We start from the raw sequence: 57,671 nt of genomic DNA on the forward strand, positions 1-57,671 counted from the left end.
TTGCTACATCGGGCACTGGCTTATCAAAAATGTTTGACGTTCAACATAACCACTTTCTCGTTGTCTACTGTCAAGATTGTGGTTACTCAGAATTATATAATAAGCAATCATCAACAGCTTCCAATATCATTGACCTGTTTTTTGGAGGCTAAAGAGCACCTCAATCGTTGGGGTGTTTTTTTGTTGGCATGCTTTTAGTGTTTTAGTTGAATAATAAGATGACACACCTTTAAAATTGAAGGAGAACAAGAAGAAATGAATAATCGTTAACAATAGTCGACTGTTGTCACTCATTTACGTTATTGATTTAATATACTTGTTTACACTAGTAAGGGGTGATCAATATGTTTTGTGAAAGTAGTAAAGAATTAGCGCATTTTGTTTCAGAAGCACGTGCTTTTACAAATCAGGGTAAAGTAGCTGATTACATTCCAGCATTAGGGAAGGCGAATCCTCATGATTTATCTATTGCTATTAAATATCCTGATGGTCGTTATGTATCAGCTGGCGATGTGAAAAAGAAATTCACTTTACAAAGTATCTCTAAAGTCATTAGTTTAGCACTTGTTCTAAGCGATCATGGACCGGATTATGTCTTCGATAAGGTAGGAATGGAACCAACTGGTGATCCATTTAATTCAATTGCCAAGTTAGAAAATATGGTGCCAGCCAAACCCTTAAACCCAATGATTAACGCTGGAGCGTTGGTAGTTACGCACATGATAGAAGGTAAATCAGTTGACGCTCGATTTCAACGTTTACTAGCCTTTATCCATGATCTTACTAATGATTATACGATAGACTATTGTGAGCAAACGGCCCAATCCGAATATGAAACCGCCGATTTAAATCGTGCATTAAGCTATTTTTTAAAGCAACATGGACAAATAGATGAGCCGGTCGAACACTTGATCCAACTCTATACGAAACAATGTGCGATTGAAATGAATTGTTTGCAGTTAGCCCGAATAGCTATGGTATTCGCTCAAGATGGAAAGGATCATGAAACAGGAAAACAAATCATCTCTAAGGATATCGCTCGGATTTGTAAAACGTTCATGGTCACATGTGGTATGTACAATGCATCTGGAGAATTTGCAATCAAAATTGGCATCCCTGCTAAAAGTGGGGTATCTGGTGGTATCATGGGAGCCGTACCCGGAAAATTCGGGATTGGTATCTTTGGCCCAGCATTAGATGACAAAGGTAACAGTATAGCCGGATTAAAGTTACTTGAATTGTTATCAAAAAATTATAGTTTGAGTATGTTTTGATAAAAGTAGATGTTATGGAAATAAAGGTACCGAATGAAGTGGATAGCACTTTTTTCGGTATTTTTTATTTTGTTATTACAGATAAGCGTCCGTAAAACGCCCATTGATTGAAGCTTTGCTTTATGCCATCCATTGGGTTTAAAAAACTAAATTATAAATGTGCAGTTTTTGTGCATAAAAAGACAAATTTATGATATAATTTTTAAGGTTTAGCCGATATATTATTTATGTGTAACTTCTCTACAAATTAGAAGTGATCACAATAGGCTATTTTAAATACATAAAGAGAAGGAGGGGATTATGTGATAAGACAACGTAGTGTGGCAATGGTTATCATATTATCATTTATTACTTGCGGCATTTATACTTTATTTTGGATGTTTTCAGTCACAGAAGAGTTAGCATCGGCAACTGATGATAGAGCATTTAGAGGGGGTAATGTTATACTGTTTACTTTCTTAACATGCGGCATTTATACGTTTTTCTGGTATTACATTGTCGGGCAAAAAATTGCCGATGTCCAGTATCGACAAAATCAGCATACGAATGATAACGGACTTATTTATATCCTATTATCTGTATTTGGATTAGGTCTTGTGGCAAATGCGATTATTCAATCAGATATGAATAAATTAGCTTAATCTAAGAGGAAATACTTAACAAAAGTTAAGTATTTCCGATTACTTTTATTTACTTCTAATCTATGCATTTTCACTTTATATTAAGGGATGGTCATGATGAAAAAATATTTTGCTAGCGTTCATAAAAAAATATATATCGGACTATCTTTATTAGGAGCAGCTATACTTTATTTGACAGTTGTTATTCCAAAGTTAGGGATCCATATTTCATGTCCTTTTAGACAAGTGACTGGTTATGATTGTCCAGGTTGTGGAATGACCAGAGCTTCATTAGCATTATTAGAAGGCGACGTTCATCAATCTTTTCGTTATAATATGCTCGTTTTTTTTCTATTACCTTTGTTTTTGATCTATTATATTTTAGAAAAAAAAGGAAAACATAAACAAAGTCAAATGCTGATGGCAACAATGTTGGCTATGACAGTATTATTTGGTGTACTAAGAAACGTTAAGCCGTTTAATTGGATGGCACCGACTGATCTGTAATGGGGAGCAAGTGAATGATATATGAAGAAGACGTCCTAGGGAATAACTGGGCGTTTTTTTGTTTAATTAGCTATCAAATTAGGCTATAATAAAGTTTAGGTAACACGCGTACGAAGAAAAAACGGAAAAGATTAATAGAGGGGGATGTACTTTGTCTAAAAAGGTATATTTAAATCATGATGGTGGTGTTGATGATTTAGTTTCATTGTTTTTATTAACACAAATGGAAGATATCGATTTGGTTGGTGTCGGTGTTATTCCAGCTGATTGTTATTTAGAACCAGCCATGTATGCAAGTCGGAAAATTATTGATCGCTTCAGTAAGCAACAAATTGAGGTGTCTGCTTCAAATTCACGTGGGAAAAACCCATTTCCAAAAGATTGGCGTATGCATGCTTTTTTCGTTGATGCCTTACCTATTTTAAATGAGTCTGGTAAAATGGCAACACCGGTTTCACCATTGCCTGCTCATCAACATTTAATTGAAGTATTAAAAGCAAGTGAAGAGCCGATCACCCTTCTATTTATTGGTCCGCTAACAGATTTGGCACGAGCTTTAGAGGAAGCGCCAGAAATCGAAAGAAATATTGAGAAGCTCGTTTGGATGGGGGGAACTTTCCTTGAACAAGGCAATGTCGAAGAACCTGAGCATGACGGTACCGCTGAGTGGAATGCTTTTTGGGACCCTGAAGCTGTAAAACGGGTATGGGATAGTTCGATTATCATTGATCTCGTTGCTCTAGAAAGTACGAACATGGTACCATTGACAATGGAAGTTCGCCAATCTTGGGCAAGTCAGCGTAAAGACCTTGGTATTGATTTTCTTGGTCAATGTTATGCTATGGTTCCACCACTTGTTCATTTCCAGACCAATTCAACATACTACCTTTGGGATGTCTTATCAACAGCAACGGTTGGCAAACCTGATCTTGTGAAGCAAAAGGTTGTTAAAAGCATCGTGAACGTTGATGGAGCTAGTCAAGGAAAGACGGAAATAGCTGAAAGTGGCCGTCCAGTTAATCTTGTTTATCATGTCGATCGTGATGCATTTTTCACTTATATCACCGATCTATCTAGACAGGGCTAGTAAAGGGACAAGCAGTTGGAAATCACGAACTGGAAATAATGAGTATTGAACGATCTGATAAAATGGCAGAGCAAATGCATATGCAACTTTCTTATTGAATCCGATAGCACAAGCTGAAGCTCTGTCTTCAGTAACTTAAATCTATACTACTAGCTAGAGAGACACTTACACAAGCTCAGTGTCTCTCCTTTTAATTATGGATTGACTCCTTTCATCTATGTTATAAATGTGAAAAATAGTAGTAAGGAAATGGATAGCGATTTTAAGTGCTCTGAGTATAAGAAATCCTGAAAATTTGTTAACGATGTGCATTCACTAACTAACTTGTTAAAAATAAGCATAATCATTTAAGTCTAAGGCTGTTTCTTTTCCTGTCAAATAGTTAGCAACTTCTCTCCCAATAACAGGTGCTGCAGTTAATCCTGACGATCCTAGCCCATTAACGACAAAGTTATTATCTTTTACATAACCGATGTATGGCAATGAATCTCGTGTAAAGGGACGTAAGCCAACAGCCATCGTTTGATTTTCAATACGCCTATCTGGGAAATAACGAACAGCTTGATCATATAAATAGCGTTGACCTTCACTAGATGGAGCACTGTTAAACGAATCCGTATCTTCATGGGTCGTACCAATTGCGAAATTGTTTTTTTCGGTTTCAACGATGTACATGGGTCCCAGACCCATCACAACAGGGGTTTCTTCTTGTTGATCAGCTGCTAACAACCTGAAATGTAGAAGTTCAGCACGTTGATGTTTAATATTAGGTTGTTGATAATGTTCACGTGACCAGGCCCCCGCTGTATAAATAACGGTATGATCTAATTCGGTAGGTTCCTTTGCTTGTTTAAGCCATTGACCACCATAGTGCAAAACACCTACTTTTAAAGCAGATAGTAGTTTTTCACCGTTAACTTGACCACCACCTTCAACGAAAACAGCCGGATAGCTATCGGTCAAGTATGGATGCATGGCTTTGACTTGTTGTTTCGTCATTTTTATAACCTTACCCATTTCAGGTGCATCCACTTGTTTGGCAGCTATTCTATCATACGCGAGTTGTTGAATATGATTATCTTTAAACAAACAAATGGCACCATTTTTTCGATAACCCGTAGACAACTGTGTAATAGCCTCTAATTGCTTAATAAAATCGGGATAATAACGAGCACCTTCTCGAACTAAGCGATACCATTTCTTATTTCGACGCTGACTTACCCAAGGACAAATAATACCTGCTGAAGCAGACGTAGCTTGTCCTTTATCTAATCGGTCATAAACGGTGACTGGATGACCGCTTTTGGCTAAGTGATAGGCGATAGAAGCACCTGCTATACCACCACCGATAATTGTAAATGTAGACATTGAATCCCCCCTGATCGTATATTATAACTTAAATCACCTTTGATAAGAAGTGAGTTGTTAAATTTGAATACGTTGAGAACAATTATAATGATTAGTTAACGGCGTTTATCACAGGGAACCGCCCGTAAACACCAACAGAATAGAGCAAATCTATTTTTGCGGGAGATAACGTTAGGTAATATTCTGATTAACACCAATTAGTGGAAGGAGAATGATAACGCCCACTGATTGAAGATTCGATTCGTTTTATAAATTTAGCGTATTGTATTATTGCTTGATAGCCGTTAAGATGTTAAAAGGGTATGTTGATAGGAGGAAGTATGTTGACAAATGTAAAGACTGAAACACATATAACTGAAATTAATGAATTAGACCGAAAAGGATCAGGGCGAGCAGTTGTTTGGCGTGATACGGGACAAGTTAATCCAAAGAAGCTAAAGCTAACGATCCCTCAGACGATTCCGGGTGAAAAGGTAAAAGTGACAGTGGACAACCCTGACCGAAAATGGTTGAGATTACAAGCTGACCAAGTTGTTGAGCCGGATCTAGAACGAGTTGAACCGGATTGTCCTCACTTTGTACGATGTGGTGGCTGTGTCTGGCAACATTGGAGTTATTCAGGACAGTTAAAACATAAGACAGATTATGTTAAGAAAGTACTGGAAGCCCAAGGTTTTGATCAGTCGCTTGTTTTAGATACAATGGGTGCTGAAAACCCTTGGCGCTATCGTAACAAGATGGAATTTACTTTTGCAGCTGACGGTTCACTAGGGTTGCATGAACAAGGTAATTTCCGTAAGGTTATTCCGCTAGAAACATGTTTGATTGCTAGTGAAGACATGGTAAATGCAACAATGGAAGTAGCGGATTGGACCAAGAGTCATCAACTTGCTGGTTATCATAAAGACACACACACAGGGTTATTGCGTCATCTTATGGTGAGGCAGTCATTGGAAACAGGTGAAATCATGCTTGGTATCTTTGCGACGGAAGCTCCTGATCATGAACGTTCAGCGACAGAGGATCTGATCCGTCGTATAAGCAGCAAATGTCCTCAGGTTAAAAGTTTAATGTGGTTTGAAAATCGCGATTGGGCTGATCGTACGCAATCCGAACAAGCTCATATCTTAGCAGGCAGAGATTTTATTTATGATGAAATGTTTGGTTATCGTTATCGTTTATGGTTCGATACTTTTTTTCAAACGAATCCGAAACAAGCAGAAAAGTTAGTGGAATTAGCAATAGAAATGGCTAATCCTAAATCTTCAGAGAAAATGATTGATCTCTTTTGTGGTGTCGGCACCTTTTCTTTGCCTTTTGCTGCTCGTGTCGATTCATTAGCTGGCATAGAAATCGTGGAAAAATCTATTGAATCAGCTGAACGTAATGCTGTAGATAATGGTATTGATAATACAATGTTTTTAGCTAAAGACGCAAGACGAGGCATCGACCAAATATTAACTGATTTTGGCACACCTGATCTCCTCTTACTTGATCCACCCCGATCTGGTGCGGGTGGCAAAGTCATGCGTCGTATTGGTAGAGCTAAACCTGAACGTATTGCCTATGTTTCTTGTAATCCTGAAACATTTGCCACTGACATTAAGGAGCTTGAACCTTTTGGCTATCAGCTAGAAAAGGTACAGCCTGTCGATCTTTTTCCACATACCGTACATGTGGAGTGCGTTTCACTATTAACGTATAAAGGTAAATAAAAGATATAATAGTGAATTAAGAGCCTTTCTAAGCAATTGAAAGGCTCTTTTGTTTATAAAGAATAATAAAAATCGGAACTCATTTAGTATTTTTTCTTCCACTTTTATGTAAAAAATATGGTATATTAAAGAAAATGCAGATTAAATATTTTAGCCTTTATGCAACTAACAAAGCAGGATAATTTAATTAAAACACAAGTAATTGTAAATATATCTTTACACTTACTTGTGTTTTTTTTATAATAAATGTAAAGATATCTTTATTTCCAGATTGGAGGATTATTAATGAAAGTGATAAATCATATTCGTGATATTCGATTAGAAAAAGGGATAACACAAGTAAAGATGGCTGAAGATTTACAAATTACACGACAAACTGTAAACGCCATTGAAAAAAATAAATATAATCCCAGTCTGGAATTGGCTTTAAAATTGATAGAATATTTTAATGTTCCGATTGAGGAGTTATTTTATTTAGAAAAGGAGGAAAACCTATGAAAAACAGGACTTTGTTTATATTAGGTATGATTTTTATTGTTGGATGTATTTTATTTGGTGGATTTTTAGGTATATATATTATTGGTGAGGAAACTGGTGGATACATGGCTATTCCTATGATTGTTGGAACACTCTTAGGTGTTTTAATTACATGGCTTATTACTAAGTGGAGTAAACGAAGAAATGGTAATGTTCCAAATTTTGATGAACGAAGTATAATACTTATGAAACGTTATTTGATGATTGTACTATACGTCCTACTCATTGGTAGTGGTGCTACTTTACTAATCTTATATTCAATGGGTGTTTATTTTATTGAGACAGGAATGTTGATTGTATGCTTAATGACATTCTACTTCATAATTGGAGTTGGGGCTTTTATAACGAAGCGATTATAATAGAGCCCATTACAAATCTGGAAAATCCATTAATGTTAAAAAAATGAAGATAAAACTGTGCGAAAAGATAAAAGTATAGTTCGAAAAAATAAATAGGTCAGTAAATGATTATGTAATAGGGGGGGATAAAAGCTGAAAAAAGCAATGAAAGTATTAATGATATTAGGTTTTATAATTATTTTGATTTTAACTATTAGTTACATAAATCATACACTCAAAACAAAAAGTGAAGAAGAATGGATAGTTCCATTAGGTACTCCAGTTTAGTGTTGACATTCCATACTTAAGACTAGATATTAAGGGATGGAAAATTAACCCCCATGTTTGTGGTTTTAATGTTGACAGCAGAGAAAGTATTGATTTAATAAAAACATTAGAAGAAACAAATATGCCCATACTATCCTGTAGCGGCTTTGGGGTGCCTGAAGATTTTTTCGCTACAACTATTTTAACTAAAAAGCAGAAGGTTGAACTGGACACACAAAGGATAAAACAATTCTATAAGGTTTTGAAAACAGTTCCTAATGCTACATTTATATTAGCTCATGGAGGGTGTTTTGAAATCGATGAATTAATAGAATTAATGAAGAGATTTCCAAATACATACACTGATATCAGCATTCAACCTTCTAATAATATAAAAAAACTGATAGACAAAATTGGCAGTGAGAGAATATTATTTGGAACAGATTATCCTTTTGTAAATCATGCCTTTTCAATTGTCTCGGTACTTAGGGCGACCTCAGATGATGAACAGTTAAAAAATATTTTTTCTAGAAATGCACTTAGAATATTGAAATTATAGTATTTGACTAGAAAAATATATAATCTAGGTTCTGGTTATATTGTAAAGCTAAAGAAGTAGAGTAAAAGGGGCGCTTGTGCTGTCAGCTAGCAGATAGAATTTTAACGAACTGTCTCTATGTTTTAGGATCAAAAAGGTGATGCTTACCTTGCCAAACCCTAAACAAATTGTTTCGGCCAATGATGACGGGTGAAGCGCTTTTCACATAAAATAGCATCGCTCGCTTGACTCTTCCTTTAGGTAACACTTTATATTAAGTTTATAATCAATTATTTAGAAAAGAGGTCGAAACAAATGAACAACCTAATCAAAATTAAGGATATCTCAAGCAAATATAACATTACAGCTCGCGCACTGCGTTACTATGAAGATATGGGGTTACTGTACAGCACCCGAAGTGACGACTACGCTTACAGAATGTATGATGAAAACGCTGTCAGTCGACTTGAGCAAATCCTTATTTTACGCAAATTGAACATCAGTATAAAAGATATTCAACGTGTTTTTAACACTTCTAGTTCTGAGGTTGTCTTAGAAGTACTTGGGAAAAAAGCTCAGAGCATAGACGATGAGGTTGCGCTTTTACATGAGCTGAAGGAAATCGTGCTGGATTTCATACGCGAAATCGAACAATTGAACTTTTCAGACACCTCAGACATAAAACAATTGTACAACAAGACAAAAGAGATTGAAACTCAATTGATGAGCATTGACTATATCGGCAACCCCTCCAATATAAACCGCTTGATTGAAATAACGGAAAAATTAGATAAAAAAATTCCTGATATAATGGTCGTTAGGATACCGGGATTTAGAGCGGTGACAGTGGGCGAACAATCATGGGAGGACATGTTCAAAAATGGTGGATATATGTATCAATTGTGGCAGCATTGTCATTTGTATAAGCATGTGATTTTCGATTGTTTTGATTTTTTGCTATCTAAAAATGACAAAGCTGAATGGATATGTGCCGTTAAAGATAGTGTGACCAATGCGGATGTAAAGCCTTTTAATCTGTTCGATTTTCCGGGAGGCTTATACGCTATGGCAGTCAGTATTGATGAGGATAACGAGAGCATAAACAAAGTGGAAGATAAAGTTCGTCGATGGATTGAAACCACAAATTTTGAGCTTGATGAAGGCCGTAATATTATGTTCAATATGCCTTATTTATATGAAGATGGAAGAGATATTGCCTATAAAGACATAGAAAAGGGACTTGGTTATAAACAAATGCAAAGATATTTTCCTATAAAGCTGAAAGATGATATTTAAGCACTTTGGCAAAAAAACATCATTAGAGTGAAGAATTAAACTGAGCAAATCCGAAAACGATACTAAAATTAAGAGGCTTTCTGCTAAAAAAACCGAGATCAGCTTCGAAAACAATATATTCAACAGTAAAATCTTCGCTTAATAAAGCATTGCTAAGAATACGATTTAAACGTAGGGGGAGTGGTTATGACAATCAATAAAACTGAGAAATTCGAAAAAGTTTTTAATAAGTTCACTAGTTCAAAAAAAATCAATGAGGGAATTTTGTTTGTAGAAAATACAAGTGGAGAGTTTTCGTTCATGAAAGGATATGGAAAAAAGGAATTAAGTTCGCCATTTCTTATGGCTAGTATTACGAAATTACTTACTACCACTTGTATTTTAATATTATTGGAGCAGGATAAATTATCATTGGAAGATAGAATTGTAAAGTTTCTTGATATAAATATTTTAAAGAAAGTTCATATTTATAAAGGGAGAGAATACTCTTATGAGTTAACAGTTTCTGATTTATTGTTTCAAACAAGTGGGCTTCCTGATGTTTACTTAGAAGGGAAAAACTGCTTAATAAATAGGGTCATACAAGAGGATTTTCATATGCATTTTTGCGATACCGTGAGTAGGGTTAAGAAGTTAAAACCTCATTTTGAACCTAGAAAGAAAGGAAAAGCTTACTATGCAGATATAAACTTCGATATATTGGGGGAAATTGTGGAAAAAGAAAGTGGTTTAACATTATGTAAGGCGTATGAAAAGTATATTTTTGAACCACTTGGGTTAGTTAGTACATATCTTCCTGAGAATAGAGATGATGAAATACCTAAGATCTATTACAAGAATCAGATTATCCACCGCCCTAAGTTTGTGATGAGTAGCGGTGCAAGTGGGGGTTGCATAACGACTGCTCAAGAATTAATGATATTTATAAAAGCATTCTTTGGAGGGGAATTGTTTAATAAGAGCATTTTTGGACGTCTATCTACTTACAATAAACTACAGGCTTCTATGGGACCGATTCATTATGGTGGAGGATATATGCAAATCCCCTTAAGTGGACTGATTAGTCTTTATATGGGCAAAGGTGAATTAGTAGGACATTCTGGATCAACAGGCTCCTTTGCGTTTTATTATCCTATAAAAGATTTATTTTTTGTCGGGGATCTTAATCAGATGGCTGCTGCCTCTCTTCCCATTAAATTATCCATTCAATTTGCTATGGTAGCAAATAGAATCTTTTAATATAGACGCTCAAAGCAGACTTAGCAACAGGGAGGGCTATGTTCAAATGGTCAATGGATACAGGCAGGAGAAATTCGACGTTCAATGTAATTGAGCATTTTTTATCGTTTCTATAAATGAATGAACTAGTCACATCGCTTAGCCTGACATCAGCAAACAGAGGTATACGGTTGTATTATATAGCAGGAGTGGTCAAAAAGCGTGGGATTTCAGAATGTATCTTTCCCTAGTGATCGAAGATGACTGTCCGTTAGGAAAACATCTCAGCTTTTTATCGAAATTCACAAAAGAGCATTGATGGTCAAGCGCGCGGATTAAACAGATGGTATCCTTTTCATAAGGAGGTGCTTATGATGCACGCATGGGAACAAATTCAAAAAACGGTTGACTATATTGAGGAAAATCTTTCAGAAGAAATAAAAATTGAAACGTTAGCGAACTTGACAGGTCTATCTCCGTTTTATTTTCAGCGCCTATTTAAACGCTTGGTAAAGAAACCGGTTAATAAATACGTAAAGCTACGTCGTCTAGCAAGAGCGTCAGAAGTTTTATTGGATAAGAATAAGCGAATTGTAGATATAGCTTTAGACTATGGGTTTTCATCGCATGAAACGTTTACCCGCTCGTTTAAAGATGCCTATCGGATAACACCAGCAGAATTTCGTAGTAGACCTTCTCGGCTCACCCATGTTTCCAAACCAGATTTGTTTCTTGACTATACGATGATAGATGAAGACGTGCCTTTAATTACGGATAGTATGGTATTGGAAATGACACGTAGGAAACTGGACAGTCCAGAGGCTTACGTTGGACTTTCTACTAAGATTCCTATCTCGCAAATGCCCGCAGGAGAAACAACTGGTATTGATAGAGCCGGTCAGTTATGGGATTCATTTCACAGTTGTAAGGGTGATATCCCTTACCTACTGTCTGATGGAATTGAATTGGGTGTCTCAATGATGGACGAAGCAATACCTGATACATTCACTTACTTTGTAGGTGGGGAATTGATGTCGAATACCTGTGTGAGTGAACCATTTGTTAAATGGGAGCTCGCAGCAGGAGAATATGTCGTCTGTTGCTTTGAAGCGGAAAATTTCACCGAGCTTTCTACTAACGCACTTGGGAAAGCGATGAACTACCTTTTGGAAACATGGTTGGTAAAACGGGGATTGACAATTCAGCCATTTTCAGTAGAGAAATATTATCAGACAACATCGTCAGAAGCCTACATGGAAATATGGGTTATTCCAGTTTCAATCAAAGATACCATGACATGACCTATATTCAAAAGGTCATTAGTGACGTGTCCCCCAAAGTTGGACTAGCTTAGTCAAACTTTGGGGGGGGTTGTGCGCAAATATTATAAGGAGTTTAAGCAAAAAGTAGTTGATGCTTATTTAGTTGCAAAAGTTGGATAGGCTACTAGATTTGGAGTTCAAAGTAAAATCAAATCTTAAAAATTAGTACATATAGTATGAAGTACAAATATAAACCTATAAATAAATGTCTAAAAAATATGAATCTTTACTACGAATAATAATGTATACTTTGAAAGAGCAGTAGAAAAAAGTAATAATAAATTGAGCTACATACTGGACACTATCTTTTTCGGCTATTGGGTTAGCTATGAATGGCTGCTATTCATCTTCGACAGTATTTTTTCACATGTGGAAAATAAAAGTAAAATAATTGATGAGGTATTGGAATGGTTAATTTAATAGATGGTCAAAGGGAGGTAGTTTCTGAGCTTTCGAAGGGGATGCTGCAAAGAATAACGCTCACTCGCGCATTTTTCATGAACCAGAACTACTTTTTCTCGATGAACCAACTGCTGAGCTTGATTCTACTAATTTGAGGCACATGCATCATGGATTACGGAAACTTAATCGCAAAGGGACCACTAGAAACACGCATATGTGTTAGTAGCGAGTGGCTCGATGACATTGTCTAATGAAATTTACTATATTATTATCGCAGAAAAACCAAATAAGTAAACGAAAGGAAGGAATACTAACATGAAATTAGGAGCAACGTTGTATATTCATAACAGTTTGGAGGCTGTAGAATTTTACCAAGAAGCATTTGGAATGACTTTAGGGTATAATGTGAAAAATCCCGATGGTACGTTTATGCATGCAGCCCTACTCAAAGATGGCGAAGAAATTTTTGCTGTGAGCGAATCTCAAAATGAATCGCTTGTCAAAATGATGCTAAACGCATCGTTAAAAGAAGCGAGACCGACTATGAGTTATGGAATCAACTTCAATAATGAGGATGAAATTCGTAAAGCATACGATATACTAAGTACTGATGGAACGGTATTGTTTCCGCTGGGTACACTGCCATGGAGTGCTTGTGCTGCAGATGTAGTTGATAAATATGGTGTATATTGGTACATTAGTATTTAAAATAGGCGATCCGGCTTATCATTTCATAATGAGAAAGTATCCAAACTTATAAAAAAACACTATCTATTAGGTCTATAACCTCAAGCTAATGTATCTAATAAGATGATTTATGCTAACGCCTCTAACCCCTGAATATTTTCTTGCTCAATTTTCACAGTCGTATTTTCGCGCAGAGTATTCGCCATCATGATTGAGGGAATTGCAAAGAATGTGCCTCTTCTCATTTGATTAATGTGGAGAAATTTTCAATGACGAATCAAGAAAAAAGTGAAATGGGTCTTAATCTGTTGTATTTCTAAACTGTATATAGTTAATGAATGTACTTTTTAGCTAATCTAGAATAAGCTGTAGGTAGCGAATTGAGCATTAATCCAACTTTATACGGAGAGGCGGTCATGATTGGTTCGTTACCCAATCTGTTGTTCTGGTGTCTGTTCTAGTATGCCTTGGAGCGTGTTAATCTCTAGATTATCTTTTAGAGCGACCATGATAGCTACGAATTTATCAAGTCCTATTTTACTCCAACTGCGCCCGTTTTTGAGCCGCTTAGCGAACACGCGCATTGTTCCTTCTGCACTCCCCATCGGTCGAAAGCCTGGTGTGTCTATCTCCTTTTCTTTTAATTTTTCCCGATAATCGCCTAAAGCCTCCGGATATTGTGAAAGTTGAGCGATTAATGCCTCTAGACGTTCTTCCTTCTTTTCATGTTCAAGTGTACCGACTGCACTGTTTAACTCCACCATAAAGCCTTCCCAGGCGATCTTGATTTCTCTACACCTTAGCATTGCACAGAGATGAATGTCATGCAATCATTAACCGCTAAAGTATTTGCCATTATTTGTGTTAACCCTTACCTGCAAAGTCAAGTGAATTTTTGTTTTTGAAAATAAAAAAGTGGTAAAGTCTTCTACGATGACGCATGCTCCCACTGGCTCATACCCCTTATCTTTACATCTCCCAATCGCGATTTGCTGAAGCTCATTTACCTCATCATAGCTGTCGATAACAAAATTCAGACAGACATAACAGCCAGCTTCTAATTCGTAGGTAGGTAATTGTGATATCTTTTTGTTGTTTACCTGGTCGAATAGACAGCTTATATGCTGAGGTTGGTCGAGAATCGTAAACAATAGATAGCTATTATCATAATAGTGTAACCCATGCTGCTGGACGAACGCATAAAGTTCCCTTTCATGCTTTTCTATATTGATTTTGTCGTCTATAACATATAGGATGCGTTTGGGAAAAAAGCTTACACTTTCTTCATCTGTGTTAAATCGGGTAAAATGGCTTCTCAACTTATTGATAAATCGCAATGTTTGTTTTAATTGCGTTATTTCCTCGTTAGCTTGTTGTTCTACTTTGTCTAGTATGCTATTAAAATTATACGTATTTTTTTGATCAAGAATATCTTTAATCTCATGGATTGAAAGATTCATCTTCCTGAATACAGTAATCATTTCAAGAGTATCAAGCTCTTCATATGCGTATAGTCTGTAGCCGTTATCATCAATGAGATGAGGCTTTAGAAGCCCTTTTTTCTCATAAAATCTGATCTTCGAAGTAGATAGGTTTAAGAGCGTAGCGACTTCACCTATTGTCAAAAAAGTTCTCACTTCGTCAATACCTCCTTGACCTTGAACTTGGTTTAAGGTTTATCATATCAATTGTTGAGCTTGCATTCAACTAATTCATAAAGAGGTGAGAATGATGAAAGAACAAACAAGATTAGATTTAGGGAAAACAAGTATACACCAAATATTCTGGACCTATGCGATCCCTTCAATACTTATGATGATCGTACAAAGTACGGCAGGGTTTATTGACTCGTTTTTTGTTGGGCGCTATGTTGGAGCTGATGGGTTGGCAGCCATTACCTTAATCATGCCGTTAATTCTTTTTTTAATTGGCGTGGGGACAATGATTGCTATTGGTGGCACGACACTAGCCGGGATCGAAAAAGGAGCAGGAAATCATAATAAGAGCAATAACTATTTTAATGTGACCACACGGTTACTTTTAATGTCCGGGGTAGTGGGGGGTTTTCTTATTTATACAATAATCCCTACGCTTGCCAATGTAATAGGTGCAGAAGGAGAGGTGCTTTCCAATACAATAACATATGCACGCTATATTTCTTTGTTTATCCCGTTCTTTTTGCTCAGCTTTGCTTTTAGTTTTTTTCTTAAGCTTGATGGTAAGCCTGTTGCAACGGTGATAATTATGTTAAGCGGCACATTAACGAATATTATGCTGGATTATTTCTTCGTTGCAAAATTAGGGTTGGGAATTAAAGGAGCTGCTCTGGCAACCGGCATTTCGCAGGCATTGCCAGCTATCATTTTCTTGCTGTTTATTATACACAAGACAAGCTGGACATTTAAAAAACCGCGCTATTCATTTTCTGAGATTAGAGGCATATGTTACAATGGTTCATCTGAGTTTTTAACGAACATGGCAACAGCGGTAACGGGAGTGGTGTTTAATTATATCGTGATGAACAGGCTAGGTGGTGATGGAGTGGCTGCTTTTTCAGTTGCGCTGCAGATTGCGGCCATTGCTTCTTCAATAGGCTATGGAATTGCTGAAGGTGGCCAGGTAGCGCTTAGCTATAATTTCGGCGCCAAGCAATACAATCGGGTAAAGCAAATTAGAAATTTGAGTTTGCAGGTAAGCTTTCTTTTGGGTGTAAGCTTAGCAGTCACTTCTTTAATCTTTAGCACTGAGTTGGCCAGTGTTTTTCTGACCGATACAGACACGATTAACTTGGCTGCTGACATTTTAAAATACTATGCGATTTCTTTCCTTTTTCTTTGTGTAAACATAAGCATTGTCACTTATTATACGGCTATTAATGATCCTTTGCGTTCAGCAGGTATTGCCTTGTATCGAAGCTTAATTGCAGCTTTTATTGGCTTATCTACATTGCCATTATTATTTGGTCAAAATGGCATATGGCTGACGATCATATTTGTGGAATCAAGTGCGCTTATCATAGGGTTTGTCATATTAAAAAGAAATCCTTATGGGCGATTGAAATTAACCGCGCTTCAAGGTGATCGTTAGCCTGATTTATGCAGATAAGCCCATTGCTAAGTGTGTAGGATCGTCGTTCATTATCGGATGTGCTATAATGCTCACTGACTACATCCTTGAATCATGAAAAAGGCCAGAAGCCGCTTCTATACAAATCTGCTTCTGGTCGCTTCTTTTAAACGCCTCTTAAAAAGATTCACTTACCCCTCTTTATCTATTAGCATGAATGAGGTGGTCTTAATAGGCTATCGTTCTTTTTTGTTTGCCATCTTTTCAAGAATCTTGCGTCCCTCCTCAGTCAAATAAATATTACTTTTATTCAATAATTGCTTAGCTAATCCTTCCGTCATTTGATAACTTTTATTCTCTTCTGTCATTTTGTTCCACCCTCCTGCCTCTTAAGAGCAACTCTATGCGTTATAGTATGTCCGGTATGGCAAAGTAATAAGGACAGGAGTAGCTGTTAAAGTGTGGATTTCTAGAATGTACGGTTCCCTAAAGATAGTAATCGTTTCGTTTTATTTTTCCTCTCACTAATTAAGTAAAATCGTAAAAGGGTAATGACAAGCGCATGTTTTTTTGCTATTATATGACCAGTGGTAATAAGGTGGTGAGAAATTGGCTGTAGCTAGGAAAGTGGTAAGTAAGGAACGAATCGTGAAAACACTGCTTGACAAGGTCGAAGAAAATGAAGGCATTAAAGAGGTAAACCTAAGAGGAATTGCAAAGGAAATGGGGTGTGCCCACACCAATATTTATAACTATTTTAGCAGTTTCACTGAACTCATTTGGGTCGGGATTAGTCAAGTCCTGTTAACTATGATTCAAACTGTCGAGGTAAGAATTGCTTCAGAGCATAAGGATCAAGATCGTTTGTTTGCAGCACTTGATGAGATTGTATGCTTTTCTCTTGATCATCCTGGCTGGTATCGATTGATATGGCTTGAAGCAGTTGATGGTGAGCCACCAGAAGACATTAGCAGCATTTTAACCCAACCATCGATCGGCCTGGCAACGTTATTAGCTCAAGCAGCTGATGAGCAACTTACTGATGAAGACATAACGAGAATCACGCATGTACTGCACAGCTATATGCATGGTGAAATCTGTCAGTGGCTCAGTGGACGTGCCGTGAAAATGAACAAGCAAGAGCTAAGAGCAGCGATTTTATTTAATTTAAAGCATATGTACCGTTTATTAACGCAAGAACTAGAGTGACTCGTCAATCCTACATCTGTGCATCGACAAAACCATTCGACTTACTCTATCCATTTTAAACATTATAGAGGAGTGTGGTAAGATGGCTTCAATACTAATTGTTTACCAATCACGTACAGGCTTTACTGAAAAATATGTAAATTGGATTAAGGAATCGATAACTTGTGACATCGTGCGTTTGGATCAACTCAGTCAAGTTGATCTTGAGCCATATACAAAGATTATTTATGGTGCTGGTATCCATGCCGGACATATTCAAGGATTAAAGACATTCAAAAAGCATGTCTTAAATTTAGTTGATGATAAGATTGTAATCTTCGCAACTGGTGCTGCTCCGTATGATGAGAAAATAGTTACAGCTATTAAACAGAACAATTTTTTAGAAAATGAGCGTCAAGCTGTTGTCTTCTTTTATTTTCAAAGCGGATTAAATTATGAGAAGATGCCCTTCTTTGATAAACTAGTGATGAAAACTTTCAGTAAAGTATTAGCACTCAAAAAAAATAAGTCAGAAATTGAGGACGGAACGAGTCAAGCGATTACGCAATCCCATGATCATTCTAAGCGAGAATATATTGTGCCGCTGATTGATTACTTAAACCAATCGCAAACGAATACGTCAATGTCCACTTAAGAAAGGGTTATTATGCAAAAGCAAATGAACACACAAGTACCCAAAATAGATTGTCCTGTTGTTGAAGTCTGTGGGGGCTGCCAAATCCAACAGCTTTCCTATCAGAAACAATTAGAGAAGAAACAAAATCAGGTTAACAAGCTGTTAAGTAAGTTTGGTAAAGTGGAACCGATTCTAGGGATGAACAATCCCTATTATTACCGGAATAAAATTCACACGACCTTTGCAATGAATCGGAAAGGGCACGTGATCTCAGGCAAGTATCAAGCAGGTTCGCATCAAGTCGTTCCAATTGATAGTTGCCTAATCGAGGATCAGCGCGCTGACGAAATTGTCGTTTCAATTAGAAAGATGCTTCGCTCATTTAAAATGAGGCCTTATAATGAGGATAATCGAACAGGCTTATTACGCCATGTTTTAGTTCGTACGGGATTTCAAAGTGGACAAATCATGGTCGTCCTTGTCCTTGGCTCACCTGTTTTCCCCTCACGGAAGAATTTTATCAAAGCTTTACTAGAAAAACACCCTGAAATTACAACTGTGGTGATGAATGTTAACAACAAGAAAACAAGCATGGTGCTGGGGGATCGTGAACAAGTGCTTTATGGAAAAGGGTTTATCGAAGATACCTTGTGTGGTAAAGTATTTCGCTTATCACCAAAATCATTTTATCAAGTTAACCCAGTTCAGACAGAGGTGCTCTATCAAACAGCACTTGATCTTGCCAATTTCAAAGGGAACGAAACGATTATCGATGCCTACTGCGGCATTGGTACGATTGGCTTAATTGCTAGTGATAGGGTTAAACAAGTCATTGGTGTTGAGCTTAACCAAGCGGCGGTAAAGGATGCGATTAACAATGCGAAGCGAAATCAAGTGAAAAATGTTTACTTCCATCAAGCTGATGCCAGCGACTTTATGCTCGAGATGTCTCGCAAAAAACAATCCGTCGATGCGGTTTTGATGGATCCACCAAGATCGGGTAGTACAGAAAAGTTTATTCATGCTTTAGCGTCGATAAAGCCAAACAAAGTTGTCTATATTTCCTGTAATCCGGTTACGCTGGCACGAGACTTGGAGAGTTTAGCCAAAAAGGGCTATCGCGCGGAAAAAATGATCCCAGTTGATATGTTCCCTGGGACAAATCACGTTGAGACGGTAGTATTGATGTCTAAACTGTAAAGCCCGAGAAGCATTGAAATTACTAAGTTTTATGAAATGAAAGTAAATCTGTCAATTTGAATAAACCCTTGATATGTGTCTGTGGGAACATATCGAGGGTTTATTTTTGTGCAAATATTGAGACTAAAAGCAGATAAGGTTGAGTTGACAGAATAGATAGCGTATAGGTTTAGGAGATAGGATAGATGTTGTCAAAAAAGAGCGCACTGGAACAATCGAGGCTGCAGACCCATTGTCTGGTAATACGTCAGCTACCTTGAAGAAAGAGGTTCCGTCTGCTCTTTCCCAATCATCAATGGAGAGGCTCTAAAGGCATCAGTTGTAGAAGCAAAGTGCCCTGGTTGAAAATGCAGAGCGTGAAGGAAAAAGGCACCGCCTTATTGAGATGAACAACCGGGAGAATTGGAAAAATATGATGAACAGCTGGTAAGAAGGGTCATTGAGAAAGTGACGGTTTTTGAAGATAACCTTGCAGTTGAGTTTAAGCCGGGTGCTGAGGTTGAAGTGAAAGCTACAGTACTTGATAAGAAAAGGAAATAATTGTAGAAATAATATTTGAAAGAGAAATGGGTTCATGTTAAATTATATATAACGTTAAAAAAAATATAACGATTAGGGTGTGGAGAAGAACTATATTTTGAGGCAGGGTTGGTCATTCGAGCAATTCTACAGCTCCTCATCTCCACTTCTAAAGGCATCCCCTGCTCTTTTAGACGTTATTAGATTTTTCACAACGGCACAGCATTAGTGGTAAAAAATGAGATTTAGTCGAAAAAAAATAGGGTTAGGCTGGGATAAGGTGTGATGCGAAGGAGGTGTTTATATGTCAGAAAACAGAAAAGCTACTGAAAAGAGTAGAATAGTTGTGCATGAAGGTAGCAGGGTATTGATAGTATCGTCAGAAGAGGATGTGCAAATTATGTCGTCACCTCAGCGACAACGCATCTTTAAACTACTACATTTAGAGGGCGTTCCCCTGCATGGAAAAGATATTGGTGATCGTTTAGGCATTAAACCTGCCTCTGCGCATTTCCATTTAAAAAAACTAGAAAAAATAGGAGTGGTTAAACAAAGTCACACAAAGTTGATTAATGGAATTACTGCTCGATATTATGAGGCTGCGGTCGACTCTTTTATCTTAGATGAGGACTTTATTAATGAAACAGATGACGTTTTCACTAAAGAAAAACTACGCCTTCTTCATAATACTTTTAATACATTTCGTGATGATTTTATTAGCTCTTTACACCAGGTCATGAAGGAAGAACAGACTGGAATTCAAGAGGTAAAAAGGCTACACCTGTTGCTTGACTTTATGCTGTACTTGTCCGACGAAGATGAAGAACTGTTCCAAAAGGAAATGCAGGAACTTTTTTCCAAGTATACGAAGCCCGCTTATGACAAGAGTCCGCACTCTGTCTTGTTCAGTATCAATAGGACGGAGAACAAGTAGTATAAATGGAGAAGACAGTGGATATCTGTGTGCATAACCGTGAAGGGAAGAGCAAGTAAGAGACCTTTATATGATGATGAACTACATAGGCTGGCTCTTTCTTATTTAATATGCATAAAAATATTTGAAGGAGGGTACAAAGTGATAGAAGCAGTAAACCAAAACTTTAAAGAACTAATGCGAAAAAAGTTATCTAAAAAGTCAGGCACACAGGCTGTAGTTGGATGGTTTTATGAGGACTTGGAAACAGTGGTGTCCTATGGTGATTTTGGCTTAAACAGTCCAGAAATTGTGAGCTTTCAGATTGGCTCAGTTACTAAATTATTTACAGCAACATTGTCATCGGCTTTCCATTATGATGGAAAAATGGATTTAAAAGGGTATGTTGGAGAATACCTTCAGTTAGATGCCCATAGCAAAATTAGAGAGATGAAAGTGGAAGATTTGCTGACCCATCATGCGGGATTGCCTTCAGCACCAAAAGCACTACTGGGGAAGTATGATAAATTGAATCCCTATCAGCATGTCAACAAAGAAAGACTTATGGACTATTTGAATAACTATAGGAAGCCGGTTAATTCTAAGAGTAGCTTTCAATACTCGAACTTGGGATTTAGTATTATTGGGCAAGTTTTAGAAGAAATATCAGGAAAAACCTATGGAGAACTAGTTAAAGATGAGATTTGCAAACCTTTGGGAATAAAAAATCTATGGATAACCCGACCGGAAGAAGGCACTATTTTGGCACCAGGAGCCATGAAAAGAAATAGGGAGTTAGACAGATGGGAATTGAATTCCATAGAGGCCGCTGGAGCCATCGATGCCAACATTAAAGATATGCTGAAATTTGCCAAGGGAAACCTTCAAGGGCATCCTTTTTATTCTAGATGTGAAATAGGCCATAAAACTAATCGAACAGTTTCCAAACACTTAGATGTTGGGCTGGGGTGGATGATAACAAGACATGAAGGGATAGGGGAACTTCATTCCCACAATGGTTCAACTGGCGGATTTAATAGTTTTCTAGGTATACATCCCGAGGATAAATTTGGTGTGGTAGTTTTGACAAACTGTAGGTTGCCTTTACCTAGTTTAATAGGATTATGCAATGATCATGCGTCTGCCATTGGCTTTGAGGGATTGAAATACATTTCAAAGATACACCATAACATGCATTAATACCCTGAAAATGATTAGGTATTAGAGTGGACTTGTTTCCTTATACGTCGGGGGTGAAAATCAACTTCTAACATCAATGCCATCAACTCGAGTCACGTGGAGTGCGTAGTGAACCTATATAAAAGTTAAAGAAAGAAGGTAATCATCATGGATGGAACGATACGAAATAATATAAGACAGGGCAAGAAGGTCAAAGTTGTTCAAAAACAAGATCAACGCTCTGGGGCGTTAACGGAAGGTGTGGTCTTAAAAATCCTCACCAACTCTGCTACACATCCGCATGGTATTAAAGTGATGCTTGAGGGTGGACTTGTTGGTAGGGTTAAGGAAGTATTGGATTAAAGATTTAATTAGAAAAAATTCAACCCTAACTCCTATACAATAGAATAATAAAAGATTTGCTGGCTGACTTGGATCAATGATCGGAGTCGGCTTTTTTGAATTTAGGCTAATAAAAGGAAGTGTAAGATATGTTTAGCATTAACTGGAGATAACTTTCACATTTTGTTGAATTTAAGAATGAATGAAAGAATGATTGTGATGAGAAAAATGGACGTAATGAAGATGAATAGATATCTGTTTAATGATTCTTTAACAAAAAATGTACCCTAGGAAAGTTAAAAAATATATGCGCCTGACATATTGACATTAGCACTTATTACCTGTAAAACATTAGTTAGCCCTTTAAGTATTTAATTACATGTTATAAACTGAACTTTCAATCCGTGGGCGGTTTCATTCTTTTCCCATGAATGGGTCGTTGAGTGAATCAGGACATTAGCGTCCATGATAACCATCATTTAACTAGGTTTACGTTTGTTCTCTATTTGAGCTGGGTGTTTTATGGATGGTTATCTGTGATAAAAAATTTGTCTCAACCAAAACATTCAAACAATGGATACTAAGAAAAGGGGTTGATATATGAAAGAGAAAGTATTGCAAAACGATTGCTTTGGGCTAGTTGTTGGTGTGTTTTAAGCGTTTTAATTAGAAGATGAAAACAAAAATATATGTTCTAACGAAAGGGAGCGTTAGTTATGTATGTACTAGAGAATAATCGTTTAAAAGTTGAAGTAGCAGCACCTGGGGATGTGTATAGTGGTTCAAGATTTGATTGGACTGGGTTTATTACCCAAGTTACGTTAGACGGAACGGTGACCTATTGTGTGCCAGAACGTTTAGAATCGGGAGCTGGTACAGGGGGCATTGGGCTAAGCAATGAGTTTGGGATTGATGCACCGTTAGGCTATGATGCGGTAAAACCAGGCGAACAGTTTCTGAAGATCGGTGTTGGTCTACTAACAAAAGCAGAAGAGACAGCGTATGATTTTTTTTATAACTACGATGTGGCACCAGCTGATGTTAAAGTAAATAATAAAGATCAGACCGTGACATTTGACACAAGCGCAGAAAGTCCAAGTGGTTATGGCTATCATTTAGTGAAAGAAATTGCACTTGATAACAACCATCTAGTGATTAGTTATATACTGACAAACACTGGTGAAATTGGTTTCAAAACTAACGAATATGCTCATAACTTTATTGGAATTAATAGCCATAAAGTAGACAAAGATTATAAACTCACGTTGCCAAATATGCGTAGTCTAGATGTAACAGTTGGCAAAATTGACGTATCAAACAATCAATTAACGTGGCCAGTTGTACCGGATGGCGATTTCTATGCTCATATTGATATGGATAAGATTCGTGTAGGGTATAACTGGGATCTTTATCACAAGACGGTACGTGCTGGGGTGAAAGAACAAGTGTTTTTTGAACCAGAAAAGATGGCTTTATGGGGACGTGCCCATGTTATTAGTCCTGAAGTCTTTATTGATATTACTTTAGCGCCAGGTGAGATAAAAAAATGGAAACGTTGCTATCAGTTTTATCAACGAACAGGTCAATGACAAAACGAATCTAAGTGTAACATGCGGTTGTTTTCTAGGCTAAAAAAATGGGATAGATGAAACGGGAAAGATCTTGTTATTAAATTTTCTATCGCTTTCGGAAAAAAAGAGGTGCATTATCATAATAAATCGTTTACAATGTAAAAAGATTCACCTTTTACGAAAGCGGTTTTTTATAATGGTCACTAATTGTAAAGCGCTTCCCTCAAATAGAGTGTAGACCGCATTTATTAGGTGGGAGATAATAGGCGCTAATGTCCTATTTCACTCAACGACCAATTCGATGGGAAAAGAGGAAAAAATCTATTAATTTGAAGGTTCGTTTTATTGCTGTGATAGCGTTTTAAACAATGGGAAATGACGATACAACAAGCGTTTATTACACAAGAAATCGCTTTTCACATGAGTCACTAGGACATTAATGAATGACTTATTATTTAGTCACAGCCTTAGGTATTATCCGTTCATAAACGGAGTGATAAAAGCAAGTAAATTTAATGATAGAAAGGAAATGCTTATGGAGACTTTACGTGATTTATATTTAGGGAAAAATTTTTTACACCAAAAAACGAAAGCGGTTTCGTTAGAAAAGGTTGAACTTAATAATGAAACCTATTTTAAAATGGTGAACTATAATGATATGGCACCATTTTTTATGACCGTCGTCAGTGATACAGATCATTGGCTATTTGTATCAAGTACAGGAGGGTTAACAGCCGGTCGAAAGAATGCAGAAGCAGCATTATTTCCGTATGTCACAGATGATAAAATTCATGATAGTATTGAAACGACGGGACCAGATACAATACTAGTTGTCACGAAAGGGGAAAAAGACTATCTTTGGAAACCATTTTCACAGCAAATGAGTGAGGTATATCAGATCACACGAAACCTTTACAAGAACGCGACAGGTGATAAAATCATCTTTGAAGAAATTAATGATGATCTAGGAGTAAGATTTAGCTACACATTAAAAACAAGTGACGATTATGGATTTGTTAAAGAATCATCACTTGTGAATATGACAGATCATCCAGTCGTTGTTCAACTGTTAGATGGTATTCGAAACATTTTGCCCTACGGTGTGACCACTGTTCATCAGTCAACACAAAGTACATTAGTGGATGGATATAAACGTTGTGAACTCGTAGAGGATGTTGGTTTAGGTATTTATACAATGAGTTCAATTTTAACCGATAGAGCAGAACCGAGCGAATCACTAAAAGCAACGACTGTATGGTCACGCGGACTTCAAAATCCTAAGTACCTCTTATCTGAACAACAAATTAAAGCGTTTACACAAAACAGGTCTGTTCAAAAGGAAACGGATGTGAAAGGACGTCGAGGCGCCTACTATGTAATGGATACAGTACACTTAAAAAAACAAGAACAAAAAAAATGGTATATTATTGCTGACGTTAACAAAAGCGCTTTCGGAGTAGAAGAACTGATAAAGGACCTTACTGAAAATGATCATATCATTGAGGCGGTCGAACAAGATGTGGCGCTTGGTGGAGAGAACTTAAGACAACTTGTCTTTAATGCTGATGGCTATCAGTTTACTGCAAATGAAAAAGTGAGCTATCGCCATTTCTCAAATACATTGTACAACATTATGCGTGGAGGTATTTATGCTGATGGTTATATGATTGACAAATCAGACTTTATCGCGTTTGTCTCACATTGGAATAAAGCTGTTTATAATAATGAGCAGCCATTATTAATGAGCTTACCTGATACATTACATTACAATGATTTGCTCAGCTTAGCGAAAGACCGAAACAACCCTGACTTAGAGCGTTTAGCATTTGAATACTTGCCACTAACATTTAGTCGTCGACATGGCGATCCAAGCCGGCCGTGGAATAAGTTTAATATTGAAGTCACAAAAGAAGATGGTTCAAAAGCATTGAACTTTGAAGGGAACTGGCGTGATATCTTCCAAAACTGGGAAGCGCTATCCATTTCGTATCCTGCATTCACGGAAAGTATTATTGCGAAATTCGTCAATGCCTCGACGGCGGATGGTTATAACCCGTACCGTATTACTAAAGACGGTATTGATTGGGAAACGCTTGATCCAGATGATCCGTGGTCAAATATTGGTTACTGGGGAGATCATCAAATCATCTACCTTTTGAAGTTACTTGAGTTATCTAAAGCGTATAATCCAGAGAAACTCCACACCTTGTTAGAAAATGATATTTATGCTTATGCGCATGTACCTTATCGTATTAAAGGATTCAGTGATCTAGTCAAAGATCCGAGAAACAGTATTGTCTATGACGACGAGAAAGAACAGATGATTAAGGAAAGAACGGCATCATTAGGCTCTGATGGGAAACTAGTGTTTTGTCATGATACAGTGTATCGCGTTAATCTGATGGAAAAACTGTTAGTCACATTACTTGCTAAATTTTCTAATTATGTACCAGAAGGCGGTATTTGGATGAATACTCAGCGGCCAGAATGGAACGATGCGAATAACGCACTTGTAGGTAACGGATTATCAATGGTAACACTGTATTACATGCACCGTTTTCAAGTCTATATGGATCACCTTGTTAAAGAAATTACGACAGATGCAATTAAGATTTCTGCTGAAGTGAAACGTAAGTTTGATGCAACGCTAGAAGTTCTAAGTGCACATGAAGCTGACCTAGGCCAGCCAATTTCTGATGAGACACGATTTATGATTGTAAAAGCATTAGGTGAAATCGGAGAATCTTATCGTCAAACGGTTTATGATGACGGCTTTAGTGGTGAGAAAGTAGATTTACCGGTTGTGTCATTACGATCATTTATTGATCTATCGATGAAGCACTTGAAAGACACGATTAAAAAGAATAAACGTGAAGACGGTTTGTATCATGCATATAACCTAATTCGATTTAATGGGGAAAGCTGTCAAGTATCTTATCTCTATGAAATGTTAGAAGGGCAAGTGGCTGTTCTAAGCTCGAAAGCATTAGACAAAAAAGAAGCAATCCATGTATTGGCATCGCTAAGAGACAGCGCTATCTATCGTGAAGATCAAAACAGTTACATGTTGTATCCTAACCGTAAGTTACCGAAGTTCTTAGAGAAGAATATCATTCCAGCATCAGATATTAAAACGTCGGTTATTTTACAGGAGGAACTTAAAAATAAACATACACGTATCATTGAACAAGATGTTTTTGGTCGCTATCATTTTAATGGTCGTTTTAGAAATGGTGAAGAGATTAGAGCAGCTCTACTGGATTTAGGTTGTTATAATGCAGCAGATATTCAAGTTGTAGAAGATTTGTTTACAGAACTGTTTAACCACCATGCCTTTACGGGTCGCTCAGGTACATTTTATAAGTATGAAGGCTTGGGTAGCGTGTATTGGCACATGGTATCGAAACTTCTTCTCGCGACTGAAGAGAACTTTAATGCTGTTTACAGCGCAGAAGGTATGACTGAAGATGCAAAGACACTCATGACTTACTATCATGATATTAAAGCTGGTATTGGTGCGGAAAAAACACCTGTCGCGTATGGTGCTTTCCCTACTGAAGCATATTCTCATACACCTAGCTTTGCTGGTGTGCAACAACCAGGAATGACTGGCCAAGTAAAAGAAGATATTCTGTCACGCTTCGGTGAATTAGGTGTGAAAGTAACAAATGGTCGCCTGCAGTTCAATCCTGTGCTTATACCTAAATCGGAGTTCTTAACGTCAGAACATCAATGGCCGTTAGCGAAACGTCTAAATCCAAAGGCAACAACGTTGATTAAGCTAGCAAAAGATACGTTAGGATTTACCGCCCTTACTGTCCCAATCACGTACATCTTAAGTGATCAAGAAAAGCTGGCTGTGTATGATGTCGCTGGTAATGAGAAGGTGTATGATGGATACATGTTAGACGCTGATACAAGTCGAAAAATCTTTGGACGTAGCCATGATATCGATATGATCCATGTTTATCTAGACAGGAGTAAATTAGTATAGGTCATTTAACTATGGTGTTATGCTAGATGGATACAATAATAATGCTAGCACTGAAAAAAGTTTACCTGGCTCTTTTGCCCAGGTAAACTTTTTGATTCTGTAATGTGTCATGTTGGTTAGAGGGAATGAACTCAGGAGCACGTTCACTGAGGATGAAGTAGGTAGATTTAATGAAGAATAGTCCACCATTCAATACCTATATTAAATGCTATTAAACTGAAAAAAATTTTTGAACATTACTTTAAGTCTGACGGTAAAATTCGCACCAAGGGTCTATATCACATCCAGAACGTCAACAACTACCACCGAAGACTGAAAGGTTGGATACAACGCTTTAACGGCGTGACGACCAAGTATCTGAACAATTATCTTGCGTGGTTTCAAGTGTTAGAGAGCATTCATCATCAACGAAATGAAGTTACAATGAACGATATGATAATAAAAGGGAATTTAATTCCAAATATATAAACTTATGATACAATTAGATTATCTAAGTTTACTGTATAAAGGCTATTTCTTTATTCAACTAACGGGGGAGAATAGTATAACAAGAACCGTACAAAGCAACAAACTGGTATCACGAAACGGAAGTATAGTCCACGAAAGAGAGTCTTTTTGGCGTGAACTTGATTTTGAAAAGGGTGGTTATATGCAAAAAGTATTTACTCGTGTACTAATAAAAGATGAGGACGATAATATTTTGGTAGTACAAGATAGGAAAAATACTTGGAATTTTCCAGGAGGGAAACAGGAATTAGGAGAAACACCTTTGGACTGTGCAAAACGGGAAATACAAGAAGAAGTAGGGTTAAGTGTTCATAACCTTACAGAGGTTTACCAAGGAGATTTTTATTTCGGAGATACTCATTGGAAGGGATACTTCTACTTTGCAGAGTCCGTTAGTGGTGTCCCTTCTATGAAAGAAATGGGTAAAATAAAGGGCATCTGGTTTGTAAATAGGGAGGATAAAGTTAATTTTCCTATGGAGCTATCTGGAGTAATTGAAAATATATTCAATAGCAACCTTGTCTTTCATAAAGAAACTATGTGGGTTTAAGGTTTTTATCATTTTCTATGTACGTGAATTAATACACTTTATGCTAACGGGTAAGTGTTAGTTCAATAAGACAATAAAACCAAGCGGAACTTCCAGTTTTATGAAGTTCCGTTTTTTCTATAAATCTCAACAATGAACTTTAACAGAACCTTCAATAAAGCAAGTAAAGACACACATCCTATTCGTTAACAACCAATTGCTTTTCTTCATTAAAAAAAGTTTTATAGCCTAATTGGACAAATAATATGACCGTGATGGCAACACTGCCAAGAATGCCAAGCATGATTGCTATCTGATATGAAACAGCAGTAACAGGAGATATACCAGATAAAATTTGCCCAGTCATCATTCCTGGTAAGAATATGATCCCCATTCCTACCATAGAGTTGATGGTTGGTAGGATTGCCGAATCGAAAGCATTATCTACTATTTGCTTTGTAGCCATTTTAGGGGTTGCACCAAGCATCAATGCTGATTCAATAAGGTGTCTTTCAGCATACATATCATCTACAAGCCTCGTTACGCCAAGTGAAATGCCCGTCATAGAATTACCAATCAACATCCCTGCGATCGGGATGAAATATCTCGGATCATACCAAGGCGAGATGTGGATGACAGCAAGTAGGAAATAAATGAGGCTTGATAATGTTCCAAACATCATAGATAGAGCAATAATTTTTTTAAGTGGTTTAGAAAGCGTTCCCTTCGTTCGTTTATATATATTATGAATAGCAAACACCTCCATAACAACGATGACTCCAATTGTATTTAGAGGGTTAATATTATTAAATAGATAGTCAAGGATATAACCTACTAATATAAGTTGAACGGTCATTCTTGTAGAAGAAATGAGAATTTCCTTTTCTCTTGAGATGCCCCGGATTCTTACAATAAACAATAAAGCAACAACAAAAATATAAGCAGCAGCCATTTGCCATAATTGAAGTTCTATTACACTGTCCAACGTTTAAACCTCCCTTCTTTAGATTATCTTGCCATCTTTTATCTCAATCATTTGATCAGAAAATTGATTGGCTATTTTTTTAGAATGAGTAGCCATAATTAAGGTTTTACCACGTTTTTGGCTATAGTTCACTAGCTCCTCAATAATGATATGCTCCGTATCTTCATCGAGAGCAGAAGAAGGCTCATCAAGCAATAGCACTTCAGGATTGCTAAGGACAACTCTAGCTAAAGCAACTCTTTGTTTTTCCCCACCAGATAACTTTTCAGCATCTTGACTAAGTGCTTTATTTAACTTTACTCTTTTTAGTGCGTCACAAAGCTGATTATCGGAGGCAAGTGGTTTTTCAGCAAACTTCAGTCCGATTAGCAGATTATCTTTTATACTACCATGAAAGATAGCAGGGGTTTGCGGTAGCATGGTCACATATCTTCTCAATTTTACAGAGTCTATCTGGCTTAAAGGTTGGTCATGATAAAAAATCTCTCCATGATCATAGCTAATGAGTTTATTTAAAAGGCGTAATAATGTCGTTTTTCCGCTACCACTCTCACCAACAATACAAGTGGTGTTATTTTTTTTAATACTTAAATGTTCAATATTAAGAATATCCTTATATTTAACTTCTTCAAATAAAAAAATTATGATCCTCTCCCTTTAATTGAGCTCCAATTTCTTTAATTTTGTACTTATCTTTCATCACCGGTACTATCGATGTTGAACGAGTTATATATCTTTAATCGATATCGAAATACGATACAATACTATCATAAAGGCTATGGCGTGACAAGAGATACGCTAATGGAATGGTTGATCACAAAAGATTGTTCATAAAACGTTCGCCTCAAAATAAACGCGTCACGCAACGACCAAGCAGTGGAGAAGGACGAAAACAACATGTACGTGTTGGAAAAGATATGAGAGGCAGGCGAATAGGGTTACAAAAGGTGGTTTGCTGAACCGATAGCGAACTTTAATGGTGAACGACGTAACGAATACAAATTATAAGTGGTGAATATTTTTTGACTTTTAATATTTTTTTCTTGAATGAATGCAAAATATATATTACAATGTAATGGAACATATATGTTGCATTCGGTAAAAATGGGGTGATTAGTATAATTAAGAACAGCATTAAATTAAGTCGTAACGAAAAAAAGCTCACACAAGAAGAACTTGCTGAACAAGTGGGGGTAACAAGGCAAACCATTGGTCTGATCGAAAAAGAAAAATATAACCCGACTATTTCTTTAGGACTTAAGTTAAGCAAAGTTCTCAATAAGTCGCTTGATCAATTATTTTGGCTAGAGGAGGATGGAAATGAAAACTGATGAGAGAGTGAATTCTGAGGTTAAAGTAGCAAAAAGTATTGGTTATTCAATTTTTTGGTTTGGTATATTTATAGTGTTATTGTATCGATGGTTTGTCTTGAATCAAACGTTAATGGAAACACTTGACTTCTTTTTAGTATGGTTTGTTGCATCGCTAGTGCATTTTTTTGCTTTAGCATCTAAAGGTATTCCAATTACGTATCCTGTTTCAATGAGCAAAAGAGAACAACTTTACTTTTTGATTTTAGTCCCGTTGTTGACAGGTGTTCTATCAGTAATCACTGTTTTCTTAAGGGTTGGGATGGATATTAAACGGATATTGGGTGGTTTTACAGTGAGCTTTTTAGGTATGTTTGTTCTATTTCTTCTATATAAGTTTATTCTTTATTCGTGGGAGAAAAGAAACACGTAGTTTATCTTAATTTAAAAATACATTGCATAGTTGGTTAACTTCGGCAAACTTGGCACGTTTAAAACGGTCTTTGTTCCAAAGTTAACGTTCCATTCAAAACGATAGGCTGCAAATAAAGCAACAAGTGCTTTAATAGCGTAAAGGGAATTCCTGTTAAAGAAGATGTATCTAGGCATTATTCTTAGTGGTCATTCGCTAGTATTAAACTTTTCTCACCATAAAAACTTCAGAAAAGGATGAAGGAAATCCGTTTAAGTATTTGTGAAAACAGGTATACAAATACTAATTATTTCTAGGAGGGATTTTGGATGGACTTTTTGAGTGGAAAAGTTCGCGAGAAAATTGGTATAGGTACCGCTCCGCTTGGTAATTTGTTTCGCGATGTCTCAGAAGAAGAGGCGATGGAAACGATCGAATCGGCTTGGAATTCTGGCATTCGTTATTTTGATACCGCTCCTTTTTATGGAGCAGGATTAGCTGAATTAAGACTAGGGGAAGGCTTAAAGGAACACAAGCGAGAAGATTATATTATAAGTACAAAAGTAGGGCGTCTTATTTCAGATGAAACAGAGCAAAAAGAGGGGATTTTTAAGGATGGACGAAACAATAAAATTATCTCTGATTATACGGTCGACGGGACATTGCGCTCAATTGAAGATAGTATGAAACGCTTAAAGACGGATAAATTAGATGTCGTATTTGTTCATGATATTTCACCAGATTTTTATGGGGATGAATGGATAAGCAAATTTGACGAAGCGAGTAATGGAGCTTTTAAAGTACTGTCAGATCTAAAAGGTGAGGGGGTTATTAAAGGGTGGGGCATAGGCGTCAATACAACTGAACCGATAGAGTTATTATTAGGACTTGAAGAGGCGAGACCAGATATCTGCCTGTCAGCTACCCAGTATACCTTGCTTGATCATGAAATGGCACTTGAACGCGTGATGCCAATGGCAGAGGCAAAAGATGTCGGGATAGTTGTTGGTGCGCCATACAGTTCTGGAGCTCTTTTAGGCGGTCATTCCTATAATTATGATCACATTCCACCAGAGGTTGCCGATCAAATTAAGCAACTCGAGAAAGTGGCAGCTAAATACGACACTACCTTAAAAGCAGCAGCTTTACAGTTTTCAGCAGCTCATCCGGCTGTAGCAGCTGTTATTCCTGGATCAACGAGACCGGAAAGAATAAAAAATGATATAGCTGGTTTAAAAACGTCCATACCAGCTGAATTTTGGAAAGAACTCGTGGAAAAGAACCTTATTTCTGCTCTTGCTCCATTACCAGTTTAAAAGTATCCCAGCTAAATCAGTCGGAGCAGATGATATAGCTTGATAAAACAAATAAATTCGAAATGAACGTAAGAAAAAATGATACGGTGGACAGAGTTGAAATCGCTTTAGTTAGACACAACGTGATAAAAGAATTCTTACGACAATACAGAAGCTCAATATGTAGAGATGGTGTGAGTGAAAATCACGCCATCTCTTTTGTCTGAGAGCCTAAAGGTTATGATGATTTCTTATCATGTGATCATGCTTTCCTCATTGTATTTGCTATCATTCGATGAATCAGCCATTAAGTACAAATGGTAATTGATTTAATTAAAGTTATCTTCTACCACCATATTGTATATTTTGTAAAATATATACCATTCACTATTGGAAAAGCCAAATTTCAATGATATAATTTTATATGAATTTAGCATAATAACAATCTAATATAGTGAAAGGAATCGTGTATATGAAAATAGTTGTACTTAAGGAAAATGATGAATCACGGGTCGCTTTAGTACCTGATTCGATCAAGAAATTACTTCAGCTAGAGGGCGTTGAAGTTGCAGTTGAAACGAACTTAACAACTATGATTTCTGATCAAGCCTATCAAACGTCCGGTGTGCGCGTGGTGGACTCAAGAGACACATTGTTGGCCACTGGTGATGTGTTTTTGTGGGTGAATGCACCGTCACTAAAAGATGTGAGTAAAATGAAGAAAGGGTCTATCAGTATTAGTTTTTTAGATCCGTACAATCAAACTGAAGTCGTACGTGGCTTTATGAAGCAAGGGGTCAATGCCATTAGTATGGAAATGGTACCAAGAACAACGTTGGCACAAAAAATGGATGCCATTAGTTCACAAGCGTCTTTAGCAGGATATGTGGCTGTTATTTTAGGTGCGCAAAGATTGGATCGCATTTTTCCAATGATGATGACACCTGCTGGTACTATTCCTCCGGCAAAAGTCTTTGTTATAGGTGCAGGGGTTGCTGGTTTACAGGCAATTGCAACGGCGAAGCGCTTAGGCGCAAAAGTGGAAGCGTTTGACACTAGACCAGTTGTAGAAGAGCAGGTGACATCGCTTGGTGCCAAGTTTGTTAAAGTCGATTTAGGAGAGACTGGGCAAAACAAGGATGGCTATGCCAATGCTTTAACTGATGAACAGCTAAAAATACAGCAACAAGCAATGGCAAAAAGTTGTGCTAACGCTGATTTGGTTGTTACTACAGCTAAACTATTTGCTAGCAAAGCGCCTGTCATTGTGACAAAAGAAATCCTGAAACAAATGCGGAATGGATCGGTGATTATCGATTTGGCAGCGGGTTCTGGAGGTAATGTAGAGGGTGCCGTGGTGGATGAAATCGTCACCATTGAGGGGGTCGATGTCATTGGCATTGATAACCTTCCGGGTCAGGTGGCTTTCGATGCGTCAACTATGTATGCCAATAATTTAATCAATCTATTTATGCATTTTTATAATAAAGAGACCCATACACTAGCTTTAGATCAATCAGATGAGATTATGAACGGATGTCTTGTCGTCAAAGATGGTTATGTAGTTAATGAAAGACTTAAAGCTATTTATGGAGGTAAATGATGGAAATTATACTTGTATTTGTGTTGATTCTAGCTTCTTTTTTAGGTTTTGAATTAATATCAAAAGTGCCGTCACAATTACATACACCACTCATGTCTGGTTCTAACGCTATATCTGGGATTACGGTCGTTGGTGCTATACTAAGCCTCACAGGTACTTTTGTGGTAGAGGGAGAAGTGGTTAGAATTGTGTTAGGAACTTTATCTGTATTCTTTGCTACGATTAACGTTGTTGGAGGTTATATGGTAACTGATCGTATGTTATCTATGTTTACAGCTGCCAAGAAGAAGGAGGACCAACATGATTAATGACACTATCATTAACTTACTATACATTTTAGCAGCGATTTTATTTATCTTTGGTTTAAAGTTGTTAGGAAATGCCCAAAAAGCACGAAAGGGTAACTTTATTTCTGCTATGGGTATGTTAGTTGCCATTGTAGCAGCTCTTGTTAGCCATGATGTCCTTCAGTGGCAATGGATTGCCATTGGTATGATTGCTGGTGCTATTGTAGGCGCTTTAGCAGCTCGTTTGGTAGCGATGACAGCGATGCCGGAAATGGTGGCTTTGTTCAATGGATTCGGTGGTGCTGCAAGTTTGCTTGTCGGGTGGTCAGAATATCATCGTTATGTAACCGTTGGTGATTTCATGGCGGTTAGTGTACCCTCATTGCTCATTATTATTGTTACAATCTTTATTGGTGGTGCCACATTTACCGGTTCTATTATCGCCTGGGGGAAACTATCAGAAAAACTACCGAGTAAAGCGATTCAATATCGGGGGCAACAACTTGTTAATGTATTATTATTGACTTTCTTACTTGGGACGACTGTTTTGTTCGGACCACTTCGTGAATTTGTGAGCATAGATTCTTATTGGTTAGTTATTATAACCATTGTCTTATCCTGTTTTTTAGGAATTTCTTTTGTTATTCCGATTGGTGGTGGAGATATGCCGGTTGTGATTTCATTGCTGAACTCCTTTAGTGGAATGGCTGCATGTGCAGCAGGGTTTGTCATTACCAACAATGTTTTGATTGTCGCTGGAGCATTGGTCGGTTCTAGTGGTATTATTTTAACAAACATTATGTGTAAATCGATGAATCGTAAATTAACCAATGTTCTCTTTAGTGGTTTTGGCTCCGGTAAAGGGAAAGGCAGTGGCGGTTTTCAAGGAGAAGCCAATCCTGTATCAGTTGAAGATGCCTATATTATGCTCGAAGCTGCTAGTAGTGTGTTAATCGTACCAGGATATGGAATGGCAGTTGCTCAAGCGCAGCACGCTATTCAAGAGTTGGCGACCCAACTTGAAGAAAATGGTTCTGAGGTTAACTTTGCCATTCATCCAGTAGCTGGACGGATGCCAGGGCATATGAACGTGCTACTAGCAGAAGCCAATGTACCCTACGAACAACTTAAAGAGATGGATGATGTAAATCCAACCATCGAATCGGTAGATGTAGTTATCGTTATTGGTGCTAATGATGTCGTTAATCCTGCAGCAAGGACAGATGAAGAATCACCCATTTATGGTATGCCTGTGATCGATGTAGATAAAGCAAATACCGTTATTGTTATGAAACGTTCATTAAATCCTGGTTTTGCTGGGATTGATAACCCATTGTTTTTTAATGACAATACGAGGATGTTATTCGGGGATGCTAAGCAAACAACTCAAGGTTTGGTAGCTGAATTTAAAGGTTAATGGCGTTAAGCCCTCAGCTTAAAAAGACCATCATCTTCAAGTCATAATCTGACTTGCAGTTAAGAAAAAAATTAAGTTAATATGCATAGCTAGATACAAAATCACCGCATTTGAACAAGCAGCCTCAATTCTTTTTAAATAGAAATGGGGCTGCTTTCATTTATGGAGGAGTCCTAGCTAATATTTTTTAATGTCACATGTAACGATAAAAATTTTAATTATCAAATAACAAATCATTTAACGGTACTATAATAAAACAAAGATAGACACCTATATTTTTTGAAACTTTTTCTCTATGTCATCATTAATATGTTACCTTAAAGCATACAAACAGCTAATTAGTTAAAACTAAAATTATGTTTTATAATGATATAAAGACAACATGATATAGAAAGGGTGTATTATGGGACAGTACATGGGTTTAAGTATAAGTTTCGATCATTCGTATCTTAATCTGCCTGATAAAATGTATCAAAAAGTTAAGCCAACGCCGGTTGAATCGCCACAATGGGTCGTTTTTAACCAATCATTAGCGAAAGAATTAGAACTTGATGATCTAAGTTTAGGTAGTGATCAAGGGCTAGAATTACTGGCTGGAAACCATATTCCAGATGGATGTCAATCAATAGCGCAAGCCTATGCCGGACACCAATTTGGTCATTTTACAATGCTTGGTGATGGTCGTGCTATTTTGTTAGGTGAGCAACAAACAGCTAAAGGTGGACGGTGTGATATTCAATTGAAAGGTGCTGGTAAAACGCCCTATTCTAGAGGTGGAGATGGTAGGGCAACTTTAGGACCAATGTTACGTGAATATCTTATTAGTGAAGCAATGCATGCGTTAGGTGTCCCGACCAACAGAAGTTTAGCTGTTGTCATGACAGGTGAAACGGTAATGCGTGAGAAGCCACTACCAGGTGCAATCTTAACGCGTGTAGCAGTAAGTCATATTCGAGTTGGAACCTTTCAATATGTAAGACAATATGGAACTACAGATGATTTACGGATTTTAGCTGATTATACAATTGATCGTCATTTTCCTGAAATAAAGCAACAAACGAATATTTATTTAGAGATGTTTAAACAAATTGTTACTCGTCAAGCGCATTTAATTGTTAAATGGGATTTATTAGGATTTGTTCACGGTGTAATGAATACAGATAATATGACAGTTAGTGGGGAAACGATTGATTATGGTCCTTGTGCGTTTATCGATGTTTATGATCCTGCAATTGTATTCAGTTCCATCGATCAACATGGACGTTATGCATACAACCAACAGAAACGGGTCGCGGTATGGAATTTAGCTCGGCTGGCTGAAGCTTTGCTTCCGCTTATAGAAATAGAGAGTGATGATGCAATTAAAGATCTAGAGGCTATTTTACACAAATTTTCAGAGGATTATCAAGATGCTTGGAGCAAGGGGATGAGGGCTAAGCTCGGTCTGTTTACACAACAGGCAGGGGACGATAAACTTATTAAAGACCTTCTCACATTGATGACTACGTTTAAGGCAGATTATACAGATACGTTCCGAGCTTTAACATTATCTGATTTTAACAGTCAACAGTGGTTTGTTTTAGATGATTTCAAGCAATGGTATCATAGGTGGCAAGAAAGAGTACAATATCAAACGCAAAGCTTAGAACAAATAAAGCAACATATGAAAAAACATAACCCATCAGTGATTCCACGTAATTTCCGAGTTGAACAGGCTTTAAATGCAGCTGTAGAAGAACAAGATTTTCTACCGTTTAATAAGCTATTAAATGTTTTATTAAACCCATATGCTTATACAGATGAGCAAAAGATTTATGTCGAGCTCCCACCGATAACTGGTCAAGCATATCGAACCTATTGTGGAACATAAAATGCTAGAGGCATCTATTTGAAATAGGTGCCTCTAGCATTTTTGACACTTAAAGAAGGAACGTCATAAAACGAACCCCACTGAGGTTAGTTGAGTGAATCAGGACATCAGCGCTTATTATCACCATTTCCTTTACTCTCTAGTTTGAGGTTGGTGCTTTTCGGGCTTTTATCTGTGATAAACAGGTTTTTCTAAGTTAAGGAAAGGTTAACGCCGTGGTTAGTCGTTAACAATATCTTCTACTACTGCAGCAACTTCAGCACGGGTCATCTTTTCACTACCATGCTTCATAACAGTCAACGTTTTTTCTGCTAATTTATAAGGGATTTTACAAAACGTAGCAATGTTTCGATTGTCAATATCCTTCATATATGCTTCGGCTAAGCTAAGGTTTTCTGTTGCATAAGCAAACATATCGTCTCGAGCCCATCCATCTGGCATAAAGGTGACACCACGCTCCTGATCTTCATCTTGGTTACGCAATATATTCACTGACTGCAATCCACGTCCAAACCCTATCGCAAGTTCTTGATCCGTTTCCGTGTCATCATACCAACTCCAAATATCTGATAACATGACACCAACAAGACCAGCTACATAATAAGTGTAGTCGTCCAAATCTTCTTTTGTATGTATTTTCCAATCTTTTCTTACCCATTTTGCCATTCCAATCGCCATAGTGGAAGTAGATGCTTTTACTTTATCGACAATCCCATCTGGACAAATGCTAAGCCAGTCACCTAAGCGTTTTGTCACTTCTGGAAGCACTTCTAAATAAGGTGCAATCAGATTTTGGTATGTTTTTACATCGAATGGTTTAAGTAGTAATTGACTTGTTTCTTCTAAAAGTCCTGCCTTAACTTGATGGGGTAATTGTTCATGGTCTTCAATTTCATCGACTGCGCGCATGGATAAATAAGCAGAAGCCACAGCTTTCTTTAAAGTTGGCTTTAATAAAGTGATGGGGATGTAAAATGTTCGACTGGTTTCTTTAAGGACACGCATCGCTTCTTTATTGCATTTGTTAGCACTTCTCAATCTAGTTCCTCCTTTGAAATTCGCCCTATCCTATTTTTAGTTTATCAGTATTGATTGTTAATAGGCAAGGAATTTGTAAGGCCACAATTGATTACACATTTTTTACTAAAATAGTAGTGATTCTATTAATTGAAAGCGAAACAGACTGTAAATAGTGATGTTGTCATGTTATACAATTGTCATATTTTTTATAACTCATTTCTCTGGCTTTAAACTGAAAATCAGTTATGTTACACTGAGAATCAATTGGTTTTGAGAGGAGTTTTAATAATGAAAAAATGGATACTGGGGTCATTCCTCATTCTTATTGTTGGTTTTTTAGTTGCCTGTGGTAACGATGAGGATGATACAACGGAACAGGATCAAGTAACAGATGATCCTAATGAGGAGTTGCAAATGCCGGAGCCGGATTTGGAAGGCATTCCTGATGTGGTTGCTGAGGTTAATGGAAATGAAATTACAGGCGCTGAATTTGAAATGACTTATATTAGTCAGTTTCAGCAAGCTGCGATGCAAGCACAAATGACAGGTCAACCTGTTGATCAGGATCAACTTAAATCTGAGATTGCCGACAATATGATAGATCAAGAACTATTGGTTCAAGAGGCTGATGCTAGAGGGTTTGAGGCAACAGAGCAAGAAGTAGATGAAATGATCAATGAAATTGCAGAAGCAAATCAACTAGAGTCACGAGATGAGCTATTTTCTGTTTTAGAAGAGCAAGGAACATCTGAATCAGAGTTTATCGCTCAAATTGAGATGCAAATTAAGCTGGAACAACTTATCGCTGATGAAGTGGGTGAAGTTGAGGCCACAGAAGAGGAATTGCAAACATTCTATGATGATCTTTCGGCACAGTATGAAGAAACAGAGGGTATGGAAGAGCTACCTCCATTTGAGGAAGTAAGGCCTGAGATAGAGGAAGAAATACAAAGGCAAGAAGAGTCAGAAGTGATTTTAGCATTAGTTGAAGTGTTACGAAGTGATGCGGAGATCGAAACCTATATTTAAATGTTGAAATAAAGAGGCTAACTTTTAAAAGTTAGCCTCTTTATGTTTATTCTTAAGGTATGGGGAATTAGTAATTGAATTGATCGATACTATATTGTAATTTGTCAGAAATGGTAGCCAATGCTTTGGATGCTTGAAAAATGTCTTCCATCATATTTTTCTGTTCTTCTCCAGATTTTGCTATTTTCTCAGTATTACCTGTTGATTGCTCTGCAATTTCAGTCATCGCATCAACTTCTTTTACTAGATCTTCCATTTGTTTTTTGCTTCTATTTATGTCGATTGTTAATTGTTTGAGTTGTTGTGCTGTCTTAGAAGCTGTTGATGAAATCTTAGTGAATGCATCATTCGTTTTATAAATGGAGTCAATGCCCTGTTCGACGATTAACTGTGCATGGCTCGTATGATCTACAGATTGAATAGCTTCGCTTTGTATTTCTTCAATTAAGATTGAAACTTGTTCAGTTGCTTGGCCGGTTTCCTCTGCTAGCTTTCGAACTTCCTCTGCAACAACTGAAAATCCTTTACCATGTTCTCCAGCGCGAGCCGCTTCAATAGAGGCATTCAGTGCCAGTAAATTCGTCTGTTCTGAGATTGATGTAATGAGTGTAATGATTTTGTCAATTTCCTGTGCCTTATTGTTTAGTCGCTCTGCAATTTCACTCATTTGATTTGTATTATCTTTAATGTTATTCATTTGTTGGATCGTTTGGTTAACGACCTGTGTGCCATTTTTAGATACTTGATCTGTATCATTTGAGTCTTGTGTAGCTTGTTCAATTTGTATTGAGACTGCATGAATATGTTCAGCTATGTTTGTAATATTACGATTTGCGTTTTGGGTTGATTGTGATTGTTGTTCGACACCTGCAGCCATATCACTCATTGCAAGATGTATTTGGTCAGTTGCAAAACTGGTATCTTCTGCACTTGCAAATAATTGTTCTGAAGTTGCTGCGATCAGTTGGGCATTTTCAGCTACTCCAGTGATGACTTGTTGCAATGATTCGACCATTTTGTTGACATCATCAGCTAAAGCGCCTAAATCGTCCCTACTAGAAATGGAGAGCGGTTGAATATTTAGGGATCCTTTTGCTACTTTATTTACATGCGAACTAATTAATTGAATAGGTTTAGTCATTTTTCGAATGATGATAATCGTTATAAGAGCTGCCAAAAAGGGTAGAATAGCCGCTATTATTAATGTGGGTTTTGTCATTTCCCAAGTGCGCTCTTGTACAATCGACCTTTCGAAGTCAATAGTATTAATAGCAATGACTTCATTTTGTGGATTATGATCACGAAATATAGGAGCATAACCCGTTACACGTGTGACTCCACCGAACTCGTAAACATCAGTATAATAACTATGTCCCGCTTTCACATGTTCAATGGCCTCTTCCTCAATCATAAAATGATCACCGGCTTGCAAGCCTTGTGAACGAAGGTTACTATCAGCAGCTAATACATGTCCGTCTAGTGATAAAATATAATGCGTTTCAAAAATATCTTTTTTTCCGATTGTCCATTCAATTTCATTTTCAATTTGATTGAGATAGCTTTCCTCGCCATTCACTAAATGTTGTAGAGCTTCCGGGTCAATTATCCCAGTTGTAATATTAGCACAACCTGTTAATTCAACACCGGCAGCTTGTAACACTTCTTGATAGCTGGAACGATAATTGAATATTGCAAGTATACTTATGCTTAAAAAAACAACAATCGATACGATCATGGTCATTTTATTGGTCACACTTATTCTCATCGTAAACCAATCCTCCTTATGCCTTCTATTTGTATTCATTTAGTATATTCATAGATGTTTACAGCTGTCAATGACTTTAGAACTAGTTCCTTTTACTCACTTTGTAAACTGTTAAGTATATAAATGCAGATAGAATATTAGTATAAACGAGAAGATGATTTGAACCTATTAATCTTCAAATAGGATCGTTTTGAATAACCTTTGGAACAAGAAACAGATGTTGACTATCAGGAAAGCAGAGATCATCTGTATTAAGAGGGAGATAATGGATGCCAATGTCTTGATTCATGCAATGATCAATCAGTGGGGAACGAAAACGCGATTGAAAGTTCGTTTTATTATCATATAATATTTAATTCATTTGTTATAATTAAGGTGAGATATGAACGGGGGTACTAAAATTGTATAAAAAGTTTATGAAAATAGCGTCGGTGATTATCGTATTGTTTATTATGATCTACTTAGCATCATTAGTGAATTGGATCTTTTATCCTGTTCTAGTATTTGGTCGAACCTTATTTATTCCTATTTTAATTGCGAGCCTATTATTTTATATATTTAAACCATTGGTGAAGTGGCTGAACAATTATGTATCCAAGACTATGGCTATTATCATTTTGTACATTTGCTTTATCGCAATACTTATTGGATTAGTGTCTTTTATTGTGCCAGAAATTCAAAAACAAGTATTATTATTGATTAATAGCATGCCAGCAATCGTTGACGATATTCAATTGCTTTTATTTGAGTTACAAGAGAATGAATGGCTTGAACGTCTTAATTTGGTTGATTTATTTGAGGTGGAAGAGCAAGTTGAGGAAGTCGGTCGATCAATTTCTACTACGATTGGTGATTTTGTATCTGGTACGATTAATTTCCTTGGTGTCTTGTTCAATATAATGATTACTTTATTTATTATTCCTTTTGTTTTGTTTTATATGTTAAAGGAAGGGGAGAAGTTTCCTGAAAGCTTTGAACGGCTTGTTCCAGAGGAACGACATGAGGAATTAAAGCGTACGTTTAAAGATTTGGATCAGACACTTAGTCATTACATACAAGGCGTTATGCTTGTTTGTTTATCAATAGGAATATTGTGCTATGTTAGTTTTTCAATTGTTGGCTTGGACTTTGCCCTCATATTGGCCTTAATTACGATGGTAACAAATGTTATTCCATATATTGGGCCTTGGATTGGTGCAGTTCCTGCCACGATTGTTGGATTACTGCAATCACCATTAATGGCTTTAACAGTCATTATTATTATTGTTGTGATTCAACAAATTGAGAGCTTGTTTATTCAACCACAAGTTATGGGAAAGAAAATGTCAATGCACCCGGTGACCGTGTTGTTTCTTGTACTGGTTGCAGGACGATTTGCGGGCATTTTGGGTATGATATTGGCAGTTCCTTTTTATGCAATCGCAAAAGTACTCATCACTCATTTATATCGAGTGCTTCAATTAAGAAAAACGTCAGGCTAATAGCCTGACGTTTTTTGGTGTTCCAAAACGATCCCCCTTTTTACAAGCCATGGATTAGGCCTATAATAATGAAATAAAACGATAATATAATTAAGCATCTTTATTGTTTTACTGGAGATGGGTAGTCGACGCCATAGGTTTCAACGATGACATGATCGATCACTTGATCCACATATGGCTTATCACTGCTATCTCGATCCGTATTTGCTATTTTGTCAATCACGTCCATGCCGTCGGTTACTTTTCCAAAGGCGGCATATTGACCATCTAGATAAGTAGAGGTTTCTTGAACAATGAAAAATTGAGAGCCAGCAGAGTTTGGGGATTGTGATCGAGCCATTGACACAATACCTCGCTCATGGCTTAGACTATTTTCAAAGTTATTGTCAGTAAATTCACCTGGTATCGAATAGTCAGGTCCACCTAAACCATTACCTTCAGGATCGCCTCCTTGAATCATAAATCCTGGTATAACACGATGAAATATTAATCCGTCATAAAAACCGCTCTCAATAAGAGAAATAAAATTGGCAACGGTGTTAGGGGCTATTTCAGGATAAAGCTCGATAATGAATTGAGCTTCATTCTCCATAGTGATGGTTACAATTGGATTATTTTCAACCTCTGGGTAATGAATATCTTCTTTCCTGTCATCAATTGTTTGGGTTTGTCCACATGCTGTAAGCAAGCTGAACAAAATCATAAACAAAATACATTTACCGGTTCTCATTATCTCAGTCCTCCATGCCTATCATTAAGCGTTAACATTATAACATGTTTCAGAATATTTTGTCATAGAGAGCTTTTGAGCGTCCAAGCCAAGTTTAGACTTAGACGTATGAATAATATAGAAAGGAGAGGATAAAATGGTTAAAATATTTATAGATCCAGGTCATGGTGGCAGTGACCCAGGTGCAGTTGCAAATGGATTATCAGAAAAAACCTTGACATTAGCGATTGGCCTAGCGTTAAGAGATTATCTTTTGAAAAATTACCAAAACGTATCCGTCAGAATGTCGCGAACAAGTGACCAGACTGTTTCTCTAAATAGTAGAACACAAACGGCGAATCAGTGGGGGGCAGACTTATATTTATCTATTCATGTTAATGCTGGCGGTGGAAGCGGATTTGAAAGCTATATTTGGAATGGTCAATTTACCAAGAAATCACGCACTCAACAAGTTAGATCTACGATTCATCAAACCATTGTTAATACAAAAAATTGGCAAGACCGCGGTCAAAAGGAGGCAAACTTTCATGTGTTAAGAGAAACACGAATGTCAGCAGTGTTAACAGAGAATGGTTTTATAGACCATCAAAGCGATGCACGGGCAATGCGTGGGGATAATTGGGTGGAAAACGCAGCTATTGCTCATGCGGTTGGAATTGAAAAAGCATTTCAATTAAAGCGTCAAGATAACGACCTTGCCGATGACCCATTATATCGTGTCGTTGTGGGGTCATTTAGGGAAGATCAGAATGCACGTTCAAGAGTAAGCACATTACAACGCTCTGGGTATGAAGCTTATATTTTGCCGTATGCCCAGCAGGGACAGCGCTACTATCGGGTTATAGCAGGGGCGTTCTACCAAAAGCAAAATGCTGAGAAACGACTTGATTCGCTAAAAAAAGACGGCTTTGATGGTTTTTTAGTTGTAGTATAATGTATGAGTATGGCGAGTGTTGCGTTTACCCGGGAAATAATAGTTATTATTTATTTGATTTGTTACTTTCATGCTGTGTTAGATCTTCATTAGTCATTAGAGAAAACGAGCTATTTGCATGATCATTTCAGTGCAAATAGCTCGTATAATTATTGCATATGACGGTACAAGCCGATAACTTTACCTAATATCGTTACGCTATCATAGATTAATGGCTCAAGGGTGGCATTTTCAGGTTGCAGGCGGATACGGTCCTTCTCTTTGAAAAAGCGCTTAACGGTTGCCTCATTGTCTTCGGTCATTGCTACGACAATATCTCCATTGTTTGCGGTTTGTTGTTGTTTAACAATGACCATATCTCCATTTAAAATACCGGCTTCAATCATACTATCGCCTTCAATGATAAGCACAAAAATATTATCATCTGAGTGAGTGATTGAGGAAGGCAAAGGTATAAATTCTTCGATATTCTCCACTGCAGTTATAGGAAGACCTGCTGTAACTTTACCGATAACAGGAGCATAAGTGACATCTTCTTTGGGAATGTTTAATTCTTCATCAACATGAATGACTTCAATAGCCCGTGGTTTAGTAGGGTCACGGCGAATATACCCTTTCTTTTCTAAACGAGCCAAGTGACCATGTACTGTGGAACTCGAAGCGAGTCCAACAGCCTCCCCAATTTCTCTAACGGACGGCGGATAACCTTTTAAGGTGACTTGATCTTTTATGTAGTTTAAAATAGCTTCTTGACGCTTTGATAATGCGTGCATAATGTTTAATAAACCTCCGATCATTTTTAACGTATCTTGGAAAGACCAGTAAATACCTTGATTAAAGTGTAATTTTGGGATGCCTATTATAAGCTTCTTACTAATAGTGTGAATCATTAACAACTGTGTAAGTCATTCACAAGGATACATAAAGAAACATATGGCAATGAGATCATATTAGATGAAAAGTTTTTTAGATCGCCATCGTAATAAAGGAAAGCTATTACTGATCTTCATTGTTTTATTATGAGAATATTATAACACGAACATATGTTATAGACAAACGTTAGTTCGATAAAACTTGACTTATAACGTTAATAAAAGTAATCTAAACCCAAATGAACGTTCTGGCGTTAGTATTAGTGAAAGGGAGAACGGATAATGCAAGCTATCATTTATTGTCGAGTCAGTACCAATAAAACGACACAAGTTACTTCTCTTGGGCGTCAAAAAGAAGAATTAATTAAGCTAGCCAAAAAACATGATATTAAAATAATCGATATCATTGAGGAAACGGCTAGTGGTTATGAAATTGATCGTGATGGTATCATGACTATTCTAGATCGATGTAGTGATGAGAAAATTGATTGTGTAATGGTACAAGATGAAACAAGGTTAGGAAGGGGCCATACTAAGGTCGCGTTATACCATCAATTAGCCAAACAAGGTGTAACGATTTATTCATATTCTGATCAAGGACAAATGCACTTATCAGAGTCGGATGAGATGGTGTTGCAAATTGTCAGTATCGTTGAGGAGTACCAACGTAAAATCCATAACATAAAGATTAAACGTGGTATGAAAAAAGCAATAGCCAAAGGTTACGATCCAACCCGTAATTTAAGTAATCAGCATTTAAGTTCTGGACGAGATCGAAAAGACGTACCGATTGAAGAGGTTGTTCACCTCAAGCAAAGTGGTTTGACATTTCAAGAAATAGCTACCACTTTGAAAGGATTAGGTTACATCATATCAAAGGCAACTATTCATCGTAGATATCAAGAGTATCTTACACTTGCGAAGAACCGGTCGGATTCGATAGAATGAAGTCACTATTTAAATTGTAAGTTAAGGAGAATGAAGATGTTAGCAAAAGATAAACTAGATCGTATAAATAGCTTAGCAAAAAAATCAAAGCACGAAGGTTTAACTGAGCAAGAAAAAAGGGAACAACAAAAGTTAAGAGAAGAATATCTAAGCAATGTACGTAAATCTTTCACAAATCAATTTAAAAGTATGAAAATTGTTGATCCTAATGGAGATGATGTGACACCAGAAAAAATTAAGAACTTACGGAGGGAAAATAAAGATAATTGAAAAATCGTACAATTTTTGCTTGTTAATTATCCTATTTCATTATAGGATAATAATTGTACGTACATATTCTTGTATCTAAAAATAGAAAGGGGATTTATAAAAATGACAAATAACGTGCAAGAAACATCAATAAACGCGATTCGAACATTGTCAATTGATGCCATTCAAAAGGCGAATTCAGGTCACCCAGGTTTACCGATGGGTGCTGCACCAATGGCATATACATTATGGACTGAATTTATGGAGCAAAATCCAAACCATTCAAGCTGGGTAAATCGAGATCGATTTGTTTTATCTGCTGGACATGGCTCCATGTTACTATACGCATTACTACATTTGGCTGGTTACAATGTTTCAATTGAAGATTTAAAGAATTTTAGACAATTTGGCTCACATACGCCAGGACACCCAGAAGTCACTGACACAGACGGTGTAGAGGCAACAACCGGACCACTCGGACAAGGTATTGCTATGACGGTTGGAATGGCAATGGCTGAGTCACATTTAGCTGCAAAGTATAACCGTGATCATTTTAATGTAGTTGATCATTACAGTTATGCACTAGTCAGCGATGGTGACCTTATGGAAGGTATTTCCCATGAAGCTGCTTCTTTGGCTGGTCATTTAGGATTGGGCAAGCTCATTGCGCTTTACGATTCTAATGATATTTCATTAGATGGAGAATTAGGAAAATCTTTCTCTGAATCAGTAGAGAAACGTTTTGAGTCGTATGGTTGGCAAGTCTTGCACGTAGCAGATGGAAATGATACGGTTGCAATTGCTAATGCGCTTGAAAAAGCGAAAGCGAATACAACACAACCGACACTGATTGAAGTGAAGACGGTAATTGGTTTTGGATCACCAAACAAGGCTGGATCTAATGCATCACACGGTGCGCCACTTGGAGAAGATGAAGTCACTTTAACTAAGCAAGCATATAAGTGGGATCATGAACCATTTGCTGTTCCTAATGAGGTTTATGCAGATTTTAAAGAAAAGGTTGCAAAACGTGGACAAACGGCTGAGGATGAGTGGAACCAAATGTTTGCTCAATATAAGTCAGCATATCCAGAGCTTGCAAATGAATTTGAAGTAGCTATGAAAGGCGAATTACCTGAAAATTGGGATGCTGATCTCCCTGTTTTCACTCCTGGTGAGGATACCCTTGCCACGCGAGCATCTTCTGGTAAAGTGGTTAACGCACTATCTCAATCCGTGCCAAGCTTATTTGGAGGTAGCGCGGATCTTGCTGGTTCTAATAACACCCGAATGAATGACGAGGAAGACTTTGATAAAACAAATTATGCAGGTCGTAACATTTGGTTTGGTGTACGAGAGTTTGCTATGGCTGCTGCACTTAATGGTATGGCGCTTCATGGTGGGTTAAAGGTATATGGCGGTACATTCTTTGTATTCAGTGATTACCTACGTCCAGCTGTCCGCTTGTCGGCTATTCAAAAGTTACCAGTCACCTATGTACTCACTCACGATTCAATTGCTGTGGGTGAAGATGGACCAACCCATGAGCCTGTTGAACAGCTTGCCGCATTCCGAGCGATGCCAGGCATTTCAGTTATGCGTCCAGCAGACGGAAATGAAGTTCAAGCAGCATGGCGTTTAGCTATGCAATCAGTTGACACACCAACATTACTTGTATTGACTAGACAAGGCTTACCAACGTTAGAAGGTACAAATTATGAAGGTGTACAAAAAGGTGGTTATATTGTTAGTCCATCAACAAAATCAGTAGCTGACGGCATTTTAGTGGCTGCTGGTTCAGAGGTGCAATTGGCTGTTAAAGCGCAAGCTACTTTAAGAGAAAAAGGTTATGATGTTAGCGTAGTAAGTATGCCATCATGGGATCGATTTGAGCAACAAGATCAAGCGTATAAAGACTCAATCTTGCCAAAATCAGTTACTAAGCGTTTGGCAATTGAAATGGGTGCTTCTTTAGGATGGGACCGCTACGTAGGTGTAGAAGGTGACATTTTAGCAATTGATCGCTTTGGAGCTTCGGGAGAAGGAAAGCGTGTCATGCAAGAATACGGTTTTACAGTTGATAACGTTGTTAAGCGCTTCGTAGCTGTTGCTGAGAAATAGATTGGAACAAAAATAAATGAAATAAGATTTAAAGCGAATAATCCGTTGATTTTGCGAATGGATTATTCGCTTTTTATTATATTAGAACTAATGATACTAAACAGCAGAGGAAAGGTGCGTCATTTTAGCGGGAACAAATCTTTTCGGTGTAGCGAGTAACCGCAGCCCCAGAACGAGATAAAGATCGATTCCGTAAAGCGTTCTTGGCTTTGTTGTGGAGGATTAGATCATATCCCGTCACCTCGTGTGCCAACGTCTAACTGACCCAAATCTGCAGGCCTGAAGCTGTGCCGCAGACAGAGTGTATTTCCTCTTCGCCTATGTGATAAAACTGCACATTCTCACATCAGTATAAGAGAAGCTAATTTACATATATTGCACCGCACGATTACCCAAATCTACCTCTACAAGCATTACAATTTCATAATTGATTTTCAATTCGACAAAACTCGTACTTCTTCATTTCAGTGATTGACAGTTTTTTATCCCTTTAAGACATATAATTGAGAAAAAGGGGGTTGTCCATTGAATCGCTATTATATCTTTTTTTTAAAAGCTGAAGTTTATCATCACTATTTTTATAAAACAGCTTTACTAAATCGTTTTTTTCATAAGTATATGAGTCACCCAGATCGTTCTGATTTAGAAAAACAGTTTTTTTATATTACTAGACCTATCCCTATACAAGATAACATTCAAGCTCAACAGATAGAAATAACGGACAATCGGATGATGACGATTTTTTCGAGCGCGCAATATATACTAGATCATCCATTGCTCTATGATTTAGAAGATCAAAATCACCGTTGTTTTATTGTTGATCATACCTATCAACATTTTGGCTGGTTATCACCTTTACATAAGGTGAGTTCTCCAGTGTATAAGGTTGATTCAATTGATACACTTGCACACCGGCTTAATAAGCTAGAAGTCATTAAATCATATTGCAGATAGTATTCATCTATTACTTCGTCATCACACTATAATAAAACGAAGGGTATCCTCTTTCAAACTCGACCATTACTAGTTTGCTCCTCGCTATTGTAATATAGTTCAATGTTTAATATACTATATGAGACATGTTTTTAAGGAGGAAGAGAGTTTATGGCTACAGGTTGGGTAATACTTATTGTCATCATTGCATTATTAGCTGGTGTAGCACTAGGGTTTTTCATCGCTAGAAAATACATGATGAATTATTTGAAAAAGAATCCACCAATTAATGAGCAAATGTTACGGACTTTAATGATGCAAATGGGGCAAAAGCCATCGCAGAAAAAGATTAATCAAATGATGCGTGCAATGAACAACCAAAATCAAGAAAAATAAAGCAATTTTATAGGCCTTGATATATACATTGCAACAAATAAATCTCTTGTACGACTTACGTACTAGAGATTTATTTTTTTGAAAAGCATTAGAAACCTCTCATTCGTTCGTTTTTTAACGGCTATTTTACAGTATTATTAAATTGTATGTCCGCTTCTAACTTCTCTTTGTTAAAAAGATTGAAACTCCAACAAAAAACTGAGTGAAATAGCCTATTTCCCCTTTTTTAATTTACATAACATTGATATTAATTGATAATTATGAAACAATTCGTAACTAATCTGTAAAATTTATCACATATTTAACGATTTTAGTACATATAATGGTTTTAGATATGTTATTATTGTAAAGTAATGGTAGTCTATCTTGAATGGAGAGGAGCATGTTTGTGTATTCTCAACGAAAAATAGAATATTATCATGTTAAACAAGATCAAGTTCGTTTTTCGCTTAACACAACACCAATCCGCTTCAATATGGCAAATTTACCAGAAGAAATCGTCGATTGGATAGAGCATCATGGTTTTGATTTTATTGGTTTCTGTAATAGGAAAGGAAAGATATTATATACCTCTACTTCGATAGAAAAAATATTGGGTTATCAAAGAGAAGATATAATTGGAAATTTTGCTTTGCGATATATTCCAAAGCGCTCCCGACAAGCTTTTGTAGAAACATTTTTATTCGATACACCTTATCGACAGCGTTTTACTATCCAACTCAAAAGTATGACAGGGAAATACGTTTGGGTTGATGTCGTCATTAAAGCCATTTTTATTCAAGATACGAAAAATGTGATTTATCTCATCCTTGTTAAAAATATTAGTGATAAAAAAGAAGCAGAAGAGATGTTGATAAGATCAGAAAAAATGTCAGTTGCAGGTCAACTAGCAGCAGGCGTTGTTCATGAAATAAGAAATCCCTTAACCTCGTTAAAAGGGTTTATTGATTTATTGCAAGCTGGCATTGATCGGGAGCAAGAATATTATAAGATTATGATAGATGAAATTGACAAAATTGAAACCATATCAGCAGAATTATTGTTTATATCAAAACCCCTTACACACAACCAGAACTACCAATGGCTAAAGCCGATGATTAAGGATGTAATTGTTTTATTGAATACTCAGGCAAAGAATTTTGATATTCAATTAGAACTTATTTGTCCAGACGATTTTGTGGTTTATGTTGATCGATCACAAATGAAGCAAGTATTCATTAATTTAATTAAAAATGCCATAGAAGCAATGTCTAATCCTGGTAAAGTTGTAACTAAAGTAGAAATTAGAAAAGGTTTGTGCGTTATTTCAGTTATTGATGAAGGCCCTGGTATCCCTCCTCATCTTATACATAAGGTTAAAGAACCATTTTTCACTACCAAAAAAGATGGAACGGGTCTAGGCTTGATGATAACAACACGTATTATTGAAAACCATAACGGACTTTTTGAAATTATTACAAATCATGATAAAGGAACGACTTTTGAAGTCCATTTACCATTCTACAATCCTAATTATATTAATGAAAATAAGGAATGAATGATCAAACAGTCTGTACATAACTTGTATTGACTGTTTTTGCATGTGATGACGAAAGATTTTACTTATTTGCAGTTATACATTAAAATAGTAAGGTACATAACCATGTCGATCCTTAATCGTTCGTATTTAGGAAGTGTTATGAGATTTAGTTAGGGGGTATCACGTATGGCTATTAATACAAAAAAGACATTTGAACTGAATGGTCAGAAGTATAACTACTACCAATTAAAAGCTTTAGAAGAAGCAGGAAAAGGAAAGATTGCACGTTTACCTTTTTCGATCCGTGTTTTATTAGAGTCATTGTTGCGACAGTTTGATGGTCACGTAATTAAAGATGAACATATTGAAGGTCTGGTGAATTGGGGTAAGGTTGATAAGACGGATGTCCCTTTCAAACCGTCCCGCGTCATATTACAAGATTTCACAGGGGTACCGGCAGTTGTTGATTTGGCTTCTTTACGAAAGGCAATGGTTGACCTAGGTGGGGAGGCAGATCAAATTAATCCTGAAGTTCCCGTTGATCTAGTGATTGATCACTCTGTCCAAGTTGATGAGTTCGGATCAAATACTGCATTGCTTGCAAATATGGAATTAGAGTTTGAACGCAATGCCGAACGTTACCAATTTTTAAATTGGGCACAAAAAGCGTTTGATAACTATCGAGCAGTACCCCCGGCTACGGGTATCGTTCACCAAGTTAACTTAGAGTATATTGCGAACGTTGTCCATAAGCATGAAAATGAAGATGGCAGTTTCGATGCCTTCCCAGACACACTCGTAGGAACCGATTCTCATACAACAATGATTAATGGTTTAGGTGTACTTGGCTGGGGTGTAGGAGGCATTGAAGCAGAAGCTGGTATGTTAGGACAACCTTCTTATTTTGTTGCTCCAGATGTTATTGGTGTTAAATTTACTGGCACTATGCCCAATGGGATAACTGCTACAGATCTTGCTTTGAAAGTAACTCAGGTGTTACGCGAGAAAAAAGTAGTTGGAAAATTTGTTGAGTATTTTGGCCCGGGTCTAAAAGAAATGCCATTAGCAGACCGAGCTACGATTTCAAATATGGCTCCTGAATACGGTGCAACTTGTGGTTTCTTCCCTGTTGATGCTGAGGCACTTAATTATTTGCGTTTGACAGGTAGAAGTGAAGAACAAATTGCTCTAGTTGAAACGTATTGTAAAGAAAATAATTTATGGTATGATGCTTCTCAACTGGATCCGGAGTTCACTGACCTTGTTGAAATTAATCTTTCGGAGTTGGAACCTAGCTTGTCAGGACCTAAACGACCTCAAGATTTAATTTTATTATCAGATATGAAAAAGTCATTCAATGAGGCAGTTACGGCACCTGCAGGTAATCAGGGCTTTGGGTTAGACAAATCAGAATTTAATAAACAAGCAACTGTTAAACATGCAAATGGGGCAGAATCAACGATGAAGACGGGTTCTCTAGCCATTGCCGCCATTACATCTTGTACAAATACATCCAATCCATATGTTATGTTAGGTTCTGGTTTATTGGCAAAGAACGCAGTTGAAAAAGGACTAACCGTACCCGATTATGTGAAAACATCGTTGGCGCCTGGTTCAAAAGTGGTAACCCGCTATTTAGAAGATGCTGGGTTAATGCCTTACCTTGAAAAACTAGGATTTAACTTAGTAGGGTATGGTTGTACGACGTGTATCGGTAACTCTGGTCCACTTGAGACGGCTGTAGAAGAAGCAATTATTGAGCATGATTTAACTGTCTCCTCGGTTCTTTCAGGGAACCGTAATTTTGAGGGACGTATTCATCCACTTGTTAAGGCTAACTATCTTGCATCGCCTCCATTAGTCGTTGCCTATGCCTTAGCTGGGACAGTAGATATTGATATACAAGATGAACCTTTAGGGTTTGATGCACAAGGGGAGCCGGTCTACTTTAACGATATTTGGCCTTCTTTAGATGAAATTCGCGATGAGGTTAGTAAAGTAGTCACACCTGAGATCTTTAAGAAAGAGTATGAAAATATCTTTAACTCAAATGAAAAATGGAATGCAATTGAAACAACGGATCAACCTTTGTATGCTTGGAATGAAAATTCAACATATATTCAAAATCCACCATTCTTTGAAAATCTATCAAAAGATCCAAAATCAGTTGAACCTTTGTCTAATTTACGTGTTATTGGTAAATTCGGTGATTCAGTCACTACCGATCATATATCTCCCGCTGGTGCTATTGCTAAAGATATGCCAGCAGGAAAATATTTGCAAAATCATGGTGTGTCACCGCGTAACTTTAATTCGTATGGTTCTCGTCGAGGAAACCATGAGGTGATGATGCGTGGAACATTTGGTAATATCCGTATAAAGAACATGTTAGCACCAGGAACAGAGGGCGGATTTACAACGTATTGGCCAACTGAAGAGGTGATGTCAATATATGATGCCGCTATGAAGTACCAAGAACATGAAACAGGATTAGTTGTTCTTGCAGGTAATGATTATGGTATGGGAAGCTCTCGTGACTGGGCGGCTAAAGGTACTAACTTATTGGGTATTGAGACGGTTATTGCCCAAAGTTATGAACGAATTCATCGTAGTAACCTTGTTATGATGGGTGTACTTCCACTCCAATTCTTAGAGGGTGAAAGTGCTGATACCCTTGGTCTTACAGGACGTGAAACGATTGCTGTGGATATTGAGCAATCTGTACAACCTAATCAAAAAGTTAAAGTTACAGCTACTACTGAAGCTGGCGAGATTATTGCGTTTGAAGCCATCGCTCGATTTGATAGTGAAGTTGAAATTGATTATTATCGACATGGTGGTATACTACCAATGGTATTACGCCACAAATTAAAAAACGTATAAACTGCTTGATGGTAAAATGCCGTCCCGAAAGCTTAGCTTTTGAGGGTGGCTTTTTACTTTGCTCTTAAATGTCTTGAGTTATCAATGTTTATCACAAGTAAAGGTCGCTAATGTCCTGACGCATTCAACTGCCAATCAGTGGGAGAAGAACGCGAACGCCTACTAGTTGGAGGTTTGTTTTATGCATTCGCTTCATAGACGCTACTTTGATAAATGCCCATAATAATATTTGATGGAAATATATTTGTTTCGTTATATAATTCAAGTTTGTTCATTATCTTAAAAAAAACAAATGTGCTAAAATAAACAAGTGAAGCTGTCTTTTTGTTAATAATCTCAGTCAGTGATTAAAAATGTGGAAAATTACAAATTATAATTTCAATTTTACAACGTAAAACTTAGTTGAAGAAAGGATCCGATTCGTTTGACCAATCATTTAATTTTATCCAAAATCAATGAACAAAAAATAGTTGAATGGGATAATATCGAAACAACACCTCCTTATTGTGAAATAGATATACTTCGGGCTTTAGATCAAGTTCAAGTTGACACTGATCACCTATCGACACGTGCAGTCGCCATACTGCACGTGATGTTAGCCTTTCATCGTTTGATTCGTCATGAAGAACAAGATCAATTAGCGCAAAACTTACTCGACATAGCTGCTAAAATGGAACCGCATCTTTCCGTACAGCACAAGCTCCAATCCATTAAACACTATTATTTTCTGAACCAACACTTCAAGCAGCTCGATATTAATCAATGGTCGATTCGAGAAACGGATTTTGATCAAGCAAAGCTGAAGAAACTTCAAGAATGGCAGAAAAAAATAACTGCTTTTTACAGTGAAACAGAAGCAGTACAATTTACGACTGACTTCCATCAATTAGAATTGGATCAGATATACAATCAGATGAGAGAACAACTAATAAACTTGGATCAGCTATTGAAGGAAGGTATTGAATCAATAGAGAATAAACGTTCTGGTATACCGACTAAACAAATTAATCATATGATTAAGGAACTTGTGGATTTAGAACACGCATTTGATCAAACCCTTCCTGATACCCTACATGCTAAAAATGACAAAAGTCCTTTGCAAAAGCTCGAGAGTATGGTTGGTCTCGATCAAATTAAACAATATATGAAGCAATATTATCATTATCTGAAATATCAAAAGGATAGAAAAGACATTGGTTTCCAAATGATCGATGAGCCAGGTTTACATATGATTATTACAGGTAACCCTGGTACAGGTAAAACGACAATCGCACGTTTGTTAGCAGAGATTTATCATGAGCTTGGATTACTTGAATCAAAACATGTGATTGAAGTCAATCGTTCTCATCTTGTCGGATCATATGTTGGTCAAAGTGAAGAGAATACAATGACTTATATTCGCCAAGCAGTTGGTGGTGTCCTATTTATTGATGAAGCGTATAGTTTAAGGCGGCAAGATTCGAGTGGGAGTGACTATGGACAAGCTGTAATTGATACGTTAGTTTCAGCAATGACAAGTGGCGAATATGCGGGTGCATTTGTGGTTATTTTGGCAGGATATCCAGAAGAGATGCGCCAGTTTTTATGGTCAAACCCAGGTCTTCGCAGTCGATTCCCTGACCAAAATATGATTAGCTTACCTGATTTTAAAATGAGTGAGTTAGTTGAAATTGCAGAAATGACAGCATTAAGTAATGATTACTTCTTTACCGAAACTGCTTTAAATAGCTTTTACGATTTAATTGAACGTGCAAAAGTTGATGATACGTTTGGAAATGCTAGGACGGTAAGAGATCTTGTGATGAAAGCTATATTCAAAAAAGGAGCTTCGATAACTGTAGAAGCCCATGACGATTGGCTCGACCATATGAGGATCGAATCAAAAGATTTGTCTGTCATGGATGATCAAAAAGATGACACAGAACCGATGGACCAGCTTGATCAGTTAATTGGTTTAGATAACATTAAAGCAGAAGTAAAAAAGTTGTCCTCTTTTGTTAAAGTGCAACAAAAGAGAAAACACCAAGGCTATCCGGTTGTCCCTATCCAGCTTCATGCTGTTTTTTCTGGTAATCCTGGGACTGGTAAGACGACTGTAGCTAAAATCTATTCAAAATTATTAAAGGAATGCGGCTTGTTAAAACGTGGTCATTTCGTTTTAGCTTCACGTAGTGATTTAGTAGCCGGTTATGTAGGACAAACTGCTTTAAAAACCAAAAATAAGATCAGAGAGGCACTCGGTGGGGTACTATTTATCGATGAAGCTTACGCATTATTCAGGGGTGAAAATGACTTTGGTAAGGAAGCAATTGATACGTTAGTTGATGAGATGACAAAACACAATGAGAATCTTGTCGTTATCCTTGCCGGTTATCGGAAAGACATGGAGCGATTTATTGATAGTAATCCTGGTTTATCTTCACGTTTCAGAAAGTACTTTGAATTTGTTGACTATAAAGCAAGTGAATTATTGGCGATCACCCATTACCATATTGAGCATTACCACTACAAAATAACAGATGATGCACGAGACTATTTAATTGAACACTATCAGACTGAATCAATTAATGGGAATGCACGATTTGTTGTAAACCTTGTTGAAGAGGCGATTCAATTTCAAGCTTTACGTATGGCTGAACAAACCCCAAGTGATGAGCAGTTTTTACATCTAGATAAAGAAGACTTTAAAAAAGCGTGGCAAACAGTGAAGGGAGCCTAGTAAATGAAAAAAGTAAAAACACCTATTCAAGTGCGCTATCAGGAGACTGATCAAATGGGGGTAGTCTATCAC

At 37.1% G+C, this 57,671-nt stretch carries 52 protein-coding genes and 2 pseudogenes (1 of these 54 cut by a window edge); 44 read left to right on the forward strand and 10 right to left on the reverse strand.

Annotation, left to right across the window (positions count from 1 at the left end):
• From B494_RS20505 to B494_RS0108800, 5 genes are all read left to right on the forward strand, one after another.
• On the forward strand, positions 1–152 hold a 152-nt coding region (locus tag B494_RS20505; RefSeq protein ID WP_083855764.1), incomplete at its 5' end, for a zinc ribbon domain-containing protein.
• A 192-nt stretch (positions 153–344) separates the two neighbouring features.
• Positions 345–1,274 carry a glutaminase A gene (gene glsA / locus B494_RS0108785; protein WP_017472023.1) on the forward strand — a complete coding sequence of 310 codons (930 nt, stop codon included), beginning with the start codon at positions 345–347 and terminating at the stop codon, positions 1,272–1,274.
• Between the two features lie 302 nt (positions 1,275–1,576).
• Entirely contained in the window at positions 1,577–1,915 is a 339-nt protein-coding gene (locus tag B494_RS0108790; RefSeq protein WP_017472024.1) for a DUF4234 domain-containing protein, read from the forward strand.
• Positions 1,916–2,011: 96 nt separating this feature from the next.
• Positions 2,012–2,401, forward strand: coding sequence for a DUF2752 domain-containing protein (locus B494_RS0108795; RefSeq protein WP_017472025.1), 390 nt, complete (start codon positions 2,012–2,014; stop codon positions 2,399–2,401).
• A gap of 151 nt (positions 2,402–2,552) precedes the next feature.
• Positions 2,553–3,488, forward strand: a complete 936-nt coding sequence (locus tag B494_RS0108800) for a nucleoside hydrolase (RefSeq protein WP_017472026.1) — start codon at positions 2,553–2,555, stop codon at positions 3,486–3,488.
• A gap of 327 nt (positions 3,489–3,815) precedes the next feature.
• Here the strand turns inward: B494_RS0108800 and B494_RS0108805 are convergent, their stop codons facing one another.
• Positions 3,816–4,856 carry an NAD(P)/FAD-dependent oxidoreductase gene (locus tag B494_RS0108805; protein ID WP_017472027.1) on the reverse strand — a complete coding sequence of 347 codons (1,041 nt, stop codon included), beginning with the start codon at positions 4,854–4,856 and terminating at the stop codon, positions 3,816–3,818.
• A 320-nt stretch (positions 4,857–5,176) separates the two neighbouring features.
• Here B494_RS0108805 and rlmD (B494_RS0108810) point away from each other — a divergent pair, with 320 nt between their 5' ends.
• The 8 genes from rlmD (B494_RS0108810) to B494_RS0108855 all read left to right on the forward strand — a co-directional run bounded on the left by rlmD (B494_RS0108810) (position 5,177) and on the right by B494_RS0108855 (position 13,197).
• Positions 5,177–6,571 (forward strand): 23S rRNA (uracil(1939)-C(5))-methyltransferase RlmD, encoded by a 1,395-nt coding sequence (gene rlmD / locus B494_RS0108810; protein ID WP_033193568.1) that lies wholly within the window; start codon positions 5,177–5,179, stop codon positions 6,569–6,571.
• Positions 6,572–6,856: 285 nt separating this feature from the next.
• A complete protein-coding gene (locus B494_RS0108815; RefSeq protein WP_017472029.1) occupies positions 6,857–7,069 on the forward strand; it encodes a helix-turn-helix transcriptional regulator in 213 nt (70 codons plus the stop codon).
• Complete coding sequence (locus B494_RS0108820; protein WP_017472030.1) at positions 7,066–7,467, forward strand: hypothetical protein; 402 nt, start codon at positions 7,066–7,068, stop codon at positions 7,465–7,467. The genes B494_RS0108815 and B494_RS0108820 overlap by 4 nt, the downstream gene beginning before the upstream one ends.
• Before the next feature lie 295 nt (positions 7,468–7,762).
• Entirely contained in the window at positions 7,763–8,272 is a 510-nt protein-coding gene (locus B494_RS0108830; RefSeq protein WP_277422586.1) for an amidohydrolase family protein, read from the forward strand.
• Positions 8,273–8,566: 294 nt separating this feature from the next.
• Complete coding sequence (locus tag B494_RS0108835; RefSeq protein WP_017472033.1) at positions 8,567–9,547, forward strand: MerR family transcriptional regulator; 981 nt, start codon at positions 8,567–8,569, stop codon at positions 9,545–9,547.
• 186 nt (positions 9,548–9,733) lie between these two features.
• Positions 9,734–10,786, forward strand: a complete 1,053-nt coding sequence (locus tag B494_RS0108840) for a serine hydrolase domain-containing protein (protein WP_017472034.1) — start codon at positions 9,734–9,736, stop codon at positions 10,784–10,786.
• A 353-nt stretch (positions 10,787–11,139) separates the two neighbouring features.
• Positions 11,140–12,066 (forward strand): AraC family transcriptional regulator, encoded by a 927-nt coding sequence (locus B494_RS0108845; protein WP_017472035.1) that lies wholly within the window; start codon positions 11,140–11,142, stop codon positions 12,064–12,066.
• Positions 12,067–12,804: 738 nt separating this feature from the next.
• On the forward strand, positions 12,805–13,197 hold the full coding sequence (locus B494_RS0108855; RefSeq protein ID WP_017472037.1) for a VOC family protein: 393 nt from the start codon (positions 12,805–12,807) through the stop codon (positions 13,195–13,197).
• A 508-nt stretch (positions 13,198–13,705) separates the two neighbouring features.
• Here B494_RS0108855 and B494_RS0108860 read toward each other — a convergent pair.
• Positions 13,706–13,949, reverse strand: a pseudogene (locus B494_RS0108860) (UPF0236 family transposase-like protein); the annotation flags it as partial.
• 60 nt (positions 13,950–14,009) lie between these two features.
• A complete protein-coding gene (locus B494_RS0108865) occupies positions 14,010–14,813 on the reverse strand; it encodes a MerR family transcriptional regulator (protein WP_017472039.1) in 804 nt (267 codons plus the stop codon).
• Between the two features lie 94 nt (positions 14,814–14,907).
• Here B494_RS0108865 and B494_RS0108870 point away from each other — a divergent pair, with 94 nt between their 5' ends.
• Positions 14,908–16,263, forward strand: a complete 1,356-nt coding sequence (locus tag B494_RS0108870; protein WP_017472040.1) for an MATE family efflux transporter — start codon at positions 14,908–14,910, stop codon at positions 16,261–16,263.
• A 215-nt stretch (positions 16,264–16,478) separates the two neighbouring features.
• Here B494_RS0108870 and B494_RS21580 read toward each other — a convergent pair whose 3' ends face one another.
• On the reverse strand, positions 16,479–16,610 hold the full coding sequence (locus tag B494_RS21580) for a hypothetical protein (protein ID WP_017472041.1): 132 nt from the start codon (positions 16,608–16,610) through the stop codon (positions 16,479–16,481).
• Positions 16,611–16,851: 241 nt separating this feature from the next.
• Here B494_RS21580 and B494_RS0108880 point away from each other — a divergent pair, with 241 nt between their 5' ends.
• The 11 genes and pseudogenes from B494_RS0108880 (at position 16,852) to B494_RS0108925 (ending at position 28,842) form a co-directional block, all read left to right on the forward strand.
• The gene (locus B494_RS0108880) at positions 16,852–17,451 is read left to right on the forward strand and encodes a TetR/AcrR family transcriptional regulator (RefSeq protein ID WP_017472042.1); all 600 of its coding nucleotides are present in this window, start codon (positions 16,852–16,854) and stop codon (positions 17,449–17,451) included.
• Between the two features lie 82 nt (positions 17,452–17,533).
• Entirely contained in the window at positions 17,534–18,085 is a 552-nt protein-coding gene (locus B494_RS0108885; RefSeq protein ID WP_017472043.1) for a flavodoxin domain-containing protein, read from the forward strand.
• Positions 18,086–18,097: 12 nt separating this feature from the next.
• On the forward strand, positions 18,098–19,267 hold the full coding sequence (gene rlmD / locus B494_RS0108890; protein ID WP_017472044.1) for a 23S rRNA (uracil(1939)-C(5))-methyltransferase RlmD: 1,170 nt from the start codon (positions 18,098–18,100) through the stop codon (positions 19,265–19,267).
• Between the two features lie 402 nt (positions 19,268–19,669).
• A complete protein-coding gene (locus B494_RS21340) occupies positions 19,670–19,807 on the forward strand; it encodes a hypothetical protein (protein WP_017472045.1) in 138 nt (45 codons plus the stop codon).
• Positions 19,808–20,090: 283 nt separating this feature from the next.
• Positions 20,091–20,720: a winged helix-turn-helix domain-containing protein gene (locus B494_RS0108900; RefSeq protein ID WP_017472046.1), complete on the forward strand. Its 630-nt coding sequence runs from the start codon at positions 20,091–20,093 to the stop codon at positions 20,718–20,720.
• Between the two features lie 141 nt (positions 20,721–20,861).
• Positions 20,862–21,899 carry a serine hydrolase domain-containing protein gene (locus tag B494_RS0108905; protein ID WP_017472047.1) on the forward strand — a complete coding sequence of 346 codons (1,038 nt, stop codon included), beginning with the start codon at positions 20,862–20,864 and terminating at the stop codon, positions 21,897–21,899.
• Between the two features lie 147 nt (positions 21,900–22,046).
• Complete coding sequence (locus B494_RS0108910) at positions 22,047–22,241, forward strand: YwbE family protein (RefSeq protein ID WP_017472048.1); 195 nt, start codon at positions 22,047–22,049, stop codon at positions 22,239–22,241.
• Between the two features lie 695 nt (positions 22,242–22,936).
• Positions 22,937–23,809, forward strand: a complete 873-nt coding sequence (locus tag B494_RS0108915) for a hypothetical protein (protein WP_017472049.1) — start codon at positions 22,937–22,939, stop codon at positions 23,807–23,809.
• A gap of 517 nt (positions 23,810–24,326) precedes the next feature.
• Positions 24,327–27,785 carry a hypothetical protein gene (locus tag B494_RS0108920; protein WP_017472050.1) on the forward strand — a complete coding sequence of 1,153 codons (3,459 nt, stop codon included), beginning with the start codon at positions 24,327–24,329 and terminating at the stop codon, positions 27,783–27,785.
• 237 nt (positions 27,786–28,022) lie between these two features.
• Positions 28,023–28,253 (forward strand): annotated as a pseudogene (locus B494_RS20515) (IS1595 family transposase); the annotation flags it as partial.
• Between the two features lie 181 nt (positions 28,254–28,434).
• Positions 28,435–28,842 (forward strand): NUDIX hydrolase, encoded by a 408-nt coding sequence (locus B494_RS0108925; protein ID WP_026065203.1) that lies wholly within the window; start codon positions 28,435–28,437, stop codon positions 28,840–28,842.
• A 178-nt stretch (positions 28,843–29,020) separates the two neighbouring features.
• On the opposite strand, the gene B494_RS0108930 is transcribed toward B494_RS0108925, so the two are convergent.
• Together B494_RS0108930 and B494_RS0108935 are read right to left on the reverse strand one after the other, a co-directional pair.
• A complete protein-coding gene (locus B494_RS0108930) occupies positions 29,021–29,806 on the reverse strand; it encodes an ABC transporter permease (RefSeq protein WP_017472052.1) in 786 nt (261 codons plus the stop codon).
• An 18-nt stretch (positions 29,807–29,824) separates the two neighbouring features.
• Complete coding sequence (locus tag B494_RS0108935) at positions 29,825–30,448, reverse strand: ABC transporter ATP-binding protein (RefSeq protein WP_026065204.1); 624 nt, start codon at positions 30,446–30,448, stop codon at positions 29,825–29,827.
• A gap of 479 nt (positions 30,449–30,927) precedes the next feature.
• On the opposite strand from B494_RS0108935, the gene B494_RS0108940 reads away from it, so the two are divergent.
• The 7 genes from B494_RS0108940 to B494_RS0108970 all read left to right on the forward strand — a co-directional run bounded on the left by B494_RS0108940 (position 30,928) and on the right by B494_RS0108970 (position 38,000).
• Positions 30,928–31,137 carry a helix-turn-helix transcriptional regulator gene (locus B494_RS0108940; RefSeq protein WP_026065205.1) on the forward strand — a complete coding sequence of 70 codons (210 nt, stop codon included), beginning with the start codon at positions 30,928–30,930 and terminating at the stop codon, positions 31,135–31,137.
• On the forward strand, positions 31,127–31,549 hold the full coding sequence (locus tag B494_RS0108945; protein ID WP_017472055.1) for a hypothetical protein: 423 nt from the start codon (positions 31,127–31,129) through the stop codon (positions 31,547–31,549). The genes B494_RS0108940 and B494_RS0108945 overlap by 11 nt, the downstream gene beginning before the upstream one ends.
• 308 nt (positions 31,550–31,857) lie before the next feature.
• The gene (locus B494_RS0108950) at positions 31,858–32,844 is read left to right on the forward strand and encodes an aldo/keto reductase (RefSeq protein WP_017472056.1); all 987 of its coding nucleotides are present in this window, start codon (positions 31,858–31,860) and stop codon (positions 32,842–32,844) included.
• A 451-nt stretch (positions 32,845–33,295) separates the two neighbouring features.
• Positions 33,296–34,426, forward strand: coding sequence for an NAD(P) transhydrogenase subunit alpha (locus tag B494_RS0108955; protein ID WP_017472057.1), 1,131 nt, complete (start codon positions 33,296–33,298; stop codon positions 34,424–34,426).
• A complete protein-coding gene (locus tag B494_RS0108960; RefSeq protein WP_017472058.1) occupies positions 34,426–34,734 on the forward strand; it encodes an NAD(P) transhydrogenase subunit alpha part 2 in 309 nt (102 codons plus the stop codon). The genes B494_RS0108955 and B494_RS0108960 overlap by 1 nt, the downstream gene beginning before the upstream one ends.
• Positions 34,727–36,130, forward strand: a complete 1,404-nt coding sequence (locus tag B494_RS0108965) for an NAD(P)(+) transhydrogenase (Re/Si-specific) subunit beta (RefSeq protein WP_017472059.1) — start codon at positions 34,727–34,729, stop codon at positions 36,128–36,130. Before B494_RS0108960 ends, B494_RS0108965 begins: the two co-directional genes overlap by 8 nt.
• 403 nt (positions 36,131–36,533) lie before the next feature.
• Positions 36,534–38,000 carry a protein adenylyltransferase SelO gene (locus B494_RS0108970; protein ID WP_026065207.1) on the forward strand — a complete coding sequence of 489 codons (1,467 nt, stop codon included), beginning with the start codon at positions 36,534–36,536 and terminating at the stop codon, positions 37,998–38,000.
• Positions 38,001–38,219: 219 nt separating this feature from the next.
• Here the strand turns inward: B494_RS0108970 and B494_RS0108975 are convergent, their stop codons facing one another.
• Positions 38,220–39,038: a squalene/phytoene synthase family protein gene (locus tag B494_RS0108975; protein ID WP_017472061.1), complete on the reverse strand. Its 819-nt coding sequence runs from the start codon at positions 39,036–39,038 to the stop codon at positions 38,220–38,222.
• A 270-nt stretch (positions 39,039–39,308) separates the two neighbouring features.
• On the opposite strand from B494_RS0108975, the gene B494_RS0108980 reads away from it, so the two are divergent.
• A complete protein-coding gene (locus B494_RS0108980) occupies positions 39,309–40,049 on the forward strand; it encodes a SurA N-terminal domain-containing protein (protein ID WP_017472062.1) in 741 nt (246 codons plus the stop codon).
• Positions 40,050–40,116: 67 nt separating this feature from the next.
• Here B494_RS0108980 and B494_RS0108985 read toward each other — a convergent pair whose 3' ends face one another.
• The gene (locus B494_RS0108985) at positions 40,117–41,814 is read right to left on the reverse strand and encodes a methyl-accepting chemotaxis protein (RefSeq protein WP_017472063.1); all 1,698 of its coding nucleotides are present in this window, start codon (positions 41,812–41,814) and stop codon (positions 40,117–40,119) included.
• A gap of 401 nt (positions 41,815–42,215) precedes the next feature.
• On the opposite strand from B494_RS0108985, the gene B494_RS0108995 reads away from it, so the two are divergent.
• Positions 42,216–43,295, forward strand: coding sequence for an AI-2E family transporter (locus B494_RS0108995; protein WP_017472064.1), 1,080 nt, complete (start codon positions 42,216–42,218; stop codon positions 43,293–43,295).
• Between the two features lie 100 nt (positions 43,296–43,395).
• Here the strand turns inward: B494_RS0108995 and B494_RS0109000 are convergent, their stop codons facing one another.
• Complete coding sequence (locus tag B494_RS0109000) at positions 43,396–44,025, reverse strand: peptidylprolyl isomerase (protein WP_017472065.1); 630 nt, start codon at positions 44,023–44,025, stop codon at positions 43,396–43,398.
• A gap of 136 nt (positions 44,026–44,161) precedes the next feature.
• Here B494_RS0109000 and B494_RS0109005 point away from each other — a divergent pair, with 136 nt between their 5' ends.
• The gene (locus B494_RS0109005) at positions 44,162–44,959 is read left to right on the forward strand and encodes an N-acetylmuramoyl-L-alanine amidase (protein ID WP_017472066.1); all 798 of its coding nucleotides are present in this window, start codon (positions 44,162–44,164) and stop codon (positions 44,957–44,959) included.
• Positions 44,960–45,108: 149 nt separating this feature from the next.
• Here the strand turns inward: B494_RS0109005 and lexA are convergent, their stop codons facing one another.
• Entirely contained in the window at positions 45,109–45,732 is a 624-nt protein-coding gene (gene lexA / locus B494_RS0109010) for a transcriptional repressor LexA (protein ID WP_026065209.1), read from the reverse strand.
• A 381-nt stretch (positions 45,733–46,113) separates the two neighbouring features.
• Between lexA and B494_RS19165 the strand changes: the two genes are divergently transcribed.
• The 9 genes from B494_RS19165 to B494_RS0109055 all read left to right on the forward strand — a co-directional run.
• The gene (locus B494_RS19165; protein ID WP_017472068.1) at positions 46,114–46,779 is read left to right on the forward strand and encodes a YneB family resolvase-like protein; all 666 of its coding nucleotides are present in this window, start codon (positions 46,114–46,116) and stop codon (positions 46,777–46,779) included.
• 36 nt (positions 46,780–46,815) lie between these two features.
• Positions 46,816–47,049: a DUF896 domain-containing protein gene (locus B494_RS0109020; RefSeq protein ID WP_017472069.1), complete on the forward strand. Its 234-nt coding sequence runs from the start codon at positions 46,816–46,818 to the stop codon at positions 47,047–47,049.
• 102 nt (positions 47,050–47,151) lie between these two features.
• A complete protein-coding gene (gene tkt, locus B494_RS0109025) occupies positions 47,152–49,149 on the forward strand; it encodes a transketolase (RefSeq protein ID WP_017472070.1) in 1,998 nt (665 codons plus the stop codon).
• Positions 49,150–49,674: 525 nt separating this feature from the next.
• Entirely contained in the window at positions 49,675–50,103 is a 429-nt protein-coding gene (gene sirA, locus B494_RS0109030; RefSeq protein ID WP_017472071.1) for a sporulation inhibitor of replication protein SirA, read from the forward strand.
• Between the two features lie 150 nt (positions 50,104–50,253).
• A complete protein-coding gene (locus B494_RS0109035) occupies positions 50,254–50,478 on the forward strand; it encodes a YneF family protein (RefSeq protein WP_017472072.1) in 225 nt (74 codons plus the stop codon).
• 382 nt (positions 50,479–50,860) lie between these two features.
• The gene (locus B494_RS0109040; protein ID WP_017472073.1) at positions 50,861–52,015 is read left to right on the forward strand and encodes an ATP-binding protein; all 1,155 of its coding nucleotides are present in this window, start codon (positions 50,861–50,863) and stop codon (positions 52,013–52,015) included.
• A gap of 168 nt (positions 52,016–52,183) precedes the next feature.
• Entirely contained in the window at positions 52,184–54,880 is a 2,697-nt protein-coding gene (acnA, locus tag B494_RS0109045; RefSeq protein ID WP_017472074.1) for an aconitate hydratase AcnA, read from the forward strand.
• 424 nt (positions 54,881–55,304) lie between these two features.
• Complete coding sequence (locus tag B494_RS0109050) at positions 55,305–57,599, forward strand: AAA family ATPase (protein WP_017472075.1); 2,295 nt, start codon at positions 55,305–55,307, stop codon at positions 57,597–57,599.
• A gap of 3 nt (positions 57,600–57,602) precedes the next feature.
• Positions 57,603–57,671: the beginning of an acyl-CoA thioesterase gene (locus tag B494_RS0109055; RefSeq protein WP_017472076.1), read on the forward strand. The gene runs 357 nt beyond the window's last position; the window shows 69 of its 426 coding nt (coding positions 1–69); its start codon is at positions 57,603–57,605; the stop codon falls past the right edge of the window.

Source organism: Amphibacillus jilinensis Y1 (assembly GCF_000306965.1).
In the GTDB taxonomy this organism is placed as follows: domain Bacteria; phylum Bacillota; class Bacilli; order Bacillales; family Amphibacillaceae; genus Amphibacillus_C; species Amphibacillus_C jilinensis.

Bases quoted from the DNA above. Each gene is read 5' to 3' on its own strand.
- rlmD (WP_017472044.1), top strand. From the start codon at position 18,098: ATGCAAAAGCAAATGAACACACAAGTACCCAAAATAGATTGTCCTGTT.
- B494_RS0108920 (WP_017472050.1), top strand. From the start codon at position 24,327: ATGGAGACTTTACGTGATTTATATTTAGGGAAAAATTTTTTACACCAA.
- B494_RS0108965 (WP_017472059.1), top strand. From the start codon at position 34,727: ATGATTAATGACACTATCATTAACTTACTATACATTTTAGCAGCGATT.
- B494_RS0108855 (WP_017472037.1), top strand. From the start codon at position 12,805: ATGAAATTAGGAGCAACGTTGTATATTCATAACAGTTTGGAGGCTGTA.
- B494_RS0108970 (WP_026065207.1), top strand. From the start codon at position 36,534: ATGGGACAGTACATGGGTTTAAGTATAAGTTTCGATCATTCGTATCTT.
- tkt (WP_017472070.1), top strand. From the start codon at position 47,152: ATGACAAATAACGTGCAAGAAACATCAATAAACGCGATTCGAACATTG.
- B494_RS0108960 (WP_017472058.1), top strand. From the start codon at position 34,426: ATGGAAATTATACTTGTATTTGTGTTGATTCTAGCTTCTTTTTTAGGT.
- B494_RS0108835 (WP_017472033.1), top strand. From the start codon at position 8,567: ATGAACAACCTAATCAAAATTAAGGATATCTCAAGCAAATATAACATT.
- B494_RS0109005 (WP_017472066.1), top strand. From the start codon at position 44,162: ATGGTTAAAATATTTATAGATCCAGGTCATGGTGGCAGTGACCCAGGT.
- rlmD (WP_033193568.1), top strand. From the start codon at position 5,177: ATGTTGACAAATGTAAAGACTGAAACACATATAACTGAAATTAATGAA.
- B494_RS0108955 (WP_017472057.1), top strand. From the start codon at position 33,296: ATGAAAATAGTTGTACTTAAGGAAAATGATGAATCACGGGTCGCTTTA.
- B494_RS0108870 (WP_017472040.1), top strand. From the start codon at position 14,908: ATGAAAGAACAAACAAGATTAGATTTAGGGAAAACAAGTATACACCAA.
- B494_RS19165 (WP_017472068.1), top strand. From the start codon at position 46,114: ATGCAAGCTATCATTTATTGTCGAGTCAGTACCAATAAAACGACACAA.
- B494_RS0108915 (WP_017472049.1), top strand. From the start codon at position 22,937: ATGTATGTACTAGAGAATAATCGTTTAAAAGTTGAAGTAGCAGCACCT.
- B494_RS0108885 (WP_017472043.1), top strand. From the start codon at position 17,534: ATGGCTTCAATACTAATTGTTTACCAATCACGTACAGGCTTTACTGAA.
- B494_RS0108900 (WP_017472046.1), top strand. From the start codon at position 20,091: ATGTCAGAAAACAGAAAAGCTACTGAAAAGAGTAGAATAGTTGTGCAT.
- B494_RS0108945 (WP_017472055.1), top strand. From the start codon at position 31,127: ATGAAAACTGATGAGAGAGTGAATTCTGAGGTTAAAGTAGCAAAAAGT.
- B494_RS0108980 (WP_017472062.1), top strand. From the start codon at position 39,309: ATGAAAAAATGGATACTGGGGTCATTCCTCATTCTTATTGTTGGTTTT.
- B494_RS0108840 (WP_017472034.1), top strand. From the start codon at position 9,734: ATGACAATCAATAAAACTGAGAAATTCGAAAAAGTTTTTAATAAGTTC.
- B494_RS21580 (WP_017472041.1), bottom strand. From the start codon at position 16,610: ATGACAGAAGAGAATAAAAGTTATCAAATGACGGAAGGATTAGCTAAG.
- B494_RS0108910 (WP_017472048.1), top strand. From the start codon at position 22,047: ATGGATGGAACGATACGAAATAATATAAGACAGGGCAAGAAGGTCAAA.
- acnA (WP_017472074.1), top strand. From the start codon at position 52,184: ATGGCTATTAATACAAAAAAGACATTTGAACTGAATGGTCAGAAGTAT.
- B494_RS0108795 (WP_017472025.1), top strand. From the start codon at position 2,012: ATGAAAAAATATTTTGCTAGCGTTCATAAAAAAATATATATCGGACTA.
- B494_RS0109035 (WP_017472072.1), top strand. From the start codon at position 50,254: ATGGCTACAGGTTGGGTAATACTTATTGTCATCATTGCATTATTAGCT.
- B494_RS0109040 (WP_017472073.1), top strand. From the start codon at position 50,861: ATGTTTGTGTATTCTCAACGAAAAATAGAATATTATCATGTTAAACAA.
- B494_RS0108820 (WP_017472030.1), top strand. From the start codon at position 7,066: ATGAAAAACAGGACTTTGTTTATATTAGGTATGATTTTTATTGTTGGA.
- lexA (WP_026065209.1), bottom strand. From the start codon at position 45,732: ATGCACGCATTATCAAAGCGTCAAGAAGCTATTTTAAACTACATAAAA.
- B494_RS0109000 (WP_017472065.1), bottom strand. From the start codon at position 44,025: ATGAGAACCGGTAAATGTATTTTGTTTATGATTTTGTTCAGCTTGCTT.
- B494_RS0108985 (WP_017472063.1), bottom strand. From the start codon at position 41,814: ATGAGAATAAGTGTGACCAATAAAATGACCATGATCGTATCGATTGTT.
- B494_RS0108845 (WP_017472035.1), top strand. From the start codon at position 11,140: ATGCACGCATGGGAACAAATTCAAAAAACGGTTGACTATATTGAGGAA.
- B494_RS0108805 (WP_017472027.1), bottom strand. From the start codon at position 4,856: ATGTCTACATTTACAATTATCGGTGGTGGTATAGCAGGTGCTTCTATC.
- B494_RS0108815 (WP_017472029.1), top strand. From the start codon at position 6,857: ATGAAAGTGATAAATCATATTCGTGATATTCGATTAGAAAAAGGGATA.
- B494_RS0109020 (WP_017472069.1), top strand. From the start codon at position 46,816: ATGTTAGCAAAAGATAAACTAGATCGTATAAATAGCTTAGCAAAAAAA.
- B494_RS0108925 (WP_026065203.1), top strand. From the start codon at position 28,435: ATGCAAAAAGTATTTACTCGTGTACTAATAAAAGATGAGGACGATAAT.
- glsA (WP_017472023.1), top strand. From the start codon at position 345: ATGTTTTGTGAAAGTAGTAAAGAATTAGCGCATTTTGTTTCAGAAGCA.
- B494_RS0108950 (WP_017472056.1), top strand. From the start codon at position 31,858: ATGGACTTTTTGAGTGGAAAAGTTCGCGAGAAAATTGGTATAGGTACC.